The 53,705-nt window shown below is 62.8% G+C and carries 68 protein-coding genes and 1 pseudogene (1 of these 69 running past the window's edge); 34 read left to right on the top strand and 35 right to left on the bottom strand.

All coding sequences use genetic code 11. From position 1 onward, the window contains the following. The 3 genes from C513_RS0108555 to C513_RS0108540 all read right to left on the bottom strand — a co-directional run. Nucleotides 1-344, bottom strand: partial view of a UvrD-helicase domain-containing protein gene (locus tag C513_RS0108555; protein ID WP_018715638.1) — the 5' end (the start) only. The gene continues 2,011 nt to the left of window position 1, outside the view; 344 of the gene's 2,355 nt are visible here — the first part of the coding sequence; the start codon lies at nt 342-344; its stop codon lies off the left edge, out of view. Between the two features lie 186 nt (nt 345-530). Then, nucleotides 531-2,426, bottom strand: coding sequence for a DEAD/DEAH box helicase (locus C513_RS13105; RefSeq protein WP_018715636.1), 1,896 nt, complete (start codon nt 2,424-2,426; stop codon nt 531-533). Nucleotides 2,427-2,702: 276 nt separating this feature from the next. Continuing rightward, nucleotides 2,703-3,830, bottom strand: a complete 1,128-nt coding sequence (locus C513_RS0108540; RefSeq protein WP_018715635.1) for an AraC family transcriptional regulator — start codon at nt 3,828-3,830, stop codon at nt 2,703-2,705. 346 nt (nt 3,831-4,176) lie between these two features. Here C513_RS0108540 and C513_RS0108535 point away from each other — a divergent pair, with 346 nt between their 5' ends. The 3 genes from C513_RS0108535 (at nt 4,177) to C513_RS13100 (ending at nt 7,211) form a co-directional block, all read left to right on the top strand. Continuing rightward, complete coding sequence (locus C513_RS0108535; RefSeq protein ID WP_051084423.1) at nt 4,177-4,725, top strand: acyloxyacyl hydrolase; 549 nt, start codon at nt 4,177-4,179, stop codon at nt 4,723-4,725. Nucleotides 4,726-4,915: 190 nt separating this feature from the next. Beyond that, nucleotides 4,916-6,340, top strand: coding sequence for an efflux transporter outer membrane subunit (locus C513_RS0108530; protein ID WP_018715633.1), 1,425 nt, complete (start codon nt 4,916-4,918; stop codon nt 6,338-6,340). A 31-nt stretch (nt 6,341-6,371) separates the two neighbouring features. Next, nucleotides 6,372-7,211 carry an HlyD family secretion protein gene (locus C513_RS13100; protein WP_083927384.1) on the top strand — a complete coding sequence of 280 codons (840 nt, stop codon included), beginning with the start codon at nt 6,372-6,374 and terminating at the stop codon, nt 7,209-7,211. 75 nt (nt 7,212-7,286) lie between these two features. On the opposite strand, the gene C513_RS13715 is transcribed toward C513_RS13100, so the two are convergent. From C513_RS13715 to C513_RS14295, 23 genes are all read right to left on the bottom strand, one after another. Further along, a complete protein-coding gene (locus C513_RS13715; RefSeq protein WP_018715631.1) occupies nt 7,287-7,811 on the bottom strand; it encodes a phage virion morphogenesis protein in 525 nt (174 codons plus the stop codon). A 103-nt stretch (nt 7,812-7,914) separates the two neighbouring features. Then, entirely contained in the window at nt 7,915-9,171 is a 1,257-nt protein-coding gene (locus tag C513_RS13710; protein ID WP_018715630.1) for a phage head morphogenesis protein, read from the bottom strand. Further along, complete coding sequence (locus C513_RS0108510) at nt 9,164-10,768, bottom strand: DUF935 domain-containing protein (RefSeq protein ID WP_018715629.1); 1,605 nt, start codon at nt 10,766-10,768, stop codon at nt 9,164-9,166. Before C513_RS0108510 ends, C513_RS13710 begins: the two co-directional genes overlap by 8 nt. 11 nt (nt 10,769-10,779) lie before the next feature. Then, nucleotides 10,780-12,312 carry a terminase large subunit domain-containing protein gene (locus tag C513_RS0108505; protein ID WP_018715628.1) on the bottom strand — a complete coding sequence of 511 codons (1,533 nt, stop codon included), beginning with the start codon at nt 12,310-12,312 and terminating at the stop codon, nt 10,780-10,782. Continuing rightward, a complete protein-coding gene (locus C513_RS0108500) occupies nt 12,309-12,830 on the bottom strand; it encodes a DUF3486 family protein (RefSeq protein WP_018715627.1) in 522 nt (173 codons plus the stop codon). Before C513_RS0108500 ends, C513_RS0108505 begins: the two co-directional genes overlap by 4 nt. Before the next feature lie 5 nt (nt 12,831-12,835). Further along, entirely contained in the window at nt 12,836-13,156 is a 321-nt protein-coding gene (locus tag C513_RS0108495; protein WP_018715626.1) for a hypothetical protein, read from the bottom strand. Next, the gene (locus C513_RS0108490; RefSeq protein WP_018715625.1) at nt 13,153-13,431 is read right to left on the bottom strand and encodes a hypothetical protein; all 279 of its coding nucleotides are present in this window, start codon (nt 13,429-13,431) and stop codon (nt 13,153-13,155) included. The genes C513_RS0108495 and C513_RS0108490 overlap by 4 nt, the downstream gene beginning before the upstream one ends. Continuing rightward, entirely contained in the window at nt 13,428-13,661 is a 234-nt protein-coding gene (locus C513_RS0108485; RefSeq protein WP_018715624.1) for a TraR/DksA C4-type zinc finger protein, read from the bottom strand. Before C513_RS0108485 ends, C513_RS0108490 begins: the two co-directional genes overlap by 4 nt. Then, entirely contained in the window at nt 13,658-13,882 is a 225-nt protein-coding gene (locus C513_RS13080) for a DUF7940 domain-containing protein (RefSeq protein ID WP_018715623.1), read from the bottom strand. The genes C513_RS0108485 and C513_RS13080 overlap by 4 nt, the downstream gene beginning before the upstream one ends. Next, nucleotides 13,882-14,373, bottom strand: coding sequence for a glycoside hydrolase family 108 protein (locus C513_RS0108475; RefSeq protein WP_018715622.1), 492 nt, complete (start codon nt 14,371-14,373; stop codon nt 13,882-13,884). Before C513_RS0108475 ends, C513_RS13080 begins: the two co-directional genes overlap by 1 nt. A 45-nt stretch (nt 14,374-14,418) precedes the next feature. Continuing rightward, nucleotides 14,419-14,808, bottom strand: coding sequence for a Mor transcription activator family protein (locus C513_RS0108470; RefSeq protein WP_018715621.1), 390 nt, complete (start codon nt 14,806-14,808; stop codon nt 14,419-14,421). Continuing rightward, the gene (locus C513_RS13075; protein ID WP_018715620.1) at nt 14,795-15,448 is read right to left on the bottom strand and encodes a regulatory protein GemA; all 654 of its coding nucleotides are present in this window, start codon (nt 15,446-15,448) and stop codon (nt 14,795-14,797) included. Before C513_RS13075 ends, C513_RS0108470 begins: the two co-directional genes overlap by 14 nt. A 106-nt stretch (nt 15,449-15,554) precedes the next feature. Beyond that, nucleotides 15,555-15,833, bottom strand: coding sequence for an HU family DNA-binding protein (locus C513_RS0108460; protein WP_018715619.1), 279 nt, complete (start codon nt 15,831-15,833; stop codon nt 15,555-15,557). Nucleotides 15,834-15,854: 21 nt separating this feature from the next. Next, nucleotides 15,855-16,070: a hypothetical protein gene (locus C513_RS0108455; RefSeq protein ID WP_018715618.1), complete on the bottom strand. Its 216-nt coding sequence runs from the start codon at nt 16,068-16,070 to the stop codon at nt 15,855-15,857. Then, nucleotides 16,067-16,531 (bottom strand): hypothetical protein, encoded by a 465-nt coding sequence (locus C513_RS13915; RefSeq protein WP_076342726.1) that lies wholly within the window; start codon nt 16,529-16,531, stop codon nt 16,067-16,069. The genes C513_RS0108455 and C513_RS13915 overlap by 4 nt, the downstream gene beginning before the upstream one ends. Beyond that, nucleotides 16,528-17,040 (bottom strand): host-nuclease inhibitor Gam family protein, encoded by a 513-nt coding sequence (locus tag C513_RS0108450; RefSeq protein WP_018715617.1) that lies wholly within the window; start codon nt 17,038-17,040, stop codon nt 16,528-16,530. The genes C513_RS13915 and C513_RS0108450 overlap by 4 nt, the downstream gene beginning before the upstream one ends. A gap of 3 nt (nt 17,041-17,043) precedes the next feature. Beyond that, complete coding sequence (locus C513_RS13705; RefSeq protein WP_018715616.1) at nt 17,044-17,655, bottom strand: hypothetical protein; 612 nt, start codon at nt 17,653-17,655, stop codon at nt 17,044-17,046. Then, nucleotides 17,652-18,044: a hypothetical protein gene (locus tag C513_RS0108440; protein WP_018715615.1), complete on the bottom strand. Its 393-nt coding sequence runs from the start codon at nt 18,042-18,044 to the stop codon at nt 17,652-17,654. Before C513_RS0108440 ends, C513_RS13705 begins: the two co-directional genes overlap by 4 nt. A gap of 11 nt (nt 18,045-18,055) precedes the next feature. Next, nucleotides 18,056-18,205, bottom strand: a complete 150-nt coding sequence (locus tag C513_RS14300) for a hypothetical protein (RefSeq protein WP_018715614.1) — start codon at nt 18,203-18,205, stop codon at nt 18,056-18,058. A 3-nt stretch (nt 18,206-18,208) separates the two neighbouring features. Continuing rightward, nucleotides 18,209-19,417 carry an AAA family ATPase gene (locus C513_RS0108430; RefSeq protein ID WP_018715613.1) on the bottom strand — a complete coding sequence of 403 codons (1,209 nt, stop codon included), beginning with the start codon at nt 19,415-19,417 and terminating at the stop codon, nt 18,209-18,211. Further along, the gene (locus tag C513_RS13065) at nt 19,414-21,222 is read right to left on the bottom strand and encodes a DDE-type integrase/transposase/recombinase (protein WP_018715612.1); all 1,809 of its coding nucleotides are present in this window, start codon (nt 21,220-21,222) and stop codon (nt 19,414-19,416) included. Before C513_RS13065 ends, C513_RS0108430 begins: the two co-directional genes overlap by 4 nt. A gap of 53 nt (nt 21,223-21,275) precedes the next feature. After that, the gene (locus C513_RS0108420; RefSeq protein ID WP_156816080.1) at nt 21,276-22,229 is read right to left on the bottom strand and encodes a hypothetical protein; all 954 of its coding nucleotides are present in this window, start codon (nt 22,227-22,229) and stop codon (nt 21,276-21,278) included. A 13-nt stretch (nt 22,230-22,242) separates the two neighbouring features. After that, nucleotides 22,243-22,596, bottom strand: a complete 354-nt coding sequence (locus tag C513_RS14295; protein WP_156816079.1) for an IclR family transcriptional regulator — start codon at nt 22,594-22,596, stop codon at nt 22,243-22,245. 18 nt (nt 22,597-22,614) lie between these two features. On the opposite strand from C513_RS14295, the gene C513_RS14290 reads away from it, so the two are divergent. Continuing rightward, the gene (locus C513_RS14290; RefSeq protein ID WP_156816078.1) at nt 22,615-22,968 is read left to right on the top strand and encodes a hypothetical protein; all 354 of its coding nucleotides are present in this window, start codon (nt 22,615-22,617) and stop codon (nt 22,966-22,968) included. Between the two features lie 78 nt (nt 22,969-23,046). On the opposite strand, the gene C513_RS0108410 is transcribed toward C513_RS14290, so the two are convergent. Both C513_RS0108410 and C513_RS14285 read right to left on the bottom strand, forming a co-directional pair. Beyond that, nucleotides 23,047-23,232 (bottom strand): DNA-binding protein, encoded by a 186-nt coding sequence (locus C513_RS0108410; RefSeq protein ID WP_018715609.1) that lies wholly within the window; start codon nt 23,230-23,232, stop codon nt 23,047-23,049. 58 nt (nt 23,233-23,290) lie between these two features. Beyond that, complete coding sequence (locus C513_RS14285) at nt 23,291-23,791, bottom strand: hypothetical protein (RefSeq protein WP_156816077.1); 501 nt, start codon at nt 23,789-23,791, stop codon at nt 23,291-23,293. 88 nt (nt 23,792-23,879) lie between these two features. Here C513_RS14285 and C513_RS13700 point away from each other — a divergent pair, with 88 nt between their 5' ends. From C513_RS13700 to C513_RS14740, 14 genes are all read left to right on the top strand, one after another. Beyond that, nucleotides 23,880-24,305: a helix-turn-helix domain-containing protein gene (locus tag C513_RS13700; RefSeq protein ID WP_018715607.1), complete on the top strand. Its 426-nt coding sequence runs from the start codon at nt 23,880-23,882 to the stop codon at nt 24,303-24,305. Next, a complete protein-coding gene (locus C513_RS0108395) occupies nt 24,302-24,784 on the top strand; it encodes a hypothetical protein (protein ID WP_018715606.1) in 483 nt (160 codons plus the stop codon). The genes C513_RS13700 and C513_RS0108395 overlap by 4 nt, the downstream gene beginning before the upstream one ends. A 15-nt stretch (nt 24,785-24,799) precedes the next feature. Further along, nucleotides 24,800-25,111 carry a hypothetical protein gene (locus C513_RS0108390; protein ID WP_156816076.1) on the top strand — a complete coding sequence of 104 codons (312 nt, stop codon included), beginning with the start codon at nt 24,800-24,802 and terminating at the stop codon, nt 25,109-25,111. 85 nt (nt 25,112-25,196) lie between these two features. Next, the gene (locus C513_RS0108385) at nt 25,197-25,706 is read left to right on the top strand and encodes a hypothetical protein (protein WP_018715604.1); all 510 of its coding nucleotides are present in this window, start codon (nt 25,197-25,199) and stop codon (nt 25,704-25,706) included. A 205-nt stretch (nt 25,707-25,911) separates the two neighbouring features. After that, complete coding sequence (locus C513_RS0108380) at nt 25,912-26,985, top strand: phage protease (RefSeq protein WP_018715603.1); 1,074 nt, start codon at nt 25,912-25,914, stop codon at nt 26,983-26,985. Between the two features lie 26 nt (nt 26,986-27,011). Next, the gene (locus C513_RS0108375; protein ID WP_018715602.1) at nt 27,012-27,917 is read left to right on the top strand and encodes a Mu-like prophage major head subunit gpT family protein; all 906 of its coding nucleotides are present in this window, start codon (nt 27,012-27,014) and stop codon (nt 27,915-27,917) included. A gap of 28 nt (nt 27,918-27,945) precedes the next feature. Then, a complete protein-coding gene (locus C513_RS0108370) occupies nt 27,946-28,182 on the top strand; it encodes a hypothetical protein (RefSeq protein ID WP_018715601.1) in 237 nt (78 codons plus the stop codon). A 116-nt stretch (nt 28,183-28,298) separates the two neighbouring features. Further along, complete coding sequence (locus tag C513_RS13050) at nt 28,299-28,781, top strand: phage protein Gp36 family protein (protein ID WP_018715600.1); 483 nt, start codon at nt 28,299-28,301, stop codon at nt 28,779-28,781. After that, nucleotides 28,778-29,446, top strand: a complete 669-nt coding sequence (locus C513_RS0108360; protein WP_018715599.1) for a Gp37 family protein — start codon at nt 28,778-28,780, stop codon at nt 29,444-29,446. The genes C513_RS13050 and C513_RS0108360 overlap by 4 nt, the downstream gene beginning before the upstream one ends. Then, complete coding sequence (locus tag C513_RS13045; protein ID WP_018715598.1) at nt 29,443-29,685, top strand: hypothetical protein; 243 nt, start codon at nt 29,443-29,445, stop codon at nt 29,683-29,685. The genes C513_RS0108360 and C513_RS13045 overlap by 4 nt, the downstream gene beginning before the upstream one ends. Before the next feature lie 3 nt (nt 29,686-29,688). After that, complete coding sequence (locus C513_RS0108350) at nt 29,689-30,909, top strand: phage tail sheath subtilisin-like domain-containing protein (RefSeq protein WP_018715597.1); 1,221 nt, start codon at nt 29,689-29,691, stop codon at nt 30,907-30,909. 12 nt (nt 30,910-30,921) lie between these two features. Further along, nucleotides 30,922-31,443 (top strand): phage major tail tube protein, encoded by a 522-nt coding sequence (locus tag C513_RS0108345; protein ID WP_018715596.1) that lies wholly within the window; start codon nt 30,922-30,924, stop codon nt 31,441-31,443. Continuing rightward, on the top strand, nt 31,443-31,700 hold the full coding sequence (locus C513_RS0108340) for a phage tail assembly protein (RefSeq protein ID WP_018715595.1): 258 nt from the start codon (nt 31,443-31,445) through the stop codon (nt 31,698-31,700). Before C513_RS0108345 ends, C513_RS0108340 begins: the two co-directional genes overlap by 1 nt. Next, nucleotides 31,687-31,854 carry a GpE family phage tail protein gene (locus C513_RS14740; RefSeq protein ID WP_076342725.1) on the top strand — a complete coding sequence of 56 codons (168 nt, stop codon included), beginning with the start codon at nt 31,687-31,689 and terminating at the stop codon, nt 31,852-31,854. The genes C513_RS0108340 and C513_RS14740 overlap by 14 nt, the downstream gene beginning before the upstream one ends. Here the strand turns inward: C513_RS14740 and C513_RS14420 are convergent. Continuing rightward, nucleotides 31,799-32,047 (bottom strand): hypothetical protein, encoded by a 249-nt coding sequence (locus tag C513_RS14420; protein ID WP_018715594.1) that lies wholly within the window; start codon nt 32,045-32,047, stop codon nt 31,799-31,801. The two genes, C513_RS14740 and C513_RS14420, sit on opposite strands and share 56 nt — an antisense overlap. 64 nt (nt 32,048-32,111) lie before the next feature. On the opposite strand from C513_RS14420, the gene C513_RS0108330 reads away from it, so the two are divergent. From C513_RS0108330 to C513_RS0108260, 16 genes and pseudogenes are all read left to right on the top strand, one after another. Beyond that, nucleotides 32,112-35,672 (top strand): phage tail tape measure protein, encoded by a 3,561-nt coding sequence (locus C513_RS0108330; protein WP_018715593.1) that lies wholly within the window; start codon nt 32,112-32,114, stop codon nt 35,670-35,672. Between the two features lie 45 nt (nt 35,673-35,717). Next, complete coding sequence (locus tag C513_RS0108325; protein ID WP_156816075.1) at nt 35,718-36,368, top strand: phage tail protein; 651 nt, start codon at nt 35,718-35,720, stop codon at nt 36,366-36,368. Between the two features lie 3 nt (nt 36,369-36,371). Further along, nucleotides 36,372-36,617 carry a tail protein X gene (locus tag C513_RS0108320; RefSeq protein ID WP_018715591.1) on the top strand — a complete coding sequence of 82 codons (246 nt, stop codon included), beginning with the start codon at nt 36,372-36,374 and terminating at the stop codon, nt 36,615-36,617. A gap of 71 nt (nt 36,618-36,688) precedes the next feature. After that, the gene (locus C513_RS0108315; protein WP_018715590.1) at nt 36,689-37,666 is read left to right on the top strand and encodes a phage late control D family protein; all 978 of its coding nucleotides are present in this window, start codon (nt 36,689-36,691) and stop codon (nt 37,664-37,666) included. Then, the gene (locus C513_RS13040; RefSeq protein ID WP_018715589.1) at nt 37,663-38,277 is read left to right on the top strand and encodes a phage baseplate assembly protein V; all 615 of its coding nucleotides are present in this window, start codon (nt 37,663-37,665) and stop codon (nt 38,275-38,277) included. Before C513_RS0108315 ends, C513_RS13040 begins: the two co-directional genes overlap by 4 nt. 66 nt (nt 38,278-38,343) lie before the next feature. Continuing rightward, nucleotides 38,344-38,739: a GPW/gp25 family protein gene (locus C513_RS13035; protein WP_033394987.1), complete on the top strand. Its 396-nt coding sequence runs from the start codon at nt 38,344-38,346 to the stop codon at nt 38,737-38,739. Beyond that, nucleotides 38,736-39,611, top strand: coding sequence for a baseplate assembly protein (locus tag C513_RS0108300; protein WP_018715587.1), 876 nt, complete (start codon nt 38,736-38,738; stop codon nt 39,609-39,611). The genes C513_RS13035 and C513_RS0108300 overlap by 4 nt, the downstream gene beginning before the upstream one ends. Before the next feature lie 3 nt (nt 39,612-39,614). Beyond that, entirely contained in the window at nt 39,615-40,403 is a 789-nt protein-coding gene (locus tag C513_RS13695) for a phage tail protein I (RefSeq protein ID WP_018715586.1), read from the top strand. Beyond that, nucleotides 40,400-40,891 (top strand): phage tail protein, encoded by a 492-nt coding sequence (locus tag C513_RS0108290; RefSeq protein ID WP_018715585.1) that lies wholly within the window; start codon nt 40,400-40,402, stop codon nt 40,889-40,891. The genes C513_RS13695 and C513_RS0108290 overlap by 4 nt, the downstream gene beginning before the upstream one ends. An 18-nt stretch (nt 40,892-40,909) precedes the next feature. Next, nucleotides 40,910-41,749, top strand: a complete 840-nt coding sequence (locus tag C513_RS14280) for a hypothetical protein (RefSeq protein WP_156816074.1) — start codon at nt 40,910-40,912, stop codon at nt 41,747-41,749. A 15-nt stretch (nt 41,750-41,764) separates the two neighbouring features. Beyond that, nucleotides 41,765-42,232, top strand: coding sequence for a hypothetical protein (locus C513_RS13025; protein WP_156816073.1), 468 nt, complete (start codon nt 41,765-41,767; stop codon nt 42,230-42,232). A 10-nt stretch (nt 42,233-42,242) separates the two neighbouring features. Beyond that, nucleotides 42,243-42,674 (top strand): hypothetical protein, encoded by a 432-nt coding sequence (locus tag C513_RS0108280; protein ID WP_018715583.1) that lies wholly within the window; start codon nt 42,243-42,245, stop codon nt 42,672-42,674. A gap of 127 nt (nt 42,675-42,801) precedes the next feature. After that, on the top strand, nt 42,802-43,590 hold the full coding sequence (locus C513_RS0108275) for a DNA adenine methylase (RefSeq protein WP_018715582.1): 789 nt from the start codon (nt 42,802-42,804) through the stop codon (nt 43,588-43,590). Nucleotides 43,591-43,700: 110 nt separating this feature from the next. Further along, nucleotides 43,701-43,976 (top strand): annotated as a pseudogene (locus C513_RS0108270) (hemolysin D); the annotation flags it as partial. Further along, on the top strand, nt 43,973-46,720 hold the full coding sequence (gene rbbA / locus C513_RS0108265) for a ribosome-associated ATPase/putative transporter RbbA (RefSeq protein WP_018715580.1): 2,748 nt from the start codon (nt 43,973-43,975) through the stop codon (nt 46,718-46,720). The pseudogene C513_RS0108270 and the gene rbbA, both read left to right, overlap by 4 nt. 1 nt (nt 46,721) lies before the next feature. Beyond that, on the top strand, nt 46,722-47,843 hold the full coding sequence (locus tag C513_RS0108260) for an ABC transporter permease (RefSeq protein ID WP_018715579.1): 1,122 nt from the start codon (nt 46,722-46,724) through the stop codon (nt 47,841-47,843). Nucleotides 47,844-47,868: 25 nt separating this feature from the next. Here the strand turns inward: C513_RS0108260 and C513_RS0108255 are convergent, their stop codons facing one another. From C513_RS0108255 to C513_RS0108230, 6 genes are all read right to left on the bottom strand, one after another. Next, a complete protein-coding gene (locus tag C513_RS0108255; RefSeq protein WP_018715578.1) occupies nt 47,869-50,310 on the bottom strand; it encodes a YgiQ family radical SAM protein in 2,442 nt (813 codons plus the stop codon). Nucleotides 50,311-50,413: 103 nt separating this feature from the next. After that, nucleotides 50,414-50,764: a hypothetical protein gene (locus C513_RS0108250; RefSeq protein ID WP_018715577.1), complete on the bottom strand. Its 351-nt coding sequence runs from the start codon at nt 50,762-50,764 to the stop codon at nt 50,414-50,416. Nucleotides 50,765-50,778: 14 nt separating this feature from the next. Then, nucleotides 50,779-51,519, bottom strand: a complete 741-nt coding sequence (rlmB, locus tag C513_RS0108245) for a 23S rRNA (guanosine(2251)-2'-O)-methyltransferase RlmB (protein ID WP_018715576.1) — start codon at nt 51,517-51,519, stop codon at nt 50,779-50,781. 85 nt (nt 51,520-51,604) lie between these two features. Continuing rightward, nucleotides 51,605-52,414: an OmpA family protein gene (locus tag C513_RS0108240; protein ID WP_018715575.1), complete on the bottom strand. Its 810-nt coding sequence runs from the start codon at nt 52,412-52,414 to the stop codon at nt 51,605-51,607. A 70-nt stretch (nt 52,415-52,484) separates the two neighbouring features. Further along, a complete protein-coding gene (locus tag C513_RS14685) occupies nt 52,485-53,123 on the bottom strand; it encodes a YadA family autotransporter adhesin (protein ID WP_018715574.1) in 639 nt (212 codons plus the stop codon). Nucleotides 53,124-53,174: 51 nt separating this feature from the next. Beyond that, nucleotides 53,175-53,705, bottom strand: a 531-nt coding sequence (locus C513_RS0108230) for an IS3 family transposase (RefSeq protein WP_018715573.1), incomplete at its 5' end; no start/stop codon positions are given.

The raw sequence follows: 53,705 nt of genomic DNA, 5'->3' as shown, positions 1-53,705 counted from the left end.
TGTGCGCGCAGAAAACGGTTGCACAGGCCATGGAAAGTGCCGATCCACATGCCGCGCACGTTCAACGGCAGCATCGCCGACAGGCGCGCATTCATCTCCTTGGCGGCCTTGTTGGTAAAGGTGACGGCCAGCAGGCCACCGGGCGAGACACGCTGCTGTTGCAGCAGCCAGGCGATGCGCGTGGTCAGCACGCGCGTCTTGCCGGAGCCGGCACCGGCGAGGATCAGGGCGTGTTCATCGGGCAGCGTGACGGCGTGGCGCTGCTCGGGATTGAGGCCGTGCAGCAGCTTGTCGTCTGAGGCGGGAGGCGCGAAGGAGGTGAGATCATCGAACAGGGAAGACATGCCGCTATTGTAGGTACAAAGCGTTCGTCATGCGGCAGATCACCGGGGAGGCCACGCAGAATTCCCCGGCATTTTTCGTCCTGTTCCAGCACCTGCTGGCAGACGCAAAAAAGCCGGTCACCTTGCAGTGACCGGCTCTGGTCAGACCGGTATCAGGCCATTCGCGAACGACCTGGGTCGGGCAGATCAGTAGCGGTTGCCGCCACCGTTGCCACGACGCGGACCACCGGCCGGCTTGCGCCATTCGCCGTGCGCCGGGCGGGCTTCACGCGTTGCGGTGTCGCCGCCACGGCGGCCACCGGCATGACCGGCTGCTGCCGGACGCGGCTTGCGCGCCGGGGCATCACCGAAACCGCCAGCAAAGCCGCGGTCACGCTGCTGGAAACCACGATCGCCACGGTCCTGCTGGAAGCCGCGGTCATTGGCAAAACCGCGATCGCGCTGCTGGAAGCCACGCTCCTGACGGTCCTGGGCAAACTCGCGCTCGCCACCGAAACCACCACGCTCCTGGCGCACGCCGCCACGATCACCACCGCCAAAGCGGTTGTCCTGGCCAAAGCCGCCACGATCACGGCCACCGCCGAAGGAACGCTTGCCACCGCGACCGCCATGGCCCGGCGCACCAGCAGCGCGGCTCTTGCCCTTGGGCGGATGGCGCGTGGGTGTGCGCTGCTCGGGCTCCATGCCCGGAATCACGGCCGTCATCAGCGGCTGCTGGGTAAACTCCTCAATGTCCCAGATGCGGAAACGGTCACGGAATTCGGCAAAGGTCACGGCAATGCCACTGCGGCCGGCACGACCGGTACGGCCGATGCGGTGCGTGTAGTCCTCGGCCTTCATCGGCAGACCGAAGTTGAACACGTGGGTGATGCTGGGCACGTCGATGCCACGCGCGGCCACGTCTGTCGCCACCAGGAACTGGATCTTGCCCTGACGCAGCGCCTGCAGGCGACGGTTGCGCAGGCCCTGGCTCAGGGCACCATGCAACGCCACGGCGGCAAAACCGGCCTGCTGCAGGTCTTCGGCCAGGCCGTCACATTCGATCTGGGTGCTGGCAAACACGATGGCCTGCTCGATCGACGGGTCACGCAGCCAGTGGTCCAGCATGGCGCGCTTGTGGGCGAAGTTGTCGGCCCAGTAGAGCTTCTGCTCGATGGACGCGTGCTTTTCCTGCGGCGTATCGATCTGGATTTTTTGCGGCTCGCGCATGACGCGGGTGGCCAGCTGCTGGATGCGCGGCGCAAAGGTGGCGCTGAACATCATGGTCTGGCGGCGCTCGGCGGTCAGGGCATGGATTTCGGCCAGGTCTTCGGCAAAGCCCAGATCCAGCATGCGGTCGGCTTCGTCCACCACCAGGAACTGCACTTTTTCCAGCTTGATCTGCATGCTGCGCTGCAGGTCCAGCAGACGGCCCGGCGTCGCCACCACCAGATCGGCGCTCTGCAGGCGGGCAATCTGGATCGCGTAGGGCATGCCACCCACCACGTGGGCAATGCGCAAGCCCTTGCAGTGCTTGACCAGGTCGATGGCGTCATGCGCCACCTGCTGCGCGAGTTCGCGCGTCGGGCACAGCACCAGCGCGCCGGGCTCGGCGGCCTTGAAGTGGCGACGGTCGGTCGGGTTCTTGCGGCGCGGACGCTTGGGTGCCGGCTCGCCACTGGCGGCGGCTTCATCTACCTTGCGCTGCCATTCGATGCGTTCCTGCTCCTGCGCGGCTTCCTGCTGTTGCAGCAGCGTATGCAGCACCGGCAGCAGGAAGGCTGCGGTCTTGCCGCTGCCGGTCTGGCTGGACACCATCAGGTCGATGAAAGAGCTGGAGCCTTCGTTCAGCGCCAGCGGAATCGCCCTGGACTGGACCACGGTCGGCTGGGTATAGCCCAGGTCGACACAGGCCTGTACCAGCGGCTCGGCCAGATTCAGTTCGGTAAAACCGTTGGGCTGACCGTCTTCGACGGCGACCAGGGCTTCGGGCTGCAGCTCGGCATGCAGATGGGGATCGGGAATCGGATTGCCCGGCAGTTGTTCGGCAACAGGGGATTGCGGCTGCGCGGCTGCGCCAGCCTGAGAGGCTTCTTGATACATGAATAAATCTCACACGTGCGCCAGCCCGCAGGGCTGCGCAACGTCAGGGTAGGTAATGTGCATCCACCGTCTGACGTTCATTCACCGCATGACAGAAACATGCGGGAGGGACATGCAAGTGCATGCCGGGTGTGAGATGGGAGATGTACGCGATTGGGGGCCTGTTTGCAATCCGTTGCCTGTCTGCTGGCAACCATCGCCCCCACGGGATCCTCTTATTATCAACGAAATTCGGGTTTTTACCAAGCGCTGCTGTTGTTGTATGGCACCAGCACCCTATTCCGGCACCGTATCGGCCAGCCCCAGTTCGTCGCTCAGGCGGGCCACCGGCTTGCCTTCGGCCTTGCGCAACTGCAAGGGCGTCAGGCCGAACCAGCGCATGCAGAAACGGTGAAAACTGCTCAGTTCGCGAAAACCCAGACGATAGGCCACTTCCTTGATCGAGTAGCTGGTGTGGCACAGGTAGAGCCGGGTCATGTCGCGCCGCACCTCTGTCAGCAGCTGGCGGTATTGCCAGCCCTCGGCCTGCAGGCTGCGTTGCAGGCTGCGCGGCGTCATGTGCAGCAGGCCGGCAATGTCCTCGATGGTCGGCGGCTGCTGTTGCAGACGCTCCATGATCAGCTGTCGCACCCGCAGGTAGACGGGGGAATTGGCACGCAGCTCCTCCAGCTTGAAATCCGCCACCCGCATGTGGATTTCAGACAGCAGGGGCGAACTGGGCAACAGGGGATCGTCCAGCTGTGTCCGCTCCAGCACCAGGGAATTCGCGTGGGCACCGCACGTCAGCCGGATATGGCGCTGCCGGGCCATGGCCAGAATCCGGGGATTGGGCGCATCGTAGGTCATGGCGACCTCCCAGACCCGCAAGGGCTTGCCCCCGCGCAGCATGCGCAGGAAACCGAGCAGGCCCGCTACCATCATGTCCTGCAGCACGCGCGGTCGGGGTTGCAGGTCATCAGCATGGAAGGTCAGGCGGCAGCCGCCAGCCTCCTCGCCCAGGCTGATGCTCAGGCTGTCGTCCAGCAAGGGGGCGTAACGGGCCAGCCGCTGCAAGGCTTCCATCAGGGTGTTGCTGCCCATCATCAGATAGCCCACGATCTGCAACATGCCGGGATGGATGGACTGGTGCGCCAGCATCACCAGTTCGCTGTCTTCCTTGCCTTCCGCCAGCCGCTCCAGCAGCTCTCCCACCAGGGTGTACATGGCGCGCTTGGGCACCCGGTTGTCGGGACTGGACACATCTTCCGCCGTGATACCCGCCAGCGCATACAGACGCTCCAGGTCGCGGTCTTCGGGCGGCAGCAGATCAATGAACATGTGCACCAGTGACACAGCAACAGTCGTGCCATGTGCCATGGAGCTGTCATCAGACAAGGCGGTGGTGCGGGAGGAGGTAGTGGGCATCGGGTCAGGCAAGGGCGGGCGCAGGCAAGCCGCCTGCAGGGAAATCCAGGCTAGCAGATTAAAACGAAACGGGACGCAACACGCCTACTGCGGCTTTTCCTGTCGGGATCGGACACAAGGATGTCGTGCCTCATCATGTCGCCTTGCCTATATTGCATGGAACCCAAAGTCAGTGCCGGCTGGCAAGGCCTGAAGCACCAGATCAAGGGGGGCAGACGACCAGCCTGGCAGCTGACTTCAGCATACCCCCAGGTCATTGCAGGTGTATTGGGCGCCGGCTCTGACAGGGGGCGGGTGCCAATGGCATCATCCGTTCTGTTTTTCACCTTTCTGCCTCCCGCACACCATGTCACTTGCTGCTGTCCGCCCCATCCGTAGTTCCCTTCTGACTGCTGCCCTGCTGTTCGCGGGCGCGGGTCAGGCACTGGCCGATGACTGGGGCATGGTCGTGGGGGCCGGGGATGAAAGCGCCAAAAAAGTCGGCATCATTGCCGGCTGGGACCGTGAACGGCCACTGTGGCAAGGCGAAAAATGGCATTTGGGCCTGCGCCATGAAGTGGAGCTGGGTTTCTGGGATGTTCCCCATGCCAGCGACACCGTCGAATTCGGCTATTCGCCCATTTTGCGCCTGATCCGCCCCCTGGGCCAGCATGAGCGCCTGTTTACCGAAGGCTCGGTCGGCGTACGCCTGCTGTCCAACACGCGCATGTCCTCCGATACCAACCTGTCGACCGCCTTCCAGTTTTCCGACATGCTGGGCGTAGGCTACCAGTGGGGCCCGAAGCAGCGCCACACCGTGGGAACACGCTATGTACACCTGTCCAACGCCGGCATCAAGAAACCCAATGACGGCATGAATTTTGGCCTGATGTACTACCAGTACAAGTTCCGATAAGACGGCGCTGCAGCGTCTCGAACTACAGGCAGTGTCGCGTTCCGACACTGCCTTGTCGTTTGTAACGGCGGATTTTGCCCTGCAGCGCCGACCAGGCGGGCATAATGGCCTTTTGCCCGGGCTGGCGATGGCCTCCGGGCACCATCCGGTCGCCATGCCCCGGCAGCGACCCTGACAGGATTTCCTCCCCATGGTACGAGAGACCTTGTTGCTGCGTGCCGGCCTGGCACTGCTGCCTGTGGCACTGGCCAGCGGCTGTGCCATACCGGGTGGCCAGCACCAGGCCGATACCGCCTTGCTGCTCCCCGCCAGCTACAGCCGGGACAACGGCCTGCACACCCATGTCAGCGCCGATACCGCCTGGCGCGACTACTTCACCGATCCGCAGCTGCAGACCCTGATCGAACAGGCCCTGGCCCGGAACCGCGACCTGCGCAGCGCCGTGCTGCAGGTGCAGGAAGCGCAGGCACTTTACGGCATCCAGCGTGCCGAACTGGCACCTGCCGTGGGCCTGGCGGCCGATGGCAGCCGCGGCCGTACCCCTGCCGACCTGTCTCCCAGCCGCACTGCCGTCATTGGTAGCCAATACAGCGTGGGACTGGGTGTGGCCAGCTGGGAAATCGACTTCTGGGGCCGCATCCGCCATCTGGAGCAGGCGGCCCTGCAGAACTACCTGGCCACCGATGCCGCCCAGCGCGCCCTGCGCACCAGCCTGGTGGCCGAATTGGCCCATGCCTGGCTGCTGCAGCGCGAGTACGACCAGCGCATCGCCATTGCGCGTGCTTCGGTCGCCTCACGCCAGGAATCGACCCGCATCTACACCCGCCGCTACCAGGTGGGAGCCAGCTCGCGGCTGGAGCTGACCCAGGTGCAAACACTGTTGACCCAGGCCCAGGCCTTGCTGGAACAACTGGAACAGGCGCGCGAACGCAACGGCCATGCGCTGGCCCTGCTGGCTGGCGGCCCGGTGGACCTGACGCCACAGGCCGGCCTGCCGGACTCACTGCCGCCGCTGCAGGCCGGCCTGCCCTCCTCGCTGCTGACAGAACGGCCCGATATCGTGGCCGCCGAGCACCAGCTGGCGGCAGCCAATGCCCGGATTGGCGCGGCGCGAGCCGCCTTTTTTCCCAGCATCTCGCTGACCGGCATGTTCGGCACGGCCAGCAGCGAACTGGATGGCTTGTTCCAGGGCGGCAGCCGCAGCTGGAGTTTCATGCCCAGCCTGTCGCTGCCGATTTTCACGGCCGGCCGGCTGCGCAACAACCTGAATCTGGCCGAAGTCCGGGCCGACATGGCCGTGGCCCGATACGAGAAAACCGTGCAATCGGCCTTTCGCGATGTGGCCGATGCCCTGAGTGCCCGGCACTGGCTGGAACGGCAGCTGGCCACCCAACAGCAGGGCTTGCAGGTGCAGCGCGAACGTACCCGGCTGGTGCGCATGCGCTACGACAGCGGCGCCATCAGCTACCTGGAGGTACTGGATGCCGAGCGCAGCCTGTTGCAGGCCGAGCAGGACTGGGTCGTGACCCGGCGCCAGCTGCTGGCCACCCACATCACCCTGTTTGCCGCCCTGGGCGGCGGTGCCCTGGGCAGTACGCCCGCCCCCTTGCCCTGATGCCCTTCGCACCTGATCACGCTACTGACCCATGAAACTGCAACTCACCCCCAAGACACTGATGCTGACCGCTGCGGCGGTAGCGCTGGCACTGGCCGGCTATTACGGCTGGCAGGCCAGCCAGGACCAGGGCCCCGGCGAGGGCTTTGTCAGCGGCAATGGCCGTATCGAAGCCACCGAAATCAATGCCACCAGCAAGCTGGCCGGCCGCGTGGCCGAAGTGCTGGTCAACGAAGGTGATTTCGTCAAGGCCGGCCAGCCGCTGGTGCGCATGGACATCGCCGCCCTGAACGCCCAGCGCAACGAGGCCGAGGCCTACCACCAGCAGGCCGTGACCGGCGTCAGCAATGCCCGTGCCATGGTGTCATTGCGCAGCAGCGACGAGGCCGCCGCACAGGCTGCCGTGGTCAGCGCCGAAAGCCAGCTCGATGCCGCCCGCCGCAAGCTGCGCCGCACCGAGGTGCTGGCACGCGAAGGCGCCTCGTCGATGCAGGAGCTGGACGATGACCGCGCCCGCGTCAAGACTGCCCAAGCCCAGCTGAATGCCGCCAAGGCCCAGCATGTGGCGGCGCAGTCCGCCACGGCGGCCGCCCGGATTCAGATCGACAGCGCCAAATCGGCGGTCGATGCGGCCTCGGCCACGGTGCAGCGCGTCCATACCGAAGTCGAAGACAGCGTGCTGGTGGCCCCGCGCGATGCCCGCGTGCAGTACCGCATCGTGCAGCCAAACGAGGTGCTGGGAGCTGGCGCCCCGGCGCTCAACATGATTGACCTGGGCGATGTCTACATGACCTTCTTCATCCCGGAACAGGTGGCCGGTCGCGTGGCCATTGTGTCAGGAACTGAGATAACTCAATGGATTTTGGCTTGATAAATCCGGGAAGTTGTGGGATTTGCCGGGAAGGTGTGGGACGGGTCTGAAAATCTTTTGCAATTGCTGCAACAGTCAGGGCGCGCCGTTTTCGATGAATTTGAGGGCCATCTTGATGATGGCCTTTTCTGCATGCGGGGTCAGAGCCTGGCCGCCTGTGCTGGGGGTGATGGGTAGGTACGGGCGGGCCGGGATGGTGACTTTGCGGCCACGGCCAGCTTGACCGCCGAACTGGTGGATTTTGGCATATTTGGCCGATTTGCCGCTGCCGGCCCCCACCGATGCTGTTGAAGCAGTGCTGCCGCTCATGACGCTGCCTAACAGGCCGCGCCCACCGCTGCGGTTCAGGATCTGGCCGGGCCAGCTGGGCGGTTCCGGGTTTTTGCCCTTACGGCCCAGGGTGCGCTGGGCGATGGTGGATTCCGAGAGGCTCTGCCATTTGTCGCCGCCAGGCTGGCCCTGCTGGTAGAACGCCTGCTGGGTTTGGCTTTCGAGACTTTGGGCAACTGCGGCCATGAGCGCGGACGGACGTTGCAGCCGTTGCATGAGCTGATCCAGCTGGGCGTTGAGCTGGGAGGCGTCTATCTTGATCTCGAGCATGGGGTGATCCTACAATGGTTGGGCAGGTGTGACACGGTAATATTCTCCCGGCCGTAGCACGCTGTCAGCAATGACGTTAGTCGGAGCGCCATGTGGGGTTGCCTCATTTAGTTGAGGGCTGGGGGGCCCCACCACCTGCACCTTTCCCCAGTAAGCGGAGAATTTCTTTCCCTTTGGCCTTGTCGCTGGTATGCAGCCGGCGCACGCTGGTCAGGAACAGCGCCTGTCCTGTCTTGGTGGCTTTGACTACTGCCACCTGTCCGCCTTCCTCATACACATAGATCAGGTTGTGCGCACCTTCCTGAATGACTTTGCCCAGTGACATGGATTTCTGCACCAGCAGATATTCAGCATTGGTCAATTCCTTGTGCACCCGATCCTGCTTTGCCATGGTATCCGGTGACAGGTTGACGATACGGGAGCCTTCTTTTTGGCCGATGCGGTTGGCGTCTTTCTGGCTGGCGACAGCGATGGGGAAGTTGCCCTGCGGGTTTTCACGCCAGAGGGAAAAGGCCTGGCTTTTGGTCAGTACCGAGGCGGCAGGAATGCGAGCCGATTCGGGGAGGCGCTCCAGGCTGCGGGCCAGGTGTTCCAAGTGGCTGGCTGAAGTTCCGGGTGCAACGTCGAAACCGGCGTCGGGGTAGAACTCTCGGCCGTCTGCCGTGCGCCAGCCGCGCAGCTTGACCATGTCGCGTGCCGCATTCACAGGTACGTATTTTTCGATGCCGTCCCCGCCCTCGTTCAATGTGCCGGGGGGTACGTCATCGCCTGTGAGGGATTGCGTCATGCAACGGCAGCGAAAGCCGTTGGGCGGGTAGATGCTGGCCCAGATGGGATGATCCACCGGCCAGACCTGACCGTGCAAAGCGCGGTGTGCGGGGCGTGTGCGCCCGTCCATGACAGCGATGTAGCGCAGATAGGGAAATGCGCCCTTGACCGCCATTTGCCGTTCGCGCCGGCCAGCGCCGTAGCTGGTGGCCATGTTGGTGTCGTAGATCAGGCGCAGGCGAGCGGGGGAACCATACTTCACCGGATTGTGGGTGCCTGGGTACATCTTCAGGATTTCGCCGGTTTCCGGGTCAATCGCTTTGCCCCACCAGCCCTTTGCGCGCAACAGGGGTTCCAGATGATCCTGAAACTGGCTGACGCTCCAGCCTTCGTCGCGGGCGCGTTTCAGGGTGTCCTGGATATCGCCGAGGATGTTGAAGCCGGCGCTTTGGGCGGCGGTGAATGCGCGCTGTTGCTCGGCAGCGCTGACGGTTTCCCAGCCTTCGCTGGGTTGCTGACGTTTGCGGTCAAAGTATTCGACCACCTCCTTGGCCGGTTTGCCGAAAACCGCCTGCAGCTGCGGGTCAGGCATCGCCACGCCCCATCCAGTGGGCGGCAAAGCCGGCGCGGTGCAGGGCTTCACCCAACGCGGTCACGTCCAGGTGTTCCGTGGCAGCATCCAGCGCTGCCTGGGCGGCTTCCAGGCTATCTGCCTGTGCAATGGCTTGCAGCACGGGCGTGAGCATGGCTTGCAATTGGGCGTCGAGTTGCTCGGGCGGTAGGCGCTGGGCCGCGTGGTCGATGGCCTGCATGCCCTGCAGGTCGGGCTGTGGGCCGGGCAAGGCGTCGTCGATTTCCGGGGCGTTGCCGCTGAGTGCAGCCAGTGCCGCTTTGCGCGGAGCTGGCTGCGGCTGGTGTTGTGGTGTGGCGTCGGTAGGTTGCACGGTAGCCAGCACCGGGTCTTTGTCGCCAGCCTGGGGGATGCGCAGTTTCTCATGCGCCCAGTCGGGCGGGATGCGCATGCCGATATTCACCAGCTTGGGTAGCGCATTGGCGTACAGCTCGATATCGTCACCTTCGGCCAGCGCAAACTGGAAGCGCGGGCAGCGGCGCGGGTCGGCCCAGCCCTTGTTGATGGCCAGCAGCGGATAGACCAGTTGCTTGGTGATGGTGCCAGCCAGCTGTTTGGCATCAGAGTCGCGGATTTCCTTGCGCACATCATCTGCCAAATCGGCCAGGCCGCTGCCAATACCATTGCCGGTGCCTTTTTCGTTTCCGGGCAGGTTGCCGGTAATGGCTTTGGTCTGGGTATTCTCGGCCCAGCGAATCATCATTTCAAAGGGCTTTTCGCTGCCCTGGGCGGCTTGCTCAAATTCCAATGCCATGGATTGCGGGATGATGCCGGCAGCTGCGTGACCAATGCCGGCCACGGCTTTCCAGAGCGTGGACTTTTCTTGTGCGCTGGCATTGGTCGGATATTTGCCAATCCGAATAGGAATACCGCAAATATCCAGAAACTCGGCCAGATCACCTACCGAGTAATGCTTGAACAAATACGGCCATACCAGAATGCGACCCAAGCCACTGCGCGCCAGATAGCCGGATTTGGCCCGGTGGCTGTGCAGCATCCAGCCGAAGGGTTTGAGTGCCTGGCCATCTTGCGAGTGGTCACGCAAGCGCAGCTGGGTTCGGGTGGCCTGGTCCAACGTAAACCAGGACTGGGGACGATGGTGCAGCTGGTTGGGAATCCATTCACGTCCCACCATGGACCATTCAATCTCCAGAGCCGAAAAGCCGTGGCTGATGGCGTCCAGCGCATCAAACAGGATGTCCTCAAAGTCAGCCATGTCCTGCAGCACTTCGGTAGCCCAGGCTGCTGCGGCTTCCTCCTCCCGGCTGGCGTTGCGCGGTGCGGCGATTTCCCAGTCCAGGCTGATGAGGGAGCGTTTGCGCTTGGCCAACTCGCTGAACAGGTGGCCGTCGCGCTCCTCCATGTCTTCGAACAGTTCATGCTGGGCAATCAGGTCGCCTTCTTCGGCCGCATTCAGGATCTGGTTCAGGCGCGCCGGCGTGATGCCCTTGGCGGGGTGGTCGGCTACCTGACGCTGCAGGTGGATCAGGCTGGAGGTTTGCGGCTCGTGCAGCACGTCTTGCTTGAAAGGCGCGCCAGTGTGGTCGAGGATGGCCATGGGGGCTCCTGTCAGTAGTCGGAGCGACGTTCAAATGCGTCGTCGTCCATGATGTCGGGGTTGTCAGCGCCATGGCCTCGCTTGGGCACCAGGCGGAATTCGATCAGGCCGCCGCCCTGGCTGGTGGCGTACCAGGCCATGCACAGCGCCACGGCGGCGTCACCGTGACGCTGGCCGCCATCGCTGCCGGTGGTACGGCCTTCGGGGATGCGCGGGATGCCCTTGACCATGGTGATCAGGCGCAGGTCTGCCAGCAGGTCGGAATCCCTGGGGATTTCTGCCAGGGTGCCGTCTTCAAATGCGGCTTTGAGGCGCGGCATGTGCTCCAGGTACCACTGCTGGGTCAGCATGACCTGGGTGACGCTGGCGCTGCCATAGCGCTGCATGGCCACCTCGGCCAGGTACTGGCCGTTGCCGCGTGCGTCGAGTGCCAGGTGGTTGAAGCGCGGCAGGTGGTCGCACAGCCAGAACAGGATCTGCTCCTGCTGCTTGAAAGGGACGTTGCGCAGCTCGATGACGAACGGGGCGCGGCGCTGCAGGCCCTGGTCTTCCAGCAGCGGGATGATGACGGACAAGTCACCGGTACGGCCAAAGTCCTGGCCGACGCTGGCGCGGGCGCGCTTGGGCAAGGCGTCGACCAATGGCTTCAGGAAGCTGTCGATCCAGCCTTGTGTGTCGGCTTCGCGCACGTGGTCGGACTGGTGCACAAAATCGTCGGTGCAGGCGTAGCGAATGACTGTGGAGTCGTCCACCATGCGGCTTTCGATCAGGGCGCGGGAAAGGTAGGCGCCACCGCTGCTGCTGGGTACACAATCCAGTTCCTCGGCATCGTTGGGCCGGTAGGTGGCGCGGATGTCCTCTTCCCAGGCGATTTCACCAGCTGATGACCATGTTTTCTTGGTCGCCAGGCAAATGCGCTGGTACAGGCCCTGTGCCAGCGCTTCCTTGAAAGTGATGCGGTGCAGGCTGTAATGCTTGTGACCTTCGCGCACATCCTGCACCAGCTCGTTGAACGGGTTGTCCACGCCCCAGTGCGTGCTGATGATGGAGACCTGCCCGCCCCAGATCAGCAAGGCAAACGCGGCCTTCAGCAGCTCCTTCAGATCCGGGTGGAAGGCGGCTTCATCGATCACCACGCGGCCCTGCTTGCCGCGCAGGTTGCGCGGGCTGCTGGACAGTGCGGTCACGCGGTGGCCGCTGGCGAACTTGATCTGGAACGCCAGGATGTCCTGGCCTTCATCATCCACCACCACTTCCTGCATGGTTTCGGCGGCGATCTGGTAGTGGCCGCACCACCAGGCGCAGTCGCGAATGAACTCGCGCGCCATGTCCTGGCTGTAGCCCAGGTACCAGGTGTCTTGCCCACCGGCGCGAGATGCCTCCAAGGCGGACAGCGCCGCCTCGGCCCAGCTCAAGCCGACGCGGCGGGATTTTTCGCACAACTTGACCTGGCTGCGGTCTGCCACCCAGGCTTGCTGGTACGGCAGCAGCACAGCGGCCGCAGTGGCCGCTGTATGGGTCAGAGGATGCGGGGCAACGGTCACGACGCAATCCCCAGAATCTTGGCCCGGATGGCCTCTGCGGCTTCGTCGGTGAGGCCGGCGCTCTTGACGGTGCTGGCGACTTCCTCGGCAGCAGCCCTGGCTTTCTCGCGCACCTCGCGGGCGTACTTTTTGGCGTCTGTGCTGGAGCGTGCCAGGTCGGCAATGCTGCGGGTGATTTTGGCAATGTCCACTTCTGCCGGGTCGATCTCCAGATCCAGCATCAGCGAGAACAGCTTTTCCTGCGTGATGCGGATCAGTGCCTGGTTCATGGCGTCATCGTCATCGGGGCTGGCCTGTACCACGGCGCGCGCCTGCTCGGTAGCCAGCTTGAGGGCGTTGAGGCGCTCTTCAAACTCCTGGCCGTAGCGGTGCAGGCTACTTTTGCTGATGTCGAAACCGCGTTGCTTCAACTCGGCTTCCAGTGTCTCGTAGCCGGTGAAGTTGCCTTCCACCAGTGCGTCGTCCAGCCACTGCTTGACGGCGGCTGGCAGAGAGTGAACCTTGCTCTTTGGCGGCATGGCGCTTACCAGTACTTCTGCGGCCGGGCAATGCCGGGCTCACAGTCGATGGTGTACTCGACCAGGTCAATGCCATGGCGCCTGAGCTTGGCGAACCAGAGCGGCTGCGAGCCCTTGCCGGTGATCTCCAGCAGGTCGCGGCCTTCCAGGTATTCCAGGGCAATGCGCAGCTCGCGGATGGTGATGTCAGGCAGCACGGCCGTGATGGCGGAGTGCATCACGGACTCGCTGGCTCCTACCGGGCGTGCCGAGTTCAGGGTTTGCAGCAGCAGCCAGCGGATGTTCTCGCGCCGGGCTTTCTCCAGGTCAATGGTCGGAGGGTTCACGATTTCTCCAGGATGCGTTCAATGCGGCCGCCGATGGCATCCAGCTTGGCATTGAGCACGGTTTCAAAGCGAATGGCGTCTTCGCGGCGCTGGTATTCGAGGGGGAGCCGCGCCTTGTGGTCCGCCAGCTCTTTTTCGATGCTGGATACGCGCAGGCTGACGGCGTCTTGCCGCTTGTCGAGCTGGGCCAGCAGCAGCTTGCCGAAACCGACCAGGGAACCGATGAAGGTGAGCAGCAGGCCCACCAGGTGCCAGAAGTCCACGGTGAGCGTCATGCCAGCCTCGCTGCGGCTTCCAGTGCGGTCTGGCATTCGATGCAGGTCTGCACACCGGGTACGGCCTGCTGGCGGGCTAGCGGGATGGCTGCGCCGCACTCCACGCAATCGGTGGCACTGGTCTGGCCGGGCGTACCGGCACTGCGGCGGCGTTGCTGGTAGAGGGCTTCCTGCAGGAGCTCCGCTTCACGCGCCGAAGCGCGATCTGCAATATCACCCAGCTCGCTCATTTCGGGGGCGTCCCTGTCAGCACGCCCGGCTGGGCGATCAGGCGCAACACCACGATGGCGGCCCCGAAGGCGCCGGTAATCCAGGGCCAGTATTCGGGCGGCAAGGCGAACTCGAACAGCGGCAGCACTTCGGCTTGCAGCACGGACAGCAGGGTCAGCAGCGCAGCGGCTTGCACGCTCGTCAAACGCCAGGCGTTGTTCCAGCCTTCGATCAAATGCATCAGATGGTCTCCATGAGGTTGGCGGCAATACGACGCGCCCAGCCACGGCCAAAGCTGGGCCAGGTGCTGAGGTCGGTCATGAACTTGAGGCGCACGGCGCTGTAGCGCGCCACCAGTGCGGCAGGATTGAGGCTTGCCACAGCAGCCAGCGTGATGGGGCCGATGCGACCGTCTTGTGCTGTGCCCACAGCCGCTTGCAGCCAGCGGGCAGCATTGCCACGGCCGGAGTTGACGGCGGCGTCGAAGACGTGGAAGCGGATCGGTTCGGGCAGACGCTCGGTCTGCAGCGCGTCCCAGTAGTCACGGCGGTAAATCGCCTGGGCACCGGCCAGGGTCAAGGACTTGATGTTGACGCTCGGATAGCTGCGCTTGCTGATGCCGAACTTGGTTTCGCCGCCAGGGTCTTTGGGGTGGTTGATATAGCCGCCTTCGTGGCCGATGAGTTTTTCGAAGGCGGCTTCAAACGTATGGAGGGGGGCTTTGGTGCTCATGCCGCCATGGTGGCGGGCATGGTCTAAAGCAGCGATTAAAACGTTTTAATCTTCGCCGGCATCGTCAGTGCCAAACAGCGGTCGCTGCTGCTTGGCGCGCAGGCGCAGCATGCCGCGCTTGATGATGTTGCGAATCTGCATTTCGGTCAGGTTGTACTCGCGGGCCAGCTCATACAGGTTGCGGCCGTTGAATTTGTCGAAAATCTCACGGTCGCGCTTGCTCAAATCGTGCAGGTGGCCCTTGGGCAGGTACATGGCAGCGCCACCCAGCTCGGTGCGGATGGTCTCTGTGATCATGTAGGCCCCTTGCTTGGCGTTCTCCTCGGGGAAGCCCATCTGGAACAGGTTGCGCGCAATGACCTGCCCGATGTCGTTGAGCAGCTCCGGGTACTCCGGCGGGAAATTGACGATGATGCGGGGGTTATGCGATGCCATGGCCTGCCTCCTGTGCGTTGCTGATGTGGTTCAACCCGGCCTTGAGGGCCTGGTACATGCCGTTGAAGGCGTCGAAACGGTGATCGTTCGCTTCGGTGCGCCGCAGTTCCCTGTGGGCAGATTGCAGCTCTTCGGACAGCTCGGGCGGCAGCGCGGCATGGTGCGGAGCGAGCTGGCCGCGCATGGCATCCACCTTGGCCGGCAGTGCGCGCATGGCCCAGTCTTTCAGGCCTTCGATCAGCTTGTACAGCTTGCCGTCGGCCCACTGCAGGGCATCCACCTTGAGCACGCGCTTGCAGTAGTTGCCCAGGGCGCGTTCGCTGGCATCGCGCACCAGGCCCAGCTCATGCAGCAGCAGCCACAGGGCGCGTACCTTGCGCGCTTCGGCGCTGCCGGCGCTGACCGGGCGGCTGTGGCGGGCACCGGGCTTTTGCTTGTGGCTGGGCGACCAGCCGCAGCGTTTGTAGTGCGCCAGTACCTGGCTGCGCTCGTGCCAGCCCAGTTCGCCGGCGCTGCTGGTGCGGCCCTTGCTGACGCGCAGGATCACGGCTTCGTAATCGGCATCGCTCATCTGCAGGTCTTTCTTGCCGATGTGGATCTTGGCCAGGTCTGTCTTGCGGGTGGGGTCTGTGGTGTTCATGGGGGACATCTCGGGTTCGCTTGTTGAAAAGGCCGGAGCCCAGCCTCTTGAAAAAGCCCCGGCAGCAAGCCGCCGGGGAAAAGCGGCAGTTGCCGCTTGGAGACAATCAGTTCAGGGCATCCTTCAGGCCCTTGCCGGCAGAAAAACGGACACCAGTGCTGGCCTCAATCGGGATGGTTTCGCCAGTGCGGGGATTACGGCCAACGCGGGCGCTACGCTGCACCGGCTCGAAAGAGCCGAAGCCGACGATGGTGAACTTCTTGCCGGCACGCAGGCTGCTGGTGATCGTGCCGAGCACGGCTTCCAGGGCGCGGTCTGCTGCAGCGGCGCTGATGCTGCCGTTGCCGGCTGTGGTGATGGCGTCAATCAGTTGGGACTTGCTCATGGGGATCTCCTTCGGGGTGGGTTAAATGTCGGTGGGGCCGATCTGGATACGGCTATCAGCCACAGCAGTGGCCGCGTTGGCGGCGGCAATCAACATGCCGGCCTGGTAGCGCAGGTTGGCGGCGCTTTCGGGCTGCTGTTGCGCATCAAGCCGGTTGGCGCAATGCAAATCGCGTGCGGCACTTTGCAAGGCCCAATCGGCCAAACTGCGGGGCTGGTTTGTGCGGGCGGCGTTCATGGAAACAGCTCCTCTGGATTGTTCGAAAACACCACGCCTTTCTTGGCATACCGTGCATTGCGTTTCATGCACCAGTCCACCCATTGGGAAAACGCATCTATCGCTTCAGTGCCGCTGGATGCTTCGGGCACGCCAGGAACCAAATACCTGCCTGCGCTATCGCCTTTTCCGCGGCGTGCCAGCACCCCGACGACGGCTTCCAGCTCTGCACGCGGCCCTTTGGCGAACACAATGCATCCGCTCCCGTCTTCGGCGAGTTCAGGAGGCAGTTCGCCGAGCTCAATCAAGCCACTTGCCCAAGACCAGGCGAACCATGGAGAAAGGTCGTAATAGCTGCGGCACCCGCAGCGAGGACAAACCATCTCCATACAGCCGCCGTATTTCTTGGAATAGCGTCCCGCCAAGTCGGAGTAGTTGCACTTGTGCTTGCAGCGTGTGCATTCGATCGGATGGTCTTTCATGCGCCCTCCGTCTCCACCTCAAACGGCGTGATCACAAAGTCCTCCACGCCGCTGACCACCTTGATGCCGGGCACGCCAGCCACGACGTCGGGCTCGTTCAGGATGGCTTCCTTGTTGATCTCTTCCTTGGTGCGGACGAAGCGGCCCAGGGTCATGCGCTTGAGCAGGTCGATCACGCTGTCCACGCCGGTGACGCGCACGCTGGGCGGGCGGATGCGCCAGGCGACTTCGCCGGTGATGAGGTTGGCGGTTTTGCCTTTGCCGCACAGCTGTTCGCGGTTGGCTTCGCACCAGGTCTGCACGCCGGCCTGCAGCGTGTTGATGCGCTGGTGCAGCGCGTCCAGGTGCGGGGCTTCGGCCTCGGTGATCTTGGCGATGGCGTCGTTCAGCACGGTGCTGCGGCGGGCATGTTCGCGCTGCAGGTCGCCAATTTGCTTGATGGCGTTCTGCGCTTCTTCGCGGCTGGTGCAGGCGTAGACCTGCGCGGATTTGCGGATACGGGTGGCCATGGTTCAGGCTCCTTTCTTGAGTTGGCGGATCTTGGCTTTGATGTGCTCGGGCATGGGGGTGGCCCGGGCACTGTCCTGGTCGAGCTTGACCAGGGCGGGGTCACGCTGCTGCAGCGCATTGGCGGCCACGGCAGCGATATCGGTGGCTGCGTCGCTGCGGTACTCGCGGCTGCGCAGGCTGTGTTCGTGCTGTTTTTCGGCGGCGGCTTCGGCCTTGTCGGCCAGCTGCATGGCGACCTCGAACAGGTAGGCGTTGCCAGACAGCGGCAGTTGCAGCGCGCCGCTTTCGGCCTGGCGGAACACGGCGGCAAAGGCGGCATCCCAGCCGTCGCGGCCCAGCTGCCATTCGCGGCCCTTGCGGGTGAACGAACCGGTGACGGCCGGCACCAGCTCGGCCAGCACGGTACGGGCCTTGGTCATGCTCAGGCGGTGCTTGGCCGGCTTGTGCAGACGCAGGTAGCGCGCCACGTGGCCGCCCAGCACAAAGCTGCGCGTTATGACCTCGTAGATCAGGCGGCGGGCTTCGTCGTCCTGGATCATGCGGTGGAGCATGGCGTCCAGGCTTTCTTCTGCGCCGCACACGGGGCAGGTGTTGACCAGCTGGGCGGACGTCACTGCAGGCCCTCCGGGGTGCATTGCACGGTGGCGGCTTGCAGCATGTTCTGCGCGTGCTTGGCCTGGGCATCCAGCCAGATTTCCGGCCACCACCAGGCCAGGTACAGGGCCAGCAGCACAGCTGCCACCACGATGGCGCGGAACACGAGGCGCAACAGCTTGCGCGTCCAGACGCTGGCGCGACCGGGCTGGCTGCGGCTGTGCTCGATGGCATCGGGGGCAAACGGGTAGCTGGTGCCACCACAGCTTGCGCAGCCATTGCCCTGACAGATGCCCAGCTCCTCGCAGCGGGTGTTGGGCTTCAGGCTCTGGTCGAGCTCGGCCATGCAGCCATGGCAGGAGCCATTGCGGAAGCTGCGGCAGCCAAAAATGAGGCAAGCGATTTTCATGGGGTGGCTCCTCAGTGAACGGTGACCGGGCGTGCGCCCACGGTGTCGGCTTGCGGATAGGCATCCATGGCGGCCAGGATGGCTTCGCAGCTGCCTGTGGCCAGGGTGGTGAACTGGTAGCGGATGCCCAGGCAAAACACGGTGACGATGAAGCTGCGCATGGCTCACACCTCCTTGATGATTTCGGCAGTTACCAATGGCGCGCCGATGCTGGCGGCCAGGTTGATGGCGGCGGTGGTGACGTTGGCTACCGCCAGCGGGTACAGCAGGCTGTGCAGCTCGCGCTGGTTGGGGCGGGTGCCGCGCTTGGCGATGGAGAGCTTTTCTCGCAGCGCATCAACGGCACCGGCATCCATGACCTGGTCCAGCTGCAGGCCCACGCGCTTGAACTTGAATGCCAGGTAGTCGGCCAGGTGGTTGTCCAGGGCGGGCAGCTCGACGATCTCGATGCGCTGCACTACCTCACGCACCTCGGCGTTCTGCTCGCTCAGCTTCATGCGCAGCTCGGTCTGGCCGATCAGGATGATGGACAGCAGCTTCTTGAAGCCGTCCTCCAGCTCGAAGAAGCGCTTCAGGTGCTTGAGCGTGGCGGTGGGCATGCCGTGCGCCTCCTCGATCACCAGCACATGGCGATTACCGCTGCGGTAGCTTTCGCGCAGCAGATGGTGCAGCTGGCGGAAGCGTGCCTCGGCACTGCGGCGGGGCTTTTCCAAGGGTGCCACGCTGGCAATCACCGCTTCGGCAATGGCAGCGGCTTTCAGGGTGCGGCCGCGCTCGTCGTTCTCTTCCATGCCCAGCACGTAGGGCTCGCAGACGATCATGCTGGCCGACTCGCGGCGGATGCGGTCGATCAGGTCACGGCGCAGCGTGGACTTGCCCGCGCCGGATTCGCCCACCACGGCCAGCATGCCGCCATGGCGCGCTGTGGCCCACATGGATTCGCGCACGTAGCGCACGTCCGGACTGGTGAACACGTCGGCGGCGTCTTGCACGTCGTCGGTGAAGGGGTCACGCGTCAGGCCAAAGGCCTTGCGTGCCTCCTGGGTGAAAGCTTGCTTGCGTAGTAACATCGCGGCATCTCCTTTGCTTTTTTGGGTTGAGGGGGTACGCCCTGCACGTGCTTTGGACGGTGTGTGCGGGGCGTTTTTGTTTTCCAGGGCGCGCATGGCGCGGTCGATGTCGGCAGCGGCCATGCCGTGCTCGATCAGCAGCTGGCGCAGGGCCTGCTGGTAGCTGGCCGCGTCGACCTTGGGCCACTGGCCCAGGGCAACGGCCTTGCTGAAGGTGCCCACCGACAGGCCGACGGCGCGGGCTGCGGCAGCCTGCTTGAAGCCGGCCTTGTCGATCAGGCGTTGCATGGCGGTCTTGCTCATTGGCCCACCACCTTCAGGAACGGGCGCACGTGGTGTGTGCCGGTGGCCTGATCAGCCAGGTCGTCACCGCGCAGGCGGGCGGCAATGGCGTCGATGTGCTCCACCGGCACTTTGTCATCCGCGTACTGCTTACGCAGCCAGGCGTTTTCTTCAGGCAGCAAGTTGCGACCCAACATGCCGCGCAGCCGCAAGGACGCGGTCACCACATTCATGGGGGCCAGCTCCGGCGTGGTGCGGGCAGCCGCAATGGCCGGGGTGTCCACCTCCTGCGCCTGGCGCTGCAGCCGGGTGGGCAGCTCTTCCTTGCCCAGGTGGCTGTGCGCCACCACACCCTTGCCATCGTTGAGATGGGCAAACGGCCTGGTATTGGCGCGGCGTTTGGCCTCTGCATCTTCCAGGCTGGTGCCGTCGCCATAGGCGGCCTGCACCAGCTGTTTGGCCGTGGCCACGCTGGCGTCATGCGGCATGGCGCTGCGTTCGCCAAACACGGTGGCACTCATCGGGCGGCCAGCCTGGTCGTAATCCACCTCCGGCATGACTTCCACCAGCAGCGGTTCGCGGCCCAGGCGTTCAATGCTCACGCGCACGGCACCGCCCTTGAGCAGCAGCGGCGTAACGGTCACCTCCTGCCCCTTGTAGAGCTGATCGGCCCAGGCGCGCAGGTCGTACTGGCCGGGACGCTCCAGCTCCGGGTGCGCAAAACTGATGCGCAGGTTGTTGACCTTGCGCGTAGCGTCCTTGCCGGCCAGGAACCACAGGCACACGCTGCGCTCGGGCAGCGCCACCAGCTGCTCGGCGCGGATGCCGTGCCACAGGTCGTCACGCACAAAGTCGCCGCCGGGGCGGTGCACGCGGGCATCGACATGCGCAATGGCGTTGGCGTTGTAGTCGCGCACCCAGGCCTCGGCGGCGGCGTTGAGCGCCTCCACCGACTCCACCGGTTCAAAGCGCAGGCGGCTTTCAAACTGGGTTTCGACGATGTTATTGGCTACCTCCACACCGCCCTTGGCCCAGGCGTGGCCGGCGGCGTGGGTTTCATGCTGCACGCCCAGGGCATCCAGCAGACGCTGAATGCCGTGGCTGGTGTTGGCACTGCCCTTGTCCCACAGCAGCAGGCGCGGCAGGCCGTGGCTCAGGCGCGTGGCGTGCCGGCCCCAGGTGTGCATCAGGAAGTCGAACAGCACGGCCTGGTTTTCACCGGCGGCTTCGAAGTAGCGGATGTCGATGGCACCGCTGAAGTGGTCCACACGCACATAGCGCCAGACCTTCAGCTTGATGCGGGCCACGGCATCCAGCTTGTTCTTATAGAACTCGTCGTCGCGCATGACGCGCTGCTTGCCGCCCATGTAGTACACCAGGCACAGCGAGGGGTCGATCTGGTGCACATGGTTGGGGTGCTCGCTGCGCATTTGCTGGGTGTTGCGGGCATCGCGCAACTGGCCGGGCTGCATGCCATGCTGGCGCAGCAGCGTTTGCAGGCGGCTACCGGATACGTTGATGTCCAGGCCATTGGCGGCGGCAATGCTCATGGCCACGGGCGTGCCCATGGTGGCTTTGCCATTGGCGCGGATGCTCTCCTGCTTGGCGGCGGCCACGAACTGGAGCACATCGGGGGCCAGGCGGGTGGTGCCGGCATCGGCACGCGGCTTGCGACCGCTGGAGTAGCCCACTTCGTCGGTCAGCCACTTGTACACGGTGGCGCAGCTTTTGCCCACGCTGGCGGCGAACTCCTCCACCAGGGCGCGCTGGCCGCCGTGCGGCGCTGCCTGCAGGCGTGTTTTGAGGTCAAGAAGGGATTGCAGCATTTCGGGTGTCTTTCGGTTGCGTGCTTGCGTTCTGGGGCGCATGTGCGACCTCCTTACTTGCTGCCTTCCCGGTGGTCATCGGCCACGGCTTGCAGGGTGTTGTCGAACACCTGAGCTTCCTTCTCCAGCTTGCCGCCAGCGATGGCAAAGATGTCCTGCATCTCGTCGGCCAGGGCGATCCAGGCGCGGCCCAGCACCTCTTCTTCGGCAGGCGACTCGGCCTGCACCTGCATGGCGTCCTGGCGGATCACTGCCAAGGCATCCACGGCGTTGAGGAGCTCGCGCTTGGCCTGCTGCGCCTGGGCGATCAGGCCCTTGAAGGCTTCGGGCCAGTCGGTGTAGGCCACGACTTTGCGTGCGTTGAGCTTGCGATCGAGCTCGTTGATCTTGCTGTCCTTGCGGGCAACTTGCGCTTCGGCGGACTCAGCCGCTTCCTCGGCTTTTTCGGCGCGCGCGGTGAGGCTTTCGATTTCCTTCTGGTCGGCGGCGGCCAGTTCGCGCAGTGCGCGTTGCAAGTCTTCCTTGGTGGCGCCTTCTTCCAGGGCTTCCTTGATCAGCTCCTGCTTGGGTGCTGGGAGTGCCTTGATGGTGTTGTAGTCCACCTGGCGCAGGCCGATGCGTTCGGCCTGTTCGAAGGCTTCCTGGCCGATCGCGTTGCGGTTCGAGGACAGTTCGCGCAACCGGCGATAGGACTTACCAAACTTGACCTCACAAAACTCTTCGAGACTGGAAAAATGGCGACCGTCGCCACTTTGCGGATTGTGCAGATGACGCCAAGCCTTTGATTTCTTTATGTTCTCGAAGACGGCCAGCATCGAAGAAGTGGCGATCGTCGCCACAAAGTCCATGGCTTCCAGCCGACCAATGTCAATACCGGCAGCAAACACCTCATCAGCCTGGGCAGGAGTAATGGCGCTGTCTTGGGCCGTAACAAGGCGAGCCTCGAAGGTGGGCGAAATTTCCGCAGCAGGAGCTGGTGCGGGCCGGTCCAATTCGTTGTTCGACATGAGAGGTATCTCCTTAATTAAAAATTTCGTTCAGCGCGCGCCCATCTGCGTGGGACATGCTTCGGCGACGGTCTTCCAGTTGGGCCTGGACACGGTCGAAGTCAGCCGCCACGCGGAACGTGAGGCGGGTGAATTGCGCAGTGGGGTAAAAGCGGCCGGTGTCCTCGCTCTTGCGTGCCCATCCCTTGCTGATGAGCAGCTTGGTGATACGGCTGATGTCGGCGGGTGTGGTTTGCGCGGCGTGGGCCAGGTCGGCATTGGTGGCACCGGTGGCGGCGTAACCGCACAGCACTTCCAATACGTCCAGGGTGCGGGTGGGCAGGTTACGGGTGGCGCTCATGCACTTGTTGATAATCTGGTCAGTCATTTTCAAAAGGAGAAACAGATGAATGAGGAAAAACTCAGGCAGGAAATCGCTGCTTTGCGTGCGGAGATCGATGAAGTTGACAACTGGGCTAGCGGTCTGCTGATGGCGTTGGTTGAGGTACTTCCGGCACTGTTGCGTGGGCACCCCCAGGCGGGGCAGGTTGCGGATCTGCTTCAGGCAGATGCGGAACGTTTTGAAGAACTTCGCAAGCAGAGTCGGAAAAGGCGAGATGGTGAAACTGCCGCGCTGTACGAACCTCGTAAGATGCTGTATCACCTACTGGCGATCCAGGGCGTATGGCCAAATGTGACTGCGCAGCAGGCAGCGCAGAATTCAATCCGGCGCACAAACGATTGGCATCAACCAAGGTAAGTAGCTGCTTCCCATTGCTGCGGGTTGCCTCTTGCAGCAATGCTTGTTGAATAAAGCTGGTGGTCATGGCGCGGCCTCTTACTTCAAGCCCAGGGCCACGGCGATTTCGTGGCCCTGGCCCCATTTGGCCTTGCACTGGCCACCCAGTACCTGATAGACCTTGTTGCGCGGATAGCCGCGTTGGCGCGCCCAGTCGGTGATGGTGATGCCGCGCTTGACGAAGTCAGCGCGAATCTGCTGCGGAGTTCGAGTTACGTGCTTCATAATGTGTTGCGTAGATGTTGAGAACTAGAAAAAAGGGGAAAGCATGGACGTGGCGCCGTTACTGGCCAGCCTCACGGGTGCGGTTGAACTGAGCAAATTGCTGGTGGGCGAGAGAGACCGCCAGAAAGCGATGGCCATCCAGATCGATCTCTCGCAAAAACTCCTGGAGGCTCAAGCCCAGGTTGCGCAATTGCTGGGCACCGTCATCGAGCAGCAGGGGCGTATCGGCGCCCTTGAGAAGCGCATTCGCGACATGGAGACTCGAGAGGCTGAAAAACAGGAGCATGAGCTTGCCAAATTCACTTTCAGCGGGGAGTTCTTTGCTTATCGATTGCGCAGCCTGGCCGAAGCGGGTCAGGGCTGCGGCAAGGATGGCCCACTCTTCTGCCAGCCGTGCTTCGAGCGTGGTGAGAAGATCGTGCTGGCTGTCGCTGACGGTGGGTACGCCTGGTGCCCCAGCTGCAAGCATGGGGGGCAGGTTCGCCCCGTTGCCGAGGGCGGCACAGGGTTTCCGCCCTTCGAGAAAAACAGATGGTGAGGAAGATGCAGCGGCAGACATGTCCGGGTCTCCTTGTGTGTTGATGTTTGTTGATGTTGGTGTAATTATGAGGAACAATTGTTCCTCTGTCAATAGTTGAGCGGAACAAATGGGATTTTCTGAACGCCTTGTCGAAGAGCGAAATAGGCTCGGTTTGCAGCAGAACGAGTTCGCTGATCGCGTACCTGTGACTCCACGGTCTCAACGAAATTACGAAAAGGGGGAGCGGGAACCGGATGCGAGCTACCTGATGGCAATCGCAGTCATAGGTGTAGACGTTCTGTATGTGTTGACGGGCCAGCGTAGCCAGCCCGTGGAAAGCCGCCTCAGCAAGCAGCAGCAACGGTTACTGAAGGACTACGAGGACGCTGGAGACGAAGGCCGCTTGCTCATTGAGGGTACGGCCCGCATGGCCGCCAAGACAGGCAAAGCCACCGTCTCCAAGCCTTCTTCCAGCGTTGCAACTCAAAATTTCCACGGCCCCGTCAGCGGAGGGGTTGCTGGCCGCGACATCGTGAACAAGGGCAAGAAATGACTGGGCCGAACCAGGAGTTCCATGCAGCGGTCAGTGGTGGAGTCGCTGCCAGAGATGTTCACAACGAGGCACCACGTACCAGCATCCATATTGGTGCCATCCATGGGGGGCAGAACGTCATTGGCCACACGGGGGACATCTACCTTCACCCCGGGCAACACCTGTGGCACCTCAGTACCGCAGATTTGATGCGTGAGCTTGTGCGCTGCCAGGAAAAGCTGCGTCAGTTCCGCAAGGGGTTGTTCTTCAACGTCCCTTTTCTCTGGCTCGCCGCGTGGCTGGTCTGCACGGTGTGGCTTGTGGGATCAGGACTTTGGCTGAAGTACTTGGGCTCGGTCTGGATGTTCGCCTGGGTGCTCAGCGCAGTGGCTATTCCATTGCCCTGGCTGCTGCGCATTCGCCAAGGCAGGGGCAAGATGATCGCTCACTATGTGCGGCGTATCGAGATCATTGACACGATCCTGCAGGACAGGAAATAACAGGGAGAAATGACGATGGACGAGACCGAAAAAGTGAAGATCAATCAGACCCTGGCGCTGTATGGCGACGCACTGCAGAACGCACACGGCCAGTTGCTCGGGCTGCAGTGCGCCGTGGCTGCGCTGGTGCAGACGCACCCGGACGGCGCCGCTTTCGCTGCAGCTTTTCGGCGAGCCTGGCAGCAGTCTGGGCAGCAAAACGCAAACGACGAACACGCTCCTCAAACTCTTGGCGGTATTGAGCGAGTGCTGTCGATGCTGGAAGAGAGTCTTCCTGTGCCGTTGGATGTGCGTCCGCCGGATGTGGCGCGTTCGCCGAGGGGGTGAGGTTGGGTGGTGTGTTCATGCGGTGATCGTGGCATGGCATGGTGGCCCGAACAATTAAAAGGCTTGGGGGAAATGGGAGGAGAAAATGAAGCGTCACATTATTGCCAGCCTGCTGCTGGCCGGCAGCGGCATGGCACAGGCGGCAGATACTTTTATTGCCGTATCGCCGGCCACGTTCAGCCGCAGCTTCAATACCTGGGCAGCGTTTCTGGGCGAAGGAATGCGGTTGCCCGCGTGGGCGGCGACGAACGGTGTCAAGCGCGCTGTGGTGGCCAAGGGCATTACGGTGCACGCGCAGGGCAGCGTAGGTGGCCAGGGCATGGCTGAGGTGAAGGTGGTATGCCAAAACGATGCCAAGTGCGCCGAGGCCATGGTGGTGGCCGCGCATGCAGTCGACCCGGAAGTTTCCGTCAACTCCTTGCACAACTATATGCAGGGGCGCACAACGGGCCGGTTGGATGATGAATCTGCAATCACCCAGAACGGAATCACCTACTACATGGATCTCAACCGGAAAGCGCGTCGCATGGAGCTGTGGATTTTGCCTGAGGAAGATAGCGGCGAAGGGGACGGCTCGTTTGGGCGGGTGCGGTAATTGAAGGCGCTGGGGCGCTGATTTGATGCAGGCATACCCAACCATGCCGCCTGTCCCCTCAGCACCCCCAGAAAACGTTTCCAGCGGCCTCTGTGCCGCTGTTTGCATTGGGCGTGACCACGCCACGCAGTTGCAGCCCACCCGCTGCAATGAGTAAAGCCTTTTAATCGCCCGCTCAGCACCCGCCCGGCACAGTGGCGGGCATATGAGCAAGACCGCCACCCATCCCCGTTCCGCGTCCCTGCAAGCCGCTTGCAGCATGGCGCTGGACATTGCCGCCGGCCATGATGCCCCCACGCGCATCAAGCTGCTGCCTGCCGGCAGCTTCAGTGCGCACGATGGCCGCCCGGCTGGCCTGGAAGATGTCACCTGCGCAGCCTGGGTGCTGACCGATGCCGTGGGCACCGCCCTGGTGCAGGCCGCCCGCCAGCGCCAGCGTGAATTCGTCATCGACTACGAGCACAGCACCCTCAAATCCAAGGACAGCGGCCAACCCGCCCCGGCCGCTGGCTGGTTCAGCGCCCTGGAATACGTACCCGATGACGGCCTGTACGCCACCGACGTGCGCTGGACCGACAAGGCCGCTGCCATGCTGCGCGCCGGCGAGTACCGCTATCGCAGCCCGGTTTTCAGCTTCAACAAGCACACCGGCCTGGTGGACGGCTTTCACAGCCTGGCGCTGACCAATGACCCCGGCCTGGACGTGCTGCCCGCGCTGGCGCAGCTATCGGCCGCCGGCGGTCTGCTGCTGGCCGACCCCATTTCTACCACTACTCCACAGGAGCCCCACCACATGGACAAACTCGCCATTCTGGCGGCGCTGGGCCTGCCCGCGTCCACCACCGATGACACCGCGCTGACCGCGCTGGCTGCACTGCGCGGCCAGGTGGCGGCCAAGGACCAGGAAATTGCCGCCCTGCAGGCCAAGCAGTTTGACCCCGCCCGGCACATCCCGCTGGCCGAGCACCAGAAGGTGGCAGACCAGCTGGCACAGCTGAGCACCCAGGCAGATAAGGCCGAGCACGACAAGCTGATGGCGGCTGCGCTGACCGGCCGCACCATCCTGCCGGCCAATGAAGCCTACTGGCGCGAACAGCCGCTGGCGGCGCTGCAAGCCTTCCTGAAGGATGCCAAGCCCTTGCTGGACATGGGCATGCAAACCGCTGGCAAACCGCCCGCTTGCGACTCCGGCACCGTCGCCCTGAGCGCCGACGAAAAAGCCGTCTGCGATCTGCTGGGCATCACTGCCGCCGACTTCCTGAAATCCAAGGCCGCCTGAGCCGCCGCACCTGAAAGGACATCCCCATGGCCATGATCACCAACGCGCTGCTGACCGCACTGCGCACCGCCTTCCGCGCCGAGTTCCAGAAGGCGCTGACCGAGACCCCGACGGATTACGACAAGATCGCCACCACGGTGCCCAGCACCACGGCGGGCAACACCTACGGCTGGCTGGGCCAGTTCCCCGCCCTGCGCGAGTGGGTGGGTGACCGTGTGGTCAAGGACATGGCGGCGCACGGCTACGCGATCACCAACAAGCTGTTCGAGAGCACAGTGGGCGTCAAGCGCACCGACATCGAGGACGACAACGTGGGCGTGTACAAGCCGCTGTTCAGCGAAATGGGCCGTGCTTCCAAGGCGCACCCGGATGAGCTGGTGTTTTCGCTGCTGAAAGCCGGTGGCAGCACGCTGTGCTTTGATGGCCAGTACTTCTTCGACACCGACCACCCGGTGTACGCCAATGTGGACGGCACCGGTGCCGTGACCACGGTGAGCAACGCCACCGCTGGCACCGGCCCGGCCTGGTACCTGCTGGACTGCAGCCGCGCCATCAAGCCCGTCATCTTCCAGCAGCGCATCGCGCCGCAGTTCACCGAGATGACCGACGACAAGGACGAAACGGTGTTCATGAGGGACGAATACCGCTATGGCGTGCGCGCACGCGGCAACGTGGGCTTCGGCTTCTGGCAGATGGCGCACCAGTCCAAGGCGGAGCTGACTGCCGAGAACTTCAACGCGGCCTATACCGCCATGACCAGCCAGAAGGCTGACGGTGGCCGCCCGCTGGGTATTCGGCCCACGCTGCTGGTGGTGCCGCCCAGTCTGCGCCAGCAGGCCCTGAATATCACCAAGGCCGAGCTGATCGGCAACGGCGTGACCAACACCAACGCCGGCCTGGTGGATACGCTGGTTACCCCCTGGGTGCTGTAAAGGATCGGCCATGGTTACCAGAAAACATGTGACTGCTGACGCAGAGCAAGCCCAGCAGCCTGAGGCCGCAGAGCTGGAGGTGCGCTTTGTCTACATGGACGTTCGCACCCGGCCAGGCGCGGATCGTTTCTGCCGGGCCGGCTACTGCTTTGGCCCCGACCCGCTGCGCCTGCGCGTGGCGGATCTGAGCGATGCCGACATGACCAACATCGCCGACGAGCCCATGCTGGTGGTCGAGTTTGTGGCGGAGGAGGACAAGGCGTGACCTGTTGGTGACGCTGTACCGGGGCGCGGGTTTCCGCGCCCTTTTTGCGTTCTGGGGGGCGCAAACAGTAAAAGGCTTTAATCGGCCTGCAGAGGGCTGCCCGGCACGATGCAGGTATGCCTTACGCAACCCCCACCCATCTGCTGGAGCGCTATTCGGAGCGCGAGCTGCGCCACGTCACCGACGAGACAGGCCAGGCCTTTGACGCCAGCCGCGCCGCTGCCGCCCTGGATGATGCCAGCATGGAAATCGATGCCTACGTGGGGCAGCGTTACCTGCTGCCGCTGCAGCAGCCACATACCCCCGCAGCATCGCTGACCGAGCCGGTGCTGCTGGATGGCCACCCGGTGTTGATGCGCTGCGCCTGTGATATCGCCGTGTATCGCCTCAAGACCTTGCGCCCGGCTGATGACATCAAGGATGCACGCCAGCGTTACGAAGACGTCATCAAGCTGCTGGTGCGCATCAGCAAGGGCGAGGTGCTGCTGGACGGCGCAGCCCTGCGCAGTGATGTGCCGGACAGCCCGACCGGTGCCGCCAGCGCCGGCATGCCGCGCTTTGAAACCCCGCCCAGCGTGTGGGCCAGGGAGTACCGATGAACGCCCCCATGTCCACCCTGGTGCAAGCCGAGGACACGGCAGCGCTGGTCAATGCGCTGGCCGAGCTGGAAGGTGCCATCGTGGCGCGCCTGAAGGCAGCGCTGACGCCCGCTGGCCGGGAGCACCCGGTGGTGGACGTGCAGAGCTGGCCGGACGCGCCGCAGAGCTACCGCATGTCGCACCCGGTGGGCACGGTGCTGGTGATCTACCAGGGCTTTACCACCCGTGACGGCCATGGCGGCCTGCTGGAGGTGAGCCACAGCTTTGGCGTGCGCGTGCTGGCCCGCACCCTGCGCGATGCCAGTGTGCCCAGCGCAGAGGCTCGCGCAGGTAGCGGCACCTACCAGCTGCTGCAGATCTGCCGACTGGCGCTGCTGGGCTTTGTGCCCCAGGCCGGCTGCGACCCGATGCAGATCCAGCGCGGAGCCTTTGACGACTACCAGGACGGCGTCTGGCACTACGAGCTGACCGCCACCACCCGCACCGCCTGGCTGGTGCCGCAGCAGTGCACGCCCGGCCCGTGGGCCTTTGACGGCCCGAACGCCTGCTGTGACACCGCGCCGCCCACGCGCCGCGTGGATTTTGCCGATGGCGCAGGCCAGGTGGCTGCAAACCGTTTTCTTCCCGAAATCCCTGAAACCCAACCCCAGGAGGCTACCCCGTGAGCAAGCTCACCCCCTATGTGTATTCCGGCCCCGACAGCGGCGTGACGCTGAACGTGGGCACCGAAGACAAGCCGCAGTTCATCGATGTGCTGCTGCGCAACCAGCAGCGCTGTGAGCTGCCGGCAGACCACCCGGTAACGGCCACGCTGGCCGCCCAGGGCTTCATCACCCCGCTGCAGGAATCTGCTGTTGCAGACCCGGTGCCGGCGGTCAAGACCAAAACCACCACGAAGGAGTAAGGCATGGCAGCCAACTATTTGCATGGCGTTGAAACCATCGAGATCGACAAGGGGCCGCGTGCGGTGCGCCTGGTCAAGAGTTCGGTGGTGGGCCTGGTGGGCACCGCTGCCGCCGGTGCCATCAACGAACCGATCCTGGTCAGCCGTGAGGCAGACTTTGCGCAGTTCGGTGCGGAGGGTGAGAACTTCACCATCGTGCGCGAACTGAAACGCCTGTTTGCCCAGAAGCCCACGGTGTGCATCGTGGTGAACGTGCATGACCCGGCCAAGCACACCACCGTGCCGGCGGCCAGCGCTGATGTGATCGGAACGATCGATGCGGTGACGGGCAAGCGTACCGGCATGCAGGCATTCAAGGATGCTTACCAGCTGTTCGGCTTCTTCCCGAAGATCCTGATCGCGCCGGGCTTCAGTTCGCTGGCCCCGGTATCCACCGCGCTGACGACCATTGCTACCGCCATTCGCGCCATCACCTTCTTTGATGCCCCGGTGGGTATCACGGTGCAGCAGGCGATTTCCGGCCGTGGCCCGGCGGGCACGATCAACTTCAGCACCAGCAGCGAGCGTGCCGGCCTGTGCTACCCGATGGTGAAGATGTTCAATCCGGCCCTGAACGGGGGCCAAGGCGATATCGAGCTGGCAGCGCTGTCTACTGTGATTGCTGGTGCCTGGAGCCGCCGCGACCAGGAGAACGGCTACTGGTGGAGTGGCTCCAACCTGGAGTTGCTGAACGTGCTGGGTGTGGAGCGCCACATCGAAGCCATGATCAACGACGCCAACAGCGAGGCCAACCTGCTGAACGAAGCCGGCATCATCACCGTGTTCAACAGCTTCGGTACCGGCATTCGCAGCTGGGGCAACCGCAGCGCGGCCTGGCCGACCAACACCGGCCAGAAGAACTTCCTGAACGTGCGCCGCACGGCCGACGTGATCCAGGAAAGCCTGGAGCTGAGCACGCTGCAGTACCTGGACCGCCCGCTGGACAACGCGGTGATCGACGACATCCTGGAAAGCGGTAACCGCTTCCTGCGCCACCAGCAGGCCAACGGCGCGATTGCCGGCGGCAAGGTGTGGCTGAACAAGGATCTGAACCCGCCCGAGCAGCTGGCCGCCGGCCACCTGATCCCGAGCGTGGAGTTTGCGCCCTACAGCCCGCTGGAGCGCGTGACGTACCAGAGCGAGATCAACATTGAATATCTGCGCGGCCTGGTGGGCAAGCAGTAAGGAGCTGACGACATGAGCAAGATTCAACTGAACCGCATCACCAACGCCAACATCTACGTGGACGGCAATTGCCTGCTGGGTCGTGCTGAAGAGATCAAGCTGCCCGACATCAGCATGATCATGGCTGAGCACAAGGCGCTGGGCATGGTGGGCAAGATCGAACTGCCGGCCGGCTTTGACAAGCTGGAGGGAGAGATCAAGTGGAACTCGTTCTACCGCGACGTGTGGCTGAAGATGAACGAGCCCTACACCATGGCCCAGCTGCAGGTGCGCAGCAGCGTGGAAACCTACGGCAGCGGCGGTCGCATGCAGCAGCTGCCGATGGTGACCTTCATGAGCGTGATGTTCAAGAAGAACCCGATGGGCACGTTCAAGCAGAACGACAACGCCGAATTCAGCAGCGCGTTTGCCTGCCACTACATCAAGCAGCAGTTCAACGGCGAAGACATGATCGAGCTGGACGTGCTGGCCAACATCTACAAGGTCAATGGCGTGGATCGCCTGGATATTTACCGTAACAACATTGGAGGCTGATGATGCTGCAACCCGTTGAACTGAAAACCCCGATCAAGACACCGAATGGTGAAATCAAGACCATCACGCTGATGCGCGAGCCTACCCGCCGGGATCTGAAGCAGGCGCAGCAGATCACCACGGACGAGGAGGAGCAGGTCTGGCACATGATTTGCGCGCTGTCGGACGAAAAGCTGACCATCGAAGATACCGATGCACTGACGTTGGCGGATGTGCGTCAGGTGATGGAGATGTTTCGCTCGGTTGCGGGTATCTGAGGAGGACTACTGGCAGGCCGCTGGCCTACTGGCGCGCTGGTTCCGGTTTTCACCCGCCGATATCGACGGGCTGGAGGTGGGGGAACTGGTGCGCTGGGTTAAGCAGGCTTGCGAGCAGATACGCGATCAAGCCAGCGTCCAATCAGCAGCATGAGGGGAATAGTGATGGGGAAGGCCACGCCCATCACGACTAGGGCGGGAATGAACATGACCACCATGCCTACCCCGATGCCCAGCAGGCCAGCATCCCACCCCATAGCTGCTACAGACAAGCCCAGCGTCACAACAGCGGCGATCAGGGCAGCGGCCAAGACGTCGTTATTGGTAGATTGAGTAGAGGGCATCATGAGTCAGACTAAGTTGGAGGTGCTGGTTGCGTTTTCTGGGGGTGCCGCAACGTCTGGCCTTCAGATGTTACGGCAAAACACTGACCAGCTCAAGGCGTCGCTGGAAAAGGTGCGCCTGAGCCAGAAACTGGCGACTGATCTGCTGGCGGCAAAGAGCAAGTTCAACGAGATTGCCAAAAGTGGCCGTTACGGGCAGGAAGCAGTCAAGGCGGTAACGGCCGAGGTGGCCACATTGTCTGCCAGAGCGCGAGAAGCCGGCTTGAATGTGGGCAAGCTGCGCGGTGAATTGCGCGGCATGAAACTGCAGCAGGCTGGCATCAACATGCAGATGCGTGGGCAGTCCTGGCGGGAAAAAGGGCAAGGCATGCGTGCGGATGCCAAGTCGAAAATTGTCGAGGTCGCCACTTCTGCCTATGCCTTGTTCAAGCCCCTGAATGTGGCTGCTGCGTATGAGGACGTGGTCAAGGACATTGCCATTACCGGTGACATGACGCGCAAGGAAGAGGCTGAGCTGGCCAAGAGCATTCGCGGGCTGGCGGTAAAGTACAACCAGCAGCAGGAGGCGGTAGCTGACTCAATGAAAAAGCTGGTGGAAACCGGCATGGAGAAGTCCAAGGCGGAAGCAACTACGCCGCTGCTGGCAAAAACGGCTACTGCCACACGCGCAGACACCGGTGATGCGGCCAAGATGGCGCGCAGCTTTGACTTGCTGGAAGTACGCGACATGGAACTGGCATTCAACCAGGCGGCTAAAGCGGGCAAGTCGGGCAGTTTCGAGTTGGCGAATATGGCCAAGTGGTTTCCGGAGCTGGGCGGCTACATGAAAGAGCTGGGCGTAAAAGGCAATGAAGCCGTGGTCAGTATGGCTGCACGCATGCAAATTGCCACTCGCACCGCTGGCGGCAACGATGAGGCAGCGAACAACTTCAAGAACTTCCTGAGCAAGCTGACATCGCAAGACACCATCAAGGATTTCAAGAAGAAAGCGGGGATTGACCTGATTCCCACCTTGCAGGCCGCAGCTCGCCAGGGTATGGATCCGATTGCTGCAGGCGTTGACCTGGTGATGAAACACGTGGCCACCAAAGCGCCAGAAGCAGCAAAGGAATTGAAGAAAGTAGCCGCTGAAGTGGCGGCGATCAAAGACCCGATAGAACGCCAGGCTGAACTGGAACGTCGCCAAGGCATGATCAAGAAGCTCGGTGATCGCGCGGGACTGGGCGAGTTGTTCCAGGACATGCAAGCAGTGTCGTATCTGTTGGCAGAAATGCAGAACCAGGAGGAACTGAAACGGCTGCAGGCCGACGTGAAAACTGGGGCAAACGCCGATGGCCGCATGGTGATCGACGCGGACTTTGAGCGTCGTGCGGAGGGCATGAGCGAAAAGCTTAAAAGCTTGAAAATAGCCGGCACGGAACTGGGCATTGCCTATGGCAACGCGCTGATTCCGGTGGTGGAGATGCTTGTTCCCTGGCTCAAAAAAGGAGCGGAGGGGCTGACGGCTTTCACCGAGAAATACCCGGCACTGTCACGCCTAGCGGTTGTGGCGGTGACAGGGGCTTCTGCCATGACCATTCTCGGCGTGGCCGGAAAGTTTATGCTTGGCGGCCTGCTGTCATGGGCGGGAGGTATAGCGACTGTTGCTGGTTGGTTAATGCGCATGCGGGTGGCAGGACAGGTGGCGGCTGGCTTTGGCCGGATTGCGGCGGCAGCATCCGATTTGCGCGGTTTTGGTGTTGCTGCGCTGCGCTTGGGCGCATCTCTGTCAGGGCCGCTGCTGACTGGATTGCGCGCCGTGGGTCTGGCGTTGCTCGGTATTCCAGGCATTGGCTGGATCACTGCTGCGCTGCTGGTGGTTGGCGCGCTGGTATGGAAGTACTGGGGGCCGATCAAAGGCTTTGTGAAAGGCTTGTGGGATGGTCTGAAATCGGGCTTGTCAGCCGCAGCAGCTGCGGTGCGTCCGGGGATGCAGTCGTTGGGCAAGGTGTTGTCTGGTCTATGGGGCGGCTTGAAAGGCGCTGCCTCCGCCGTGTGGGCCGCGTTGAAGCCGCTAGGTGGCGTGATCGTCGCTGCGTTTGCGCCTTTTCGGCCCGTGCTCGCGCCGGTGATTGGGCTGGTGCGTCGTGCCTGGACTTGGTTCACTGAGTTGATCACGCCGATTCGTGCCGCAGGCCCGAACTCGCAGGCCATGGGCAAGGCTGTGGGCGAAGCCTTGGGCAAGATCATTGCCAAGGGTGCAGAGCTGCTTGGCTACTTTGCCGGTCTGCCGGGCAAGTTCCTGAAGTTTGGCGGCGATATCGTCACTGGCTTGCTGGAAGGTTTGCAGAGCAAGTGGGAGCTGCTCAAATCCAAGGTGGGGGCCATGGCTGACATGGTCTCCGGGGTGTTCCAGCAAAAGCAAAAAATTCACAGTCCTAGCCGTGTGTTCATGGGTTTTGGCCGGAATATCGGCGAAGGCGCAGCATTGGGTATCGACCAGTCCATCAGCGGAGTGCGTGCTGCAATTGGTGCTATGTCGGCTGCGATTACGCTGGCCTTTGCGCCTGCACCGTTGTTGGCGCAGCCAGTCTTGCCGCCGATGCATACGACGCAGCCGGCTGCGTCACACCAGGTGCCACCGCTCGTGCCGCGCATGGCCCCCATGGCCACGCCGCAGGTGCCGGATGCCACCGCTGCCGTGCGCGGCCAGTGGACGCTGCCGCAGATCCCGCAGCAGGCCTTGCAGCTGCTGCCGGCCCTGGCCAGGTTGCCGGTGATCGGCCCGATGTTGCAGCCCTTGCTGCCGCGCATGGCTTCCATGGCCACGCCGCAGGTGCCGGACGCCACCGCCGCCGTGCGCGGCCAGTGGGCGCTGCCGCAGATCCCGCAGCAGGCCTTGCAGCTGCTGCCGGCCCTGGCCAGATTGCCGGTGATCGGCCCGATGCTGCAGCCGCTGTTGCCGCGCATGGCCCCCATGGCCACGCCGCAGGCGCCGGATGCCACCGCCGCCGTGCGCGGCCAGTGGGCGCTGCCGCAGATCCCGCAGCAGGCCTTGCAGCTGCTGCCGGCCCTGGCCAGATTGCCGGTGATCGGCCCGATGTTGCAGCCCTTGCTGCCGCGCATGGCCCCCATGGCCACGCCGCAGGTGCCGGATGCCACCGCTGTCGTACGCGGCCAGTGGGCGCTGCCGCAGATCCCGCAGCAGGCCTTGCAGCTGCTGCCGGCGCTGGCCAGGTTGCCGGTGATCGGCCCGATGCTGCAGCCGCTGTTGCCGCGCATGGCCCCCATGGCCACGCCGCAGGTGCCGGATGCCACCGCTGCCGTGCGCGGCCAGTGGACGCTGCCGCAGATCCCGCAGCAGGCGCTACAACTGCCTGCCGCATTGGCAGCCGCCCCACAACCGCCATCTCGCCTGGAACAGTTGCTCCGCTCTGCGCATGCAGTGGCCAGCACTCCTGCAGCTCCCGGGCAGGCTGCGGCAGGCAACATCACGGTGCATTACGCCCCAAGCATCACCATTCAGGATCAGGGCAATGCCCAGGCCACAGGCACGGCCGTGCAAACAGCGTTGATCACCAATCAACGAGACCTTGAGCGCATGCTGCAACGCATTTTGGAGGAGCGTGAACGCCGCTCCATTCGCTAAAGCGTTTTGATCGCCGGCCATGCCCACAGCAGCGATGCTGTGGGCATGAGCTTTTTGTCTGCCCTGGCATCTGCCGTCCCCATCCCCAATATCCAGACGCCGTTCGGTACGTTCGGCGCGGGCACTGTGGCGCAGATCATCGACAACATCAGCCGCAGTCGCGTGGCCTCGCACCAGCATGCACTGCTGGGCGATATTCCGTTCAACCTGGTCACCTACATGGATGGCATGGAAAGGCGCATATCCGCTGACTATGCCGAATTGGCCGTTATGGGTGGCAAGCCCCGCCTGCAGTTTGTGGGCGACAAGCTGGATGAGTACACCTGGCAGATCGTGCTGCATGCCGGCTTCTGCAACCCCGTTGCAGAAGTTGCAAAACTCGAAGGCGCAGTGCGGGCACACACGGGCATGCCGCTGGTGTTTGCCAATGGCGATTTCAAGGGCTGGTTTGTGCCCACCGAGTTGAGTCAGACCTACCGCGCCAGCAGCCAGGACGGCACCCCCATCTGGTTGGAAGCACAGCTGACCTTGCGCGAGCATGTACTACCACCAGTGCTGGTGCAGGCCGCGCCCGAGCCTGTGGCGGCAGAGAAGCCGGGCTCCAATGGCAAGCCCAAGAAGCCGTCCAAGACAAAGCGTAGAACCCCGCCCAAGCGGTCCCGGAAAGCGCCTGTGACGCGGGCTGGCAAGAGGTGATACATGGCGGCATCTGATTTCGACTGCCTGGAGCACACCGTGCTGGAGGGCCAACGCTGGGACACCTTGGCATGGCTGTACTACGGCGATGCCAGTCAATTCGGTCGCATCGTCCAGGCCAACCCGGCCCTGGATATCACCACCCATTTGCAGGCCGGTGATCTGGTGCTGATCCCGGTGCTGCCGCTGACTGAAGCGCAGCAGCAGGTGGCGCAAGACAACCTGCCGCCCTGGAAGCGCAGCACATGAGGGGCCTTGTTCAAGCAGCGCTGTCCGGCTTTGTCGCTACACAAGCCGGGTCGCGGCCAGTGGATGCCCCCATGGCCCTGCTGCGCTACGACACCAAGGACATCACGGCAGACATTTCCCCGTTCCTGATCGAGTTGACCTATACGGACAACCTTGAGGGCGAAAGTGACGCGCTGGACGTACAGCTGGAAGATGTGGATGGCCGCTGGATCAGCGCCTGGTACCCTGGCCATGGCGATACCCTGCATGCGCAGATCGGCTTCGCAGGGTCCGCGTTGCTGGATTGTGGAGAATTTGAGATCGACGAGATCGAGCTGCAGGGGCCTCCTGATACTGTCACCATCAAGGCGCTATCTGCCGGCATCAAGCGCAGCGTACGCACACGTCACGGCCGCCAGTACGAGAACACCACGCTACAGGCCATAGCGGCCGATGTGGCAAAGCGCAACCAGCTGGAAGTGGCGGGCACGATCGAGGTCGTGAGCATCCAGCGTGTTACCCAGGTGTTCGAGAGTGATCTGGCGTTTCTGCGGCGTATTGCCGACGAATATGGCCACGCCTTCAACGTGCGCGGCAACAAGCTGGTGTTCTTCCAGACCAAGTTGCTGCGAGAGGGCAAGCCGGTGTACATCGTCACGCGGCAGGATTGCGCCAGCAGCTACCGGCTGCGTGACAAGGTGCATGGGGTGGTCGGCGAGGCGGAGACCACATGGTTCGACCCCCGAGAGAAGAAGCGGCGCGTGGTCAGCGTCAAGGACAAGGCCGGCAGCAGCAACCGGGCATCTGCCGACAAGCGGCGGATCAATGTGCGCGCTGAAACCGATGCGCAAGCCAGGCAAAAGGCGCAGGCGCAGCTGGACAAGAACGACGATCAGACCGGAGCCACGCTGACGCTATACGGCAACCCGCTATTGGTGGCTGGCGTGACGCTGGATCTGCAAACCTTTGGCAAGTTTGATGGTCGGTATCTGGTGGTGAAGTCCGTGCATCGGCTATCGCGCAGCGGAGGCTATGTGACGGAGGTTGACTTGAAGCGGGTGCGGGCATGAGCGCCGGGTTGTTCAAGGACGATGTGGGCGGCTGCGTTTACAAGAAGGGTTTGGTTGTTCAATCGAAGCCCGGCTTTGCCAAGGTGCGCTTTGACGATTTGGACGGGCTGGTGACGGACTGGCTGCCCACAACCCATGCCAACACCCAAAACAACAAGGATGTGGAGGCTCTGGATATCGGCGCGCAAGTGTCGTGCCTCCTCGATGCGCGGATGGAGGACGGCTGCATCCTGGGCGCGCATTACAGCAATGCGGATGCGCCGCCGGTGGCAAGCAATGACAAGTGGCACAAGCGATTCAAGGACGGCACAACGCTGGAGTATGACCGTGCCGCTCATGCGCTGGTGGTGAGTGTACGTGGCACGCTCACAGCCATCGTGGATGGCGCGGCCACAATCCAGGCCGCCAGTGTGACGCTGGACACACCGAGCACGACATGCACGGGAAACCTGACTGTGAACGGCCTGGCGGCTATCAAGGGTGGCATGACGGGTTCTGGAGGTGCTTCGTTCAGTGGTGGTGCCGTCACCCACAATGGGGCCAATATTGGTGCCAGTCACGTGCACGGTGGAATCTATCCCGGGGGCAGCAGTACGGACGGCCCGCGCTGACTCAGTGCGACAAACAGTAAAAGGCTTTAATCGGTTCGGGAGAGCTCCACAGGCACCATGCAGGACATGGACACGCCTGTTGACATCACCACCATCACCAGCACGCACTGGCAGCCTGCTATTGGCAAGCCCGGTGCCGTGGTGCTGGATGCGCAGGATGTGGACCAGTGCATCCGCATCATCCTGTCCACCCCCAAGGGTAGCGATCCGCTGCGGCCGCTGTTCGGTTTTGACGGCTGGCAATACTTGGACTGGCCCGTTGACCAGGCGCGTCCGCACCTGGTGCGGGAAATCGCCAGCGCGCTGGCCTGGGAGCCGCGCATCACGGTGACGAAGGTCGCTGTGGAAGCTGTGGATGGCGGTGACTTCAGCCACCTGAATGCAGCCGTGACCTGGCAGTTTGCGCAAGACGTGCAAGGCGCGTCTTTCATCAGTTCCGTGACTCTGGGGAGGCGTATATGAGCCTGCTCGCACGTAATCTGCCAGAGCCTGAATTCGTTGCACGTGACCCGGCCAAGCTGGTGGATGAGGTGGTCGCCGACTTTGAGCGAGAAACCGGTCGCACGTTGTACCCGGCACAGGTGGAACGTCTGCAGGCCAACGTGCTGGCCTATCGGGAAAGTCTGGTGCGTGAGGCTATCCAGGATGCCGCCAAGCTCAACCTGGTCCGCTACAGCCGCGCCCCGATCCTGGACATGCTGGGTGAGAACATTGGCGTGTCACGCCTGAATGGCGAAGACGATGAGCGCTTCCGTGAGCGCATCACGCTGGCCCCAGAAGCCTTCAGCAATGCCGGCAGTGTTGGCGCGTACCGTTACCACGCGAAGAGCGCCCACGTGGACGTGATCGATGTGTCGGTGGTCGGGCCCGATATTGCCGTACAGAACGGTGCTGTCGTTTCTCTCAACAATGTGCCGCCTGGTGTCGTTCGCTTGTACCCGCTGACGGCTGCCGGTCTGCCGTCTGCTGCTGTGAAGACGGCGGTCAGTGCCGCCTGCAATGCAGATGAGATTCGCCCGCTGACAGACAAGGTTGAGGTGCTGGACCCTGTAGCAGCCGATTACGCCGTGACTGCCCAGCTGACGCTGTACCAGGCCACCGATGCCACTGTTGCGCTCCAGCAGGCCCAGGCGGCCGCAGAAGCGCTGCGCTCGTCTTTGGCGTCGCGTATGGGCGCTGATGTAGTTCGGAGTCAGTGGATTGACGCGCTCCATGTGTATGGGGTCTATTCGGTCAATCTGGTAAGCCCCGCAGCTGATGTGGTGCTCTCTGCCGACAAGTGGGCGCGCTGCACGGGCATTGCCGTCACCGTGGCTGGAAGGGCAAACGGTTAAGCCATGGCTGAATACCAATCCCTGCTCGTACCACCGCTGCGACTCGATGAGTCCAGCCGGGCACTCGACAAAGTGGCCGCTGATCGTATGGACGCGCTGCCGCTGAGCGCAGCGCTGATCTACGACTTCGACCGGGTGCATGCATCGGCGCTGCCGGCGCTGGGTGCACAGTTCAACTTACTGGGAGATGCTGGCTGGGATTTTGCCGGTTTCAGCCCCGCCCCGGAAAAAAGAAAGCGTGCTCTGCTGAAAGAGGCTGTGGCGCTGCACCGCCTGAAAGGCACGCGTTACGCCGTTCATCGCTCTCTGCAGATGCTGGGCGTATCCGCCAGGATCACAGAGTGGTGGCAGCCACAGCGCAAAGTAGTACCTGGTGCGCCCGCACCTTTGCCCTATACCTTCTCCATCGATCTGTATCTGCAAGATGCGGTTGATGGTGAGCCCATTGTTACTCCCCAACGTACCGCCGCTTTGGTGCGCATGGTGAATTTCTGGAAGCCAGCCCGCAGCTCGTTTAGCGTGCGCGTGGGTATCGGCATGAAAAATTACGGTCGCAGTGCGCTGGTGATCCGGAATGGTGTCAGGCGTATCGCTGATTTGCGTCCGATGACCAGGCATACCGCTGCCGTTGTACAGCGTACGGCTGCACCAATTCGCAGCATGCAACGCATGACGCCCCTGTTGCATTGCCAGACCCGGCACGTCCTCAACCCATCCCCGCGATTGGGCATGGTTATTCGACCCGTGCAGCGCTTGTCCGTTTGGCTGCTGCCTACTGGAGTTTCAACATGATCATCCACCCGACCAAAACGGTCGCCGGACGCAATGCGACTTGGAATGCATCGCGAACCGGTATTGACCTGAATATCACCCATATGTCGATCGGTGACACGGGCGGTGATATCGATGACACCCGCACGCAGTTGCGCCGCGAGCGTGAGCGTGTGAGCGTTTACGGCAGCCGCATCGACACGGACACGATCCAGATCGACGCCGCTTTTGATGGCTCAGCCAGTTTCTGGGTCCGTGAAGTCGGCATCTGGGCAGATTCTGTCTTGGTGTACTACTGGGCCACGACAGGCTCTGAGCTCGGCTACAAGACCGGCGGCTCCGATTGGCTGCTGAGCTGCCCGCTCAAGCTGGATTCCGTCGAGCAAGGCGTCATGCAAATCACCGCGCCGCCGCCGAACATCCTGCTCACCACAGCACCGCAGCTGGCCACGATTTTGAAAGCCATGTGCGATTCCAACCGGTTGCTGCTGCGCCACCACTACCTGTAAACACAAGGAGAGATAGATATGTCACTGGAACAAGACCTGCAGGCGGCGATTGCTGCGCAGAATGCGTTGACGCAAGAGGTTGCGGGGAAGGTAGCTTTGATCAATGCATCCGTAGCCGAAGCGCGGAGAGCAATTTTGGAGAACGTCAAAACTGTATATGTTTCTCCACTTGGTGTAGATACTGCCTCGGGAGATGCCGGGGCACCGGTGAAAACGATTGTAGAAGCGTGCAAACGTGCTCCGCTTGCAGGTCTGCTGAGTATCATTCTGGACAACTCTGGAACAACCGGAGCCTCGACCATTTTCAAAGTTGATAGCAGTATCAACTTAAGCTTTCGGAATATCATCATTTCGGCGTTGAACCCTACAGGAACCAAGCCGACTATTCGCATGATGCCATACGTCGACTCAGAATCTACAAAAATTTATCGATATTGGGTCAACATTGGAGGCTCCAATCTGACATTCGAAAACACTATTTTTGAAACAGCATCTGCCCCAGTAGGCAACATGCTGCCCCTCGACACTGGCGGAACATTGATTGGCAGCGGTCGTGGAGGGTGCTTTGTTAATTTCGCGCCAGGTAGTGAATTGCATCTCGGTGATTTTTCTCTCTTTCGACCGGGAGGCGGAGTTGAGTTTCCAACGATCGGCTTTCGCCAGGCATCAATTAAACAGATCGGTGCAAGCAACCCAAGAATTATTTGGGACACTCAAGCGGTTCGACTGCAGGGTTCTGTAGTAACCCTGCAAGGCGGGCTGACATGGGCAACCGATCCTGCTGCTCCTACTGATTTGATTGGCGGTGTCCGTTGGAAAAACGGCGTTCCTACAAACGTACTCACAAATCTGTTCTAAGCATAGGGGAAGAAGATGAGAACCATCAAAGAGGTAAAACATGACGGCTGCATCTGGAGTAATTGCGGCGCGCAAATGTTGATGAATGCTGGTGTACCGAATGACGTAATCGTCAACGCAGTTGTTCACGCGATCGGGGAGGAAATTGACGATGCGGTTGCAACCATCTACATCAAGTTTGAGCGTTTCGCCACTGAATACGAGCTGCGCGAAGCTGAAGCAGCCGCCTTCAAACAAGTCGGCTATCAAGGTGAAGTACCGGTGCAAGTAGCCGCCTACGCCGCCCCCGCCGGCAAAACCCCGCAAGAAGCATGCGACATCATCCTCGCGGAAGCGGAAAAGCTCCGTGGTGCACTGGCCCAGCTGGGCGTCCTGCGCATGCGCAAGTACGAAGTGAGCAACGCCGCCACGCTGGAAGAAGCTGAACAGGCCGCCAATGCGATCCTGGGTGAAATCGCCCAGATCAGCCAAGCGCTCCAGTAAGCGGGGCCATATGTACCTGGCGCTCAAGCGTACCCCGGCCCGTAATGCGAACTGGCTCCAGCGTGCATTCTCGGCGCTGACGCGTTGGCGACTCTGCAGCCAGTATTCGCATGGTGGCATCGTCCATGAAGGCTGGCTGTACCACAGCTCTATCGAAGGGAATGGGCTGACACGTGAGCCGTTTGACATGGAGAAGGCCGGCGAAGGCTGGGACTTCTTCGATCTGGGCACGGGGCGCGACGACGAGGTGTTGGTCATCTACAGCGCCTTGGCCGGCACGCCATATGACTGGTGGGGACTGCTGGCATTCGTGCTGCCGTGGCAGTTTGGGCGTGAATCCCACCTGTACTGTTTCGAGGCCTGCGCGATCTTCGCCGGCCATCCCATCACCGGGCGCGTGACGCCTGAAATCCTGATGGCCGAAGCCTTACGGCCATCGTAAAAAAGACAGGGCGAAGGAGGAAGGCGCTTAGACCCGTCTTCCTCCCCCGCCTCCACCGCGAGTGAGCGCGGTATCAGCCAAGACCCTGCCACCTGTACAGGCGGGGTGATTATCGGGGATACCGAGCATGTTTTTTCAAGGAAAGCAAAAAAGTCCCATCGCATGGCTCGGCGGCAAAAGCCGTCTTGCAACTGAGATCGTGCAGCGCATGCCTGAGCATCACACCTACTGCGAGCCGTTTTGTGGCGCAGCCTGGGTGTTCTTCCGCAAGCAGGAGTCCCGCGTCGAGATTCTGAATGACATCAACCGCGACCTGGTCAACCTCTTCAGATGCATCAAACACCATCTGCCAGCCCTGGTTGACCAGTTCAAATGGATGCTGGTGGCGCGTGAGCAATTCGATGTGTTCATGGCCACACCCGCCGAGACCCTCACGGACATTCAGCGCGCCGCAAGGTTCTACTACCTGAACAAGACCGCGTTCGGCGCGAAGGTGAAGAGCCCAACGTTTGGCGTTGCTGCTAGTCAGCCACCTCGGCTGAACCTGTTGCGCATCGAGGAGGACTTCAGCGCTGCGCACTTGAGTCTGCACCGTGTACAAATTGAAAACCGCCCCTATGCGCAGGTCATTGATCGCATAGACCGGCCAGACACGCTGTTCTACATAGATCCACCGTACTGGGACTGCGAGAGCGACTACGGCACAGGAATTTTTAGTAAGACAGATTTCATCGCACTGGCGGCACAGTTGGCTGACATCAAGGGGAAATTCATTCTCAGCCTGAACGACACGCTTGGCGTCCGCGAAGTGTTTTCAGCGTTCCAGTTCACAGAGGTGCGAACCCGGTACAGTATCAGTGCGGCTGCGAAGCGTGAGGTCGGTGAGGTGTTGATCAGCAACTTCACGCCAGCATGACAATGGCCCCGAGACGGGGCCATTTGAAACGCCTTTGCACTTGCAGCAATTCATTCGTCCCGACTTATCAAGCTGGAATTCCTCGAATTGTCGCGCGCCGCTTCACCATTGGCAGTGAGGCGCGCATCGTGCTGGACACCGCACCCGATTATCCGATTCCGGCCACCATCAGCTTTGTCGCCAGCTCGGCCCAGTTCACGCCCAAGACAGTCGAGACGGAAAGCGAACGCCAGAAGCTGATGTTCCGCGTCAAGGCCCAGGTGCCGCGCGAGTTGCTGCAGAAATACCCGGAGCAGGTCAAGGTCGGGCTGCCTGGCGTGGCCTGGATCAAGCTGGATCCGCAAGCGGCCTGGCCTGAGCAGCTGACGCCCAAGACCCGGCCATGAGTGCCGTCGTCACGCTGGACCAGGTCAGTCTGCGCTACGGCGACACGCTGGCGCTGGACGATATCAGCCTGGAGGTTCCGGCCGGCTGCATGGTGGGCCTGATCGGCCCGGACGGGGTGGGCAAATCCAGCCTGCTGTCGCTGGTAGCCGGGGCGCGAGCCGTCCAGCAGGGCCGCATCCAGGTGCTGGACGGCGACATGGCCAGCCAGCAGCACCGCCAGCAGGTCTGTCCCGATATCGCCTACATGCCCCAGGGTCTGGGCAAGAACCTCTACCCCACCCTGTCGGTCGAGGAAAACCTGCAGTTCTTTGCCCGGTTGTTCGGCCACGGCGCCAGCGAACGCCGCCGTCGCATCGACCAGCTGACCCGCGCCACCGGCCTGCACCCCTTTCTGGCGCGTCCGGCGGGCAAGCTGTCGGGCGGCATGAAGCAGAAACTGGGCCTGTGCTGCGCCCTGATCCACGATCCATGGCTGCTGATCCTGGACGAGCCCACCACCGGAGTGGATCCACTGGCGCGACGCCAGTTCTGGGACCTGATCGACACGATTCGCCGCAGCGGCCAGAACATGAGCGTGCTGGTGGCCACCGCCTACATGGACGAGGCCAGCCGCTTCGACTGGCTGGTGGCGATGGACGAAGGCCGCGTGCTGGCCACCGGTACCCCGCAGGAATTGCTGACGCGCACCGGCACCGATGCGCTGGAAGCCGCCTTCATCCAGCTGATGCCGAAAGACAAGCGGCGCGGCCACCGCGAAGTGGTGATTCCGCCGCTACCCGAGTCCGACCAGGCCGACATCGCGATCGAGGCGCGCGGCCTGACCATGCGCTTTGGCGACTTCACCGCCGTGGACCAGGTCGATTTCCGCATCCGGCGTGGCGAGATTTTCGGTTTCCTGGGCTCCAATGGCTGCGGCAAGAGCACCACCATGAAGATGCTCACCGGGCTGCTGGACGCCACCGAAGGACAGGCCTGGATCTTTGGCGACAAGGTGGATGCCCGCGACCTGAACATCCGTCGCCGCGTCGGCTACATGTCGCAATCCTTCTCGCTATACAACGAGCTGACCGTGATGCAGAACATGGTGCTGCACGCCTGCCTGTTCCAGGTGCCGGAAGACCAGATTGCGGAACGAGTGCGCCAAAAGCTGGAACGCTTCGGCCTGCTGCAGGACGCCGACAGCCTGCCCGATGCCATGCCCATGGGCATGCGCCAGCGCCTGTCGCTGGCGGTCGCCCTGGTGCACAACCCGGATCTGCTGATTCTGGATGAGCCCACTTCGGGCGTGGATCCGATCGCGCGGGACAACTTCTGGGAGCTGCTGGTCAGCCTGTCACGCCAGGACCAGGTCACCATCTTCATTTCCACCCATTTCATGAACGAGGCCGAGCGCTGCGACCGCATGTCGATGATGCACGCCGGCAAGGTGCTGGACAGCGACACCCCGGCCAGCCTGATGGCCAGGCGTGGTGCCAGTACCCTGGAAGAGGCCTTTATCGGCTACCTGCTGGATGCCGGCGCAGCCGATCAGGACACGGCCGCTGATGCTGTCGCCGACCAGGCCAGTGTGGCAGAGGCGGTTGCCACCGAAGCAGCCGCCGTGCCACATCGCAGCAGGCGCTTCAGTCTGCGCCGCCTGTACAGCTACACGTTGCGCGAAGCGCTGGAACTGCAGCGTGACCCTGTGCGGGGCATCATGGCCCTGTTCGGCAGCCTGCTGCTGATGGTCATCATCGGCTACGGTATCACCATGGATGTCAACGATTTGCGCTTCTCCGTGCTTGATCGGGATCAAACCGTGTTGAGCAACAACTACATCAACAATTTGTCCGGCTCACGCTATTTCGAGGAAATGCCGCCGCTGCACAGCTACGATGCCATTGACCGGGCCATGCAGGCCAATACCATCACCATGGCACTGGAGATCCCGCCCGGTTTTGCCCGCGATATCCAGCGTGGCCAGCCGGTCACCATCGCGGTCTGGATTGACGGCGCCGTGCCCAACCGGGCAGAAACCATCCAGGGCTATGTGCAGGGCATGCACCAGCAATGGCTGACCCAGCTCTCCACCGAACGCCTGGGGCGGCCACCGCAATCGGCCATTCAGGTGGAAACCCGCTTCCGCTACAACCCGGATGTGAAAAGCCTGCCGGCCATGGTGCCGGCCGTGATCCCGTTGATGCTGCTGATGATTCCGGCCATGCTGGCCGCGCTGTCGGTGGTGCGGGAAAAGGAAACGGGCTCCATCATGAACCTCTATGTCACGCCGGTCACACGCACCGAATTCCTGCTGGGCAAGCAACTGCCCTATATCGCCATGGCCATGGTCAGCTTTCTGCTGATGGTGCTGATGGCGATCACGGTGTTTGGCGTTCCGGTCAAGGGCAGCTTCCTGACGCTGGCGCTGGCCACCTTGCTGTTCGTGGTGTTCTCCACCGGGCTGGGCCTGTTTGCCTCCATTTTCACCAAATCGCAGATTGCGGCCATCTTCATCACCATGCTGGTGACCATGCTGCCGGCGGTCAGCTATTCCGGCCTGATGACGCCGGTCAGCTCACTGGAAGGCGCGGGCCGCGTGATCGGCGACAGCCACCCGGCAACCTACATGCTGCTGATCAGCCGCGGCGTGTTTGGCAAGGGGCTGGATTTTGGCGATCTGGCACTCTACTTCCTGCCGCTGCTGGCCGCCGCACCGCTGATCCTGCTGGCCTCCATCCTGCTGCTGAAAAAACAGGAGCGCTGACATGCAAGCTGCCAATATCTACCGCCTGGGCGTGAAGGAATTGTGGAGCCTGCTGCGCGACCCGATCATGCTGGTGCTGATCGTGTATGCGTTCACGCTGGCCATTTACACCGCCTCCACCGCAGCACCGGAAACCCTGAGCAAGGTGCCGGTGGCGATTGTCGATGAAGACCACTCCCAGTTGTCGGGCCGCATCGGCTCGGCGTTGCTGCCGCCCTACTTCATTGCGCCGGACTTCATCGCCACCGACCAGATGGATGCCGGCCTGGACGCCGGCCGCTACACCTTCACGCTCAACATCCCGCCCAACTTCCAGCGCGACGTGCTGGCTGGCCGCCAGCCGGCAATCCAGCTCAATGTCGATGCCACCCGCATGAGCCAGGCCTTCAGCGGCAGTGGCTACCTGGCACAAATCGTGCAGACCGAAGTGGCCAACTTCGTGCAGGGCCACCAGGGCAGCACCACACTGCCGGTGCGCATCGAACAGCGCATGCGCTTCAACCCGACGCTGACCCAGAGCTGGACCCTGGGCGTGATGGAGATCATCAACATCGTAACCATGCTCTCCATCATCCTGACCGGTGCCGCCCTGATCCGGGAGCGCGAGCACGGCACCATCGAGCATCTGCTGGTGATGCCGGTCACCCCGACCGAAATCATGCTGTCCAAGGTCTGGTCGATGGCGGTGGTGGTACTGACGGCCACGGCGCTGTCGATCACCTTCGTGGTGCAGGGCTGGCTGGGGGTGCCGATCGAGGGATCGGTGCCCTTGTTCCTGCTGGTGACCCTGCTGCACCTGTTTTCCACCACCTCGCTGGGCATTTTCCTGGCCACGCTGGCGCGCACCATGCCGCAGTTCGGCCTGCTGATGCTGCTGGTGATGATGCCGCTGCAAATGCTGTCGGGGGCCGGCAGCCCGCGTGAAAGCATGCCGGGCTTTGTGCAGAACGTGATGCTGGTGGCACCCACCACCCACTTTGTATCGGCCAGCCAGGCGATTCTGTACCGGGGCGCCGGCTTCTCCATCGTGTGGCCGGAAATGCTGGCACTGATCCTGATCGGCTGCGCGCTGTTCCTGCTGTCGCTGTCACGCTTTCGCAAGATGCTCAGCCAGATGGGCTGAGCGCTGCCGGCGCGGCGCTCTGCCCTCAGCGGCTGCGCTTGCCGCGCCCGGCCGGGCTGCCGGTCTTGCTGTCCAGCCGTGGCCTGGCCGCTGCCTTGCCGCCCCCCGCTGGTGCGGCCTTGCCACCCTGGCTGCGCGGCGGCAGTCCGGTGTGCTGGGTCAGCAGCGCACCCTTGCGTGGCGTGCGCTGACCGGCACTGCTGCCTGCAGCACGCGGCCCCGCTGCGGCCACCGTGGCACGCTGGCCGGGGCTGCTGCCAGCCGTGGAATTGCTGCGACGCGGGCTCTGGTAACCGCCATCGCCCAGCGGCTGCCAGGTCGGAATCAGATGCTGCTTGCCATTGCCGATCAGGTCCTGTCGGCCCATGGCCTTGAGCGCCTCGCGCAGCAAGGGCCAGTTGTTGGGATCGTGGTAGCGCAAGAACGCCTTGTGCAGGCGGCGACGACGTTCGCCCTTGACCACATCCACGCTTTCGGCGCGCTCCGCATTCGGGCCGTCCGGACGGTGGATGCCCTTGAGCGTATTCAGCCGAGTGTGGTACATGGCGGTCGCCGTGGCCATCGGGCTGGGGTAGAAAGTCTGTACCTGGTCGGCACGGAAGCCATTGCGCTTGAGCCAGACCGCCAGGTTCATCATGTCCTCATCGCTGGTGCCGGGGTGCGCCGCAATGAAGTACGGAATCAGGAACTGCTTCTTGCCGGCTTCGGCGTTGTACTTGTCGAATAGCTGCTTGAAGCGGTCATAGGTGCCGATGCCCGGCTTCATCATCTTGGACAGCGGCCCCTGCTCGGTATGCTCAGGGGCAATCTTGAGGTAGCCACCCACGTGGTGCTGCACCAGCTCCTTGATGTATTCGGGCGATTGCACCGCCAGGTCGTAGCGCAGGCCGGAGCCGATCAGCACCTTTTTCACGCCGGGCAGCTTGCGCGCGCGTTTGTAGATATTGATCAGCGGGCCATGGTCGGTGTGCAGGTTCTGGCAGATGCCGGGATAGACGCAGCTCGGCTTGCGGCAGGCCGCCTCGATCTCCGGGCTCTTGCAGCCCAGCCGGTACATATTGGCCGTGGGGCCGCCCAGATCACTGACCACGCCGGTAAAGCCCTGCACCTTGTCGCGCATGTCTTCCAGCTCGCGGATGATGGAGTCCTCGCTGCGGCTCTGGATGATGCGGCCTTCGTGCTCGGTGATGCTGCAGAAGGTGCAACCGCCAAAGCAGCCACGCATGATATTGACCGAGAAGCGGATCATCTCCCAGGCCGGAATCTTGGTGGCGCCGTCGTGGCGACCATTTTCGTCGGCATAGGACGGATGCGGGCTGCGCGCATACGGCAGGCCGAACACCCAGTCCATTTCCTCGGTGGTCAGCGGAATCGGCGGCGGCGTCAGCCAGACATCGCGCGCGGTCGTGCCTTCCCCATGCGCCTGTACCAGCGCTCGCGCGTTGCCGGGGTTGGTTTCCAGGTGCAGCACGCGGTTGGCATGCGCGTACAGCACCGGGTCCGCCTTGACCTGCTCGTAACTCGGCAGACGGATCACGGTGCGCTCACGCGGCGGACGCTGCACGGCCCGGGATGCCTCGCGCACGATGCGGATCGGCTGCTCTGCCGATGCCGCAGGCGCTGTCATGGCCGCCTCGCAGCTGCTGCCCTGCCCGGCCGCCTGTTCGCCGGTGGTCTGGTACGGGTTGACATGCTCCTCGACGCGACCCGGCTGGTCCACCTCGGTGGAATCGATCTCGAACCAGTCCTCGGGCGACTGCCGCATGACAAAGGCGGTGCCACGCACATCGGTGATGCTGCTCACCGGCTCGCGGCGTGCCAGCCGGTGTGCCACTTCGATCAGGGCGCGCTCGGCATTGCCGTACAGCAGCAGATCGCACTTGCTGTCCACCACCATGCTGCGGCGCACCTTGTCGCTCCAGTAATCGTAGTGGGCAATGCGGCGCAAGCTGCCTTCGATACCGCCCAGCACGATGGGCACATCCTTGAAGGCCTCGCGACAGCGCTGGCTGTAGACAATGGCGGCGCGGTCCGGCCGCTTGCCGCCGATGTCGCCCGGCGTGTAGGCATCGTCACTGCGAATCTTGCGATCGGCCGTGTAGCGGTTGATCATGCTGTCCATGTTGCCGCCGGTCACGCCCCAGAACAGATTGGGCTTGCCGAGCGCCTTGAACGGTTCGGCGCTCTGCCAATCGGGCTGGGCAATGATGCCCACGCGGAAGCCCTGGGCCTCCAGCACGCGGCCAATCACCGCCATGCCGAAGCTGGGGTGATCGACATAGGCATCGCCGGTGACCAGAATCACGTCGCAGCTGTCCCAGCCGAGCTGCTCCATTTCGGCGCGGCTCATGGGCAGGAACGGGGCCGTGCCAAAGCGCCTGGCCCAGTACGGCTTGTAGCTGGTCAGGGGCTTGGCGGCAGGGATACGGCTGGAGGGGGACGCCTGGCTGGCGCGGCTGGCATTCATGCCCGCGATTGTACCGGTGGGGGTCTGTCAGCGCCAGACACGACCGTGCCGCCCATGCCACGGATGGGTGATTGGCACCACATGCGCACTGCGCTGGCAGGCCTTAGCGCGGGCTTTCGAAAAACACGATGTTGCTGTAGTCGCTGATCTCGAAGTAGACGCGCTTTTCATCGGCATCGGCGATGAAATTCAGGTTTTCATCGAGCACACCGTAGCCATAACGGTAGCTGCGCGGATCCCCGCTGCCCGTCCCGGTGGCGGTACTGATCTTGTCCACTTTCAGGAATCGGCGCACCAGCTTTTCGCCGGCGTAGATTTCCAGCACGCCGTTGGTGCCGGTCCAGTTCTGTACGCCGCGGCCGATCTTGTTCTGCTGCTCCTGGGTGCAGCCGGCAAGCAACGCAGCGGTAGCAGCCAGCGTCACAGCGGCGGATCGCATCGTGATGCTCATCATGGCAACTCCCCTGCTTACAGGCTGCGCTGGCGCAGGGCCTCGTACAGGCACACGCCGCTGGCCACGGAGACGTTCAGGCTTTCGACAGCGCCGCGCATGGGCAGATGCACCAGTTCGTCGCAGGTCTTGCGCGTCAGCTGGCGCATGCCGGGGCCTTCCGCTCCCAGCACCAGGGCGGTGGGCGTGCGCAAATCCATCTGGTACAGAGACTTGGGCGCATCGCCGCTGGTACCCACGATCCAGATGTTGCGCTCTTTCAGCTCGTTGAGCGTGCGAGCCAGATTGGTCACCATGTAGTACGGCACGGTATCGGCCGCACCACTGGCCACCTTGGCCACCGTGGCGTTGATGCCGGCAGCGTGGTCCTTGGGGGCGATCACGGCATGGGCACCAGCACCGTCGGCCACACGCAGGCAGGCTCCCAGATTGTGCGGATCGGTCACGCCGTCCAGCACCAGCAGCAGCGGCGGCTCCTGCAGGCTGTCGAGCAGATCGTCCAGCGAACGCTCCTGGCGGATCTCGCTGACGCGGGCCACCACCCCCTGGTGGCCATGGCTGCCACACAGACGCGACAGGCGCAGGCCATCGGCCTCGATCAGGTTGACGTGCGCCTCCTTGGCGCGCTCCAGAAACTGCCGCATGCGCGCATCGCGCCGGCTGGGATCAAAAAATACCTCGATCACCGATTGCGGCGCCATTTTGAGGCGCACGCCAACGGCGTGGAAGCCAAAGACGATTTTGTGGGATGCGGACATGGGGTGATTATCGCCTGAAGCACCAGAAAAAAACCGCATGGCCCTTGCGGCACCATGCGGTTTGCCCAATGGTCGTGGCCCGTGCTTAGCGCACGGTGGTCACTTCCACTTCCACGCGGCGGTTGGGCTGCAGGCAGGCCACCAAGGCGCTGCGGGCGGTTTCCGCACACTGCACCACCGGCTGGCTTTCGCCCATGCCGGTGGCGGTGATGTTGTCTGCCGGGATGCCCTGGCCAATCAGGTAGTTGCGCACGGTTTCAGCGCGGCGCTGCGACAGGGCCAGGTTGTAGCTGTCACTACCCAGGCGATCAGTGTGTCCCACCACGCGCATGCGGGCATCGCTGCCACGGCTCTTCAGCTCATCGGCCAGGCGATTCAGTTCGGCACGGCCACCGGGCAGCATCTGCTCGGTAGAGGAACCGTCAAAGCGGAACAGCGTGTCGCCCTTCAGCGTCAGGATTTCGGGCTTGGCCGCAGCGGGCTTCTTGCCGTAGAGGAAGTTTTCGCAATCCTGCGGCTTCCAGGCAAAAGTCTGGCCCTTCATGTCCTTGTCGAAGATGACCTTGTACTGGCAGATGGTGATCGGGCCGTTGACTTCCTCGCGGAACTTCATCACGTAGTCCCACTCACGCGCGGCAATGCCTTCGCTGAAATGCGGGCGGCCGATCAGGTGATAGAGGTCGTCCTTGCTGACGCCATTGCCGATCTTGCGCAGGTTTTCCACATTGGGAAAAACGCCGCCATGGATCCCCGAGGTCTTGTCGATCTCGGGGAAGATGATTTCGCTGGCCTTGCCCTCGTCATCGACGCCCTGGCTGATGACAGTGGTACAGCCGGCAAGTGCCAGGCCCGACAGGGTCAGCACGGTGGCAAGCAGCCTGGAAGAGTGTTGCATGAATAACTCCTGGATTCTGTTCTGTGTCAGGAAACACCCCGGGCGGCGCGAACCGCCCGGGGCAAGCTGATTACCACTGGTAACCGGCACCGATGGTGGCACCCACATGGCCTTGCGAGTTGCTGTTGACCGAGCCCTTGATCACCCACTTGCCGTTGTCGGTGATGGTGGACACGCCCACCGCCAGAGCGGTCTGACCACGGTAGGTCGCGCCAGCCATGGCTGCCATGCTCTTGCCCGGCAGGTAGGCCTGCGGCAAGCCGGCCGCTGCCATGGCGCTGGCCGTACCGGCGCTGGCGTTGCGATCCACCTCGTTGACCTGGTTGGACAGATTGTTGATCACCTGGTGGGTCTGGAACAGCTGCGAACCGTTGACTGCATCGGTGCTGTTCGAGCTGACGTCACCACGAGCCACGTTGGTGACCTTGGTGCCATTCGGCGCCTTGCCATCGCCCAGAACCACCTTGCTGTAGTCAATCGATCCATCCGGATTGATCTCGTACTTGACGTTGCCATGCGTCACCTGCTGCTTGACGTCCTGCAGCTGCTTCAGGCTCACGGCATCGTTGTCGTTCACACCCGCAGCGATATTGGTGATGCGGTTGCCGCCCATGTCGACCGTGGTACCCGGCTTCACCGTCAGGTGGTTGGATACAGTCAGACCGCCTTCTGCCTTGACTTCACCAGTGAAGGTCGGGGCATCAGCCATCTTGACGACCAGGGCTCTGAACCGCCCCGGGTTTCGAGGAGGCTGGTTGGTTTAAGTGGACACCTCTGCCAAGGTGTTGCTGTCGGCAAGTTGCCTCCAGTAGTTTGCCTCAGCTTCTGCCGGCGGGATACCCCCGATCGGCGTGAGCAGTCGGACGTGGTTGAACCAGTGCACCCATTGCAGGGTCGCCAGTTCCACGGCTTCCCTGGTCTTCCAGGGGCCCCGGCGATGAATCAGTTCAGCCTTGTATAGCCCGTTGATGGTCTCGGCCAGCGCGTTGTCGTAGCTGTCGCCTTTGCTTCCCACTGATGGCTGGATACCTGCCAGGCCCAGCCGCTCGGTGTAACGGATGCTGACGTACTGGCTGCCCCTGTCGCTGTGGTGCGTCAAGGCATGCGCTGCTGGCTGGCGCTCATACAGGGCCTGTTCCAGCGCATCGAGCACAAAGTCCGTGTGCATGCTGCGGCTGACACGCCAGCCCACGATGCGCCGGGCGTACACATCCACCACGAAGGCCACGTACAGCCAGCCCTGCCAGGTGCTGACGTACGTGAAGTCCGACACCCACAGCTCGTTGGGCCG

Source organism: Allobrachymonas chironomi DSM 19884 (assembly GCF_000374625.1).
Classification (GTDB): Bacteria; Pseudomonadota; Gammaproteobacteria; order Burkholderiales; family Burkholderiaceae_C; genus Brachymonas; species Brachymonas chironomi.
This window is presented reverse-complemented; position numbering and strand designations above follow the sequence as displayed.

Coding starts and splice junctions, on each gene's coding strand:
- C513_RS0108345 (WP_018715596.1), top strand. CDS start 30,922: ATGAGCAAGATTCAACTGAACCGCATCACCAACGCCAACATCTACGTG.
- C513_RS14685 (WP_018715574.1), bottom strand. CDS start 53,123: ATGGCTGATGCCCCGACCTTCACTGGTGAAGTCAAGGCAGAAGGCGGT.
- C513_RS0108255 (WP_018715578.1), bottom strand. CDS start 50,310: ATGAATGCCAGCCGCGCCAGCCAGGCGTCCCCCTCCAGCCGTATCCCT.
- C513_RS0108535 (WP_051084423.1), top strand. CDS start 4,177: ATGTCACTTGCTGCTGTCCGCCCCATCCGTAGTTCCCTTCTGACTGCT.
- C513_RS13050 (WP_018715600.1), top strand. CDS start 28,299: ATGCCTTACGCAACCCCCACCCATCTGCTGGAGCGCTATTCGGAGCGC.
- C513_RS0108455 (WP_018715618.1), bottom strand. CDS start 16,070: ATGAACGCCGCCCGCACAAACCAGCCCCGCAGTTTGGCCGATTGGGCC.
- C513_RS0108280 (WP_018715583.1), top strand. CDS start 42,243: ATGTACCTGGCGCTCAAGCGTACCCCGGCCCGTAATGCGAACTGGCTC.
- C513_RS0108500 (WP_018715627.1), bottom strand. CDS start 12,830: ATGCCGCCAAAGAGCAAGGTTCACTCTCTGCCAGCCGCCGTCAAGCAG.
- C513_RS0108250 (WP_018715577.1), bottom strand. CDS start 50,764: ATGATGAGCATCACGATGCGATCCGCCGCTGTGACGCTGGCTGCTACC.
- C513_RS13035 (WP_033394987.1), top strand. CDS start 38,344: ATGGACACGCCTGTTGACATCACCACCATCACCAGCACGCACTGGCAG.
- C513_RS13100 (WP_083927384.1), top strand. CDS start 6,372: ATGAAACTGCAACTCACCCCCAAGACACTGATGCTGACCGCTGCGGCG.
- C513_RS0108390 (WP_156816076.1), top strand. CDS start 24,800: ATGGACGAGACCGAAAAAGTGAAGATCAATCAGACCCTGGCGCTGTAT.
- C513_RS0108330 (WP_018715593.1), top strand. CDS start 32,112: ATGTTACGGCAAAACACTGACCAGCTCAAGGCGTCGCTGGAAAAGGTG.
- C513_RS0108320 (WP_018715591.1), top strand. CDS start 36,372: ATGGCGGCATCTGATTTCGACTGCCTGGAGCACACCGTGCTGGAGGGC.
- C513_RS0108375 (WP_018715602.1), top strand. CDS start 27,012: ATGGCCATGATCACCAACGCGCTGCTGACCGCACTGCGCACCGCCTTC.
- C513_RS0108240 (WP_018715575.1), bottom strand. CDS start 52,414: ATGCAACACTCTTCCAGGCTGCTTGCCACCGTGCTGACCCTGTCGGGC.
- C513_RS0108290 (WP_018715585.1), top strand. CDS start 40,400: ATGATCATCCACCCGACCAAAACGGTCGCCGGACGCAATGCGACTTGG.
- C513_RS14285 (WP_156816077.1), bottom strand. CDS start 23,791: ATGTCTGCCGCTGCATCTTCCTCACCATCTGTTTTTCTCGAAGGGCGG.
- C513_RS0108340 (WP_018715595.1), top strand. CDS start 31,443: ATGATGCTGCAACCCGTTGAACTGAAAACCCCGATCAAGACACCGAAT.
- C513_RS13080 (WP_018715623.1), bottom strand. CDS start 13,882: ATGCATTTGATCGAAGGCTGGAACAACGCCTGGCGTTTGACGAGCGTG.
- C513_RS0108450 (WP_018715617.1), bottom strand. CDS start 17,040: ATGGCCACCCGTATCCGCAAATCCGCGCAGGTCTACGCCTGCACCAGC.
- rlmB (WP_018715576.1), bottom strand. CDS start 51,519: ATGTCCGCATCCCACAAAATCGTCTTTGGCTTCCACGCCGTTGGCGTG.
- C513_RS0108430 (WP_018715613.1), bottom strand. CDS start 19,417: ATGAGCAAGACCGCCATGCAACGCCTGATCGACAAGGCCGGCTTCAAG.
- C513_RS0108385 (WP_018715604.1), top strand. CDS start 25,197: ATGAAGCGTCACATTATTGCCAGCCTGCTGCTGGCCGGCAGCGGCATG.
- C513_RS13105 (WP_018715636.1), bottom strand. CDS start 2,426: ATGTATCAAGAAGCCTCTCAGGCTGGCGCAGCCGCGCAGCCGCAATCC.
- C513_RS0108420 (WP_156816080.1), bottom strand. CDS start 22,229: ATGTCGAACAACGAATTGGACCGGCCCGCACCAGCTCCTGCTGCGGAA.
- C513_RS13700 (WP_018715607.1), top strand. CDS start 23,880: ATGGGATTTTCTGAACGCCTTGTCGAAGAGCGAAATAGGCTCGGTTTG.
- C513_RS14420 (WP_018715594.1), bottom strand. CDS start 32,047: ATGATGCCCTCTACTCAATCTACCAATAACGACGTCTTGGCCGCTGCC.
- C513_RS0108275 (WP_018715582.1), top strand. CDS start 42,802: ATGTTTTTTCAAGGAAAGCAAAAAAGTCCCATCGCATGGCTCGGCGGC.
- C513_RS0108490 (WP_018715625.1), bottom strand. CDS start 13,431: ATGACGCTCACCGTGGACTTCTGGCACCTGGTGGGCCTGCTGCTCACC.
- C513_RS0108540 (WP_018715635.1), bottom strand. CDS start 3,830: ATGCCCACTACCTCCTCCCGCACCACCGCCTTGTCTGATGACAGCTCC.
- C513_RS13710 (WP_018715630.1), bottom strand. CDS start 9,171: ATGCCTGACCCGCAGCTGCAGGCGGTTTTCGGCAAACCGGCCAAGGAG.
- C513_RS0108475 (WP_018715622.1), bottom strand. CDS start 14,373: ATGAGCACCAAAGCCCCCCTCCATACGTTTGAAGCCGCCTTCGAAAAA.
- C513_RS14295 (WP_156816079.1), bottom strand. CDS start 22,596: ATGACTGACCAGATTATCAACAAGTGCATGAGCGCCACCCGTAACCTG.
- C513_RS14290 (WP_156816078.1), top strand. CDS start 22,615: ATGAATGAGGAAAAACTCAGGCAGGAAATCGCTGCTTTGCGTGCGGAG.
- C513_RS0108395 (WP_018715606.1), top strand. CDS start 24,302: ATGACTGGGCCGAACCAGGAGTTCCATGCAGCGGTCAGTGGTGGAGTC.
- C513_RS13025 (WP_156816073.1), top strand. CDS start 41,765: ATGAGAACCATCAAAGAGGTAAAACATGACGGCTGCATCTGGAGTAAT.
- C513_RS0108460 (WP_018715619.1), bottom strand. CDS start 15,833: ATGAGCAAGTCCCAACTGATTGACGCCATCACCACAGCCGGCAACGGC.
- rbbA (WP_018715580.1), top strand. CDS start 43,973: ATGAGTGCCGTCGTCACGCTGGACCAGGTCAGTCTGCGCTACGGCGAC.
- C513_RS0108350 (WP_018715597.1), top strand. CDS start 29,689: ATGGCAGCCAACTATTTGCATGGCGTTGAAACCATCGAGATCGACAAG.
- C513_RS0108325 (WP_156816075.1), top strand. CDS start 35,718: ATGAGCTTTTTGTCTGCCCTGGCATCTGCCGTCCCCATCCCCAATATC.
- C513_RS14280 (WP_156816074.1), top strand. CDS start 40,910: ATGTCACTGGAACAAGACCTGCAGGCGGCGATTGCTGCGCAGAATGCG.
- C513_RS0108260 (WP_018715579.1), top strand. CDS start 46,722: ATGCAAGCTGCCAATATCTACCGCCTGGGCGTGAAGGAATTGTGGAGC.
- C513_RS13075 (WP_018715620.1), bottom strand. CDS start 15,448: ATGAACACCACAGACCCCACCCGCAAGACAGACCTGGCCAAGATCCAC.
- C513_RS0108485 (WP_018715624.1), bottom strand. CDS start 13,661: ATGAGCGAGCTGGGTGATATTGCAGATCGCGCTTCGGCGCGTGAAGCG.
- C513_RS0108300 (WP_018715587.1), top strand. CDS start 38,736: ATGAGCCTGCTCGCACGTAATCTGCCAGAGCCTGAATTCGTTGCACGT.
- C513_RS14300 (WP_018715614.1), bottom strand. CDS start 18,205: ATGCGCAGCTTCATCGTCACCGTGTTTTGCCTGGGCATCCGCTACCAG.
- C513_RS0108380 (WP_018715603.1), top strand. CDS start 25,912: ATGAGCAAGACCGCCACCCATCCCCGTTCCGCGTCCCTGCAAGCCGCT.
- C513_RS0108360 (WP_018715599.1), top strand. CDS start 28,778: ATGAACGCCCCCATGTCCACCCTGGTGCAAGCCGAGGACACGGCAGCG.
- C513_RS13715 (WP_018715631.1), bottom strand. CDS start 7,811: ATGCTCGAGATCAAGATAGACGCCTCCCAGCTCAACGCCCAGCTGGAT.
- C513_RS0108510 (WP_018715629.1), bottom strand. CDS start 10,768: ATGGCCATCCTCGACCACACTGGCGCGCCTTTCAAGCAAGACGTGCTG.
- C513_RS0108470 (WP_018715621.1), bottom strand. CDS start 14,808: ATGGCATCGCATAACCCCCGCATCATCGTCAATTTCCCGCCGGAGTAC.
- C513_RS13695 (WP_018715586.1), top strand. CDS start 39,615: ATGGCTGAATACCAATCCCTGCTCGTACCACCGCTGCGACTCGATGAG.
- C513_RS0108315 (WP_018715590.1), top strand. CDS start 36,689: ATGGCCCTGCTGCGCTACGACACCAAGGACATCACGGCAGACATTTCC.
- C513_RS0108440 (WP_018715615.1), bottom strand. CDS start 18,044: ATGAAAATCGCTTGCCTCATTTTTGGCTGCCGCAGCTTCCGCAATGGC.
- C513_RS0108410 (WP_018715609.1), bottom strand. CDS start 23,232: ATGAAGCACGTAACTCGAACTCCGCAGCAGATTCGCGCTGACTTCGTC.
- C513_RS13040 (WP_018715589.1), top strand. CDS start 37,663: ATGAGCGCCGGGTTGTTCAAGGACGATGTGGGCGGCTGCGTTTACAAG.
- C513_RS0108530 (WP_018715633.1), top strand. CDS start 4,916: ATGGTACGAGAGACCTTGTTGCTGCGTGCCGGCCTGGCACTGCTGCCT.
- C513_RS13915 (WP_076342726.1), bottom strand. CDS start 16,531: ATGAAAGACCATCCGATCGAATGCACACGCTGCAAGCACAAGTGCAAC.
- C513_RS13065 (WP_018715612.1), bottom strand. CDS start 21,222: ATGCTGCAATCCCTTCTTGACCTCAAAACACGCCTGCAGGCAGCGCCG.